The sequence below is a fragment of the Pseudomonas sp. CFBP13528 genome (assembly GCF_005233615.1).
Classification (GTDB): Bacteria; Pseudomonadota; Gammaproteobacteria; order Pseudomonadales; family Pseudomonadaceae; genus Aquipseudomonas; species Aquipseudomonas fluorescens_AM.
Genome location: NZ_QGAJ01000002.1, coordinates 1 through 56,332, shown reverse-complemented (window position 1 = coordinate 56,332; position 56,332 = coordinate 1). Strand labels below are relative to the sequence as shown.

Genomic DNA, 56,332 nt, shown 5'->3' with positions numbered 1-56,332 from the left:
TTGTAGGTGCGGATGCGTTCGGAGCGGTCGCCCGAACCCACCAGCAACTTGCGCTCGCTGGCAATTGCATTGGCGGCGGCGCTGGTCTGCTGGTCATTCAGCTTGGCCGACAGCCAGGACATCGCCCGCGCGCGGTTCTTGTGCTGGGAACGCTCTTCCTGGCATTCCACCACGATGCCCGACGGCAAGTGGGTGATACGGATCGCCGAGTCGGTCTTGTTGACGTGCTGGCCGCCCGCGCCCGATGAGCGGTAGGTGTCGACGCGCAAGTCCGCCGGGTTGATCTCGATCGCTTCCTGCTCGTCCGGCTCGGGCAACACTGCCACGGTACAGGCCGACGTATGGATACGGCCTTGGGACTCCGTCGCCGGGACGCGCTGCACACGGTGCGCGCCGGACTCGAACTTGAGCTTGCCGTAGACGTTGTCGCCTTCGACCCGCGCGATGACTTCTTTATAGCCGCCGTGCTCACCTTCGTTCTCGGACAGGATTTCCACACGCCAGCCGCGCCGCTCGGCATAACGCGAGTACATGCGAAACAGGTCGCCGGAGAAGATCGCCGCCTCGTCGCCGCCGGTGCCGGCACGGATTTCGAGGAACACGTTGCGCCCATCGTTAGGGTCTTTGGGCAGCAACATCCGTTGCAGGTCGCCTTCCAGTTCAGCGAGTTTTTCCTTGGCCTCGCGCACTTCTTCCACGGCCATTTCGCGCATGTCCGGGTCATTGTCCTTGAGCAGCGCCTGGGCGCCCTCAAGGTCGGCCTGCACTTTCAGCAGGTTTTTGTAGGTGGTCACGACCGGTTCAACGTCGGCGTATTCCTTGGAATAGGCGCGGAATTTGGTTTGATCGGAGATGACTTCGCCATCGCCGAGCAAGGCGGTCAGTTCTTCGAAACGGTCCTGGAGCACATCCAGTTTATTGAGCAGTGACGCTTTCATTGCAGTTTTTTATCCGAAGAGCTATCTGACGCGCCCTCACCGAGGGCAAAGAGTTCCTGGGCCATGGCCAGCGCATCGAGGCGGCCTTCGGCAGTAAGCTTTTTCAATTGTACGCTGGGGGCGTGGAGCAGCTTGTTGGTCAGGCCACGGGCCAGCTGCATCAACACGTCTTCGGCGCTGCTGCCATTGGCCAACAGGCGCTGGGCCTTGATCAGTTCCTCATCGCGCAGGCGTTCGCCCTGCTGACGATACGCCTTGAGCACATCCACCGCCGCCAGCTCGCGCAGGCGCACCATGAAATCCTCAGCGCCGATGCTGACCATTTCCTCGGCGGCCTGGGCAGCACCCTGGCGACTCTTGAGGTTTTCGGCGACCACTTCGTGCAAATCGTCGACGCTATAGAGGTAAACGTCGTCCAACTCGCCGACTTCAGGCTCGATATCCCGGGGAACGGCGATATCCACCATAAAAATCGGTTTGTGCTTGCGCAGCTTCAACGCGCTTTCGACCGCGCCTTTGCCCAGGATCGGCAATTGGCTGGCGGTGGAGCTGATGACGATGTCGCTGCGCACCAGCTCAGCCGGGATGTCCGACAGCAGCACGGCATGCGCGCCAAACTGCTCGGCAAGGATGCTCGCGCGCTCAAGCGTGCGGTTGGCCACCACAATACGCTTCACCCCCAGCTCATGCAGGTGACGAGCGACCAGAGTAATGGTTTCGCCAGCACCGATCAGCAGCGCCTGGCTGCGCTGCAGGTCGCTGAAAATCTGCTTGGCCAGGCTGACGGCGGCAAACGCCACGGACACCGGGTTCTCGCCGATGGCCGTATCGGTGCGCACTTGCTTGGCGGAGTTGAACGTGGCCTGGAACAGACGCCCCAGCAGCGGGCCGACAGTGCCGGCCTCGCGGGCTACGGCATAGGCTGACTTCATCTGGCCAAGAATCTGCGGCTCGCCCAACACCAGCGAGTCGAGACCGGCCGCCACGCGCATCATGTGACGAACGGCCGCATCCTCTTCATGCACATAAGCGCTGGCGCGCAGGTCGTCGAGGTCCAAATGGTGATAATCGGCCAGCCAGCGCAGGACGACATCCGCCGAGAGATGCTCCTGCTCTATATAAAGCTCGCTGCGATTGCAGGTCGAAAGGATCGCAGCTTCGCGACTGTCGGTGAGCCGGCAGAGCTGCTGCAAGGCCTCAACCAACTGCTCCGGCGTAAACGCCACGCGCTCGCGCACGTCTACTGAGGCAGTCTTGTGGTTAATACCGAGTGCGAGGAAGGCCATTCATTATCGCTGATGATGTCGGGAAGCCGACAATTGTCCTACTTCGAAAGATCCAGAACAACCACCGTCGTCTATTGTCCCTATACCTTGTGCCTATCAATGCACACTGTAGGAGCGAGCATGCTCGCCAAAAACGTCAACGATAACGCGGGGAGCCTGGCGCTCAGCGCCGCTCTCAGGTTTTTCGCGAGCAAGCTCGCTCCTACAAAGGAAAGGCAAAAGGCAGCAATAGTCGTATTCCGAGTGCCCCGGTTATGTTTGGCCGAAGGCTTGTGTCATGATGATCCGACCGCAGGTTAGTCGTCCTCTTCCTATATGAATAGATCTTCCGCGTTGCTCCTTGCTTTTGTCTTCCTCAGCGGCTGCCAGGCTATGGCACCCGTGTCGCCGGACGCTGCACCGCCGGTGGAAGACAGCACCCCCGTCCCTGAAAAGCCCAAGGTTTATTCCTCGTTCAGCGAAGAAACGGTCTACAGCCTGCTGACCGCAGAACTGGCCGGCCAGCGTAATCGCTTCGATATTGCCCTGGACAACTACGTCACCCAGGCCATCAATACCCAGGACCCCGGTATCTCGGAGCGCGCGTTCCGCATCGCGGAGTACCTGGGTGCAGACCAGGCCGCGCTGGACGCCTCGTTGATCTGGGCGAAAAACGCCCCGGACGACCTGGAGGCTCAACGTGCGGCCGCCGTGCAGCTGGCACGCGCCGGGCGCTATGACGACTCCATGGTCTATATGGAAAAAGTCTTGCAGGGCAAGGGCGACACGCATTTCGACTTCCTGGCACTGTCGGCTGCCGATACCGACCAGGACACGCGCAATGGCCTGATGAAGAGTTTCGACCGCCTGCTGCAAAAGCATCCGAAGAACAGCCAGCTGATTTTCGGCAAAGCCCTGCTGCTGCAACAGGATGATGAAGCCGACGCCGCCCTCAAGCTGCTGGAGCAGAACCCGCCGGAAGAGGGTGAGATCGCACCGATCCTGCTGCGCGCACGCCTGTTGCAGAACCTCAACCGCGGCAAGGAAGCGATTCCGCTGCTGGAAAAAAGTATCAAGAAGTATCCAGACGACAAGCGCCTGCGCCTGACTTACGCGCGGATGCTGGTTGAGCAGGACCGCATGGAAGACGCCAAAGTGCAGTTTGCCAACCTGGTCCAGCAATACCCGGACGACGACGAACTGCGCTACTCCCTCGCGCTGGTGTGCCTGGAAGCCAAGGCCTGGGACGAGGCCAAGGGCTACCTGGAAGAGCTGGTCGCACGCGAAAGCCATGTGGACTCGGCGCACCTGAACCTGGGCCGCATCGCTGAAGAGCGCAACGACCCGCAGGCGGCTCTGCTTGAGTACGCCCAGGTCGGCCCGGGCAATGACTACCTGCCGGCCCAGTTGCGCCAGGCCGATATCCTGATGAGCAACGGCCGCACGGACGAAGCGGAGAAACGCCTGGCCGCCGCCCGCGATGCCGAACCGGACTACGCGATCCAGCTGTACCTGATCCAGGCCGAAACCTTGTCGGCCAACAACCAGGGCGAACGCGCCTGGAAATTGCTGCAACAGGCGTTGCTGCAATACCCCGACGACCTGAACCTGCTCTACACCCGCGCCATGCAGGCGGAAAAACGCAATGACCTGGCGCAGATGGAAAAAGACCTGCGCCTGATCATCAAGCGCGACCCGGACAACGCCATGGCCCTCAACGCCTTGGGTTATACCTTGTCCGACCGCACCACGCGCTACGCCGAAGCCAAGACGCTGATCGAACAGGCGCACAAGCTCAACCCGGAAGACCCGGCCGTGCTCGACAGCCTGGGCTGGGTCAATTATCGCCTGGGCAACCTCGACGAGGCCGAGCGCTTGCTGCGCCAGGCCCTGGAGCGCTTCCCCGACCATGAAGTCGCCGCTCACCTGGGCGAAGTGTTGTGGGCCAATGGCAAGCAACGCGAAGCGCGACAGATCTGGGAAAAATTCCTCAAGGAACAACCCGAAAGCCCTATCCTGCGCAGCACCATCAAGCGCCTGACCGGATCCGAGACCTTATAAGCTTATGTTTTTGCGCCACGTTATCGTTTTCAGTTTCATCGCCCTGCTCGCCGGTTGCGCGGGTGTTGGTTCCCGCGAATCCGTTGAAGGCCAGGGCAACCCGGCACAATGGCAACAGCACAAGGACCAGCTCAGCAGCATCGACGGCTGGCAGATCGAAGGCAAGGTCGGGGTGCGCGCGCCGAAAGATTCCGGCAGCGGCACCTTGTTCTGGCTGCAGCGCCAGGACTACTACGATATTCGCCTGTCTGGCCCGCTGGGTCGCGGTGCGGCCCGCCTGACCGGCCGACCCGGACAAGTGAGCCTTGAGGTGGCCAACCAGGGCCGCTACGAAGCGAGCTCCCCGGAAGAACTGCTGGAGCAGCAGATCGGCTGGAAACTGCCGGTCTCGCACCTGGTGTGGTGGGTGCGCGGCCTGCCGGCGCCGGACAGCAAAAGCCGCTTGAGCCTCAATGGCGACAGTCGCCTGGCCTCCCTGGCGCAGGATGGCTGGCAGGTCGAGTACCTGAGCTACGTGCAACAGAACGGTTACTGGCTACCCGAGCGCATCAAGCTGCACGGCACCGACCTTGACGTCACGCTGGTGATCAAGGACTGGCAACCGCGCAAGCTGGGGCAATAACGTGACAGTCGCAAAACTCACACTGCCCTCCCCCGCCAAACTCAATCTGATGCTGCATATCCTGGGCCGTCGTGAAGACGGCTACCACGAGTTGCAGACGCTGTTTCAATTTCTCGACTACGGCGATGAACTGACCTTCGCCGTGCGCGACGATGGCGCGATCAAGCTGCACACCGAATTCGCAGGCGTGCCCCACGACAGCAACCTGATCGTGAAAGCGGCGAAAAATCTTCAGCAGCAATCCGGCTGCCCACTCGGCATCGATATCTGGATCGATAAAGTCCTGCCCATGGGCGGCGGTATCGGTGGGGGCAGCTCAAACGCCGCGACCACATTGCTCGGGCTCAACCACTTGTGGCAATTGGGCTGGGACCAGGATCGCCTGGCTGCGCTGGGCCTCACGCTAGGTGCTGACGTCCCGGTTTTCGTGCGTGGGCATGCCGCATTTGCTGAGGGTGTGGGGGAAAAACTGACCCCTGTAGACCCCGAGGAGCCGTGGTATCTCGTGCTTGTGCCGCAAGTATCTGTAAGTACAGCAGAAATTTTTTCAGATCCGTTGTTGACACGTAACTCTTCTCCCATTAAAGTGCGCCCCGTTCCCAAGGGAAACAGTCGAAATGACTGCTTACCGGTTGTAGCAAGGCGTTATCCAGAGGTACGTAACGCTTTGAATTTGTTAGGTAAATTTACCGAAGCAAAATTAACCGGAACTGGAAGTTGTGTGTTTGGGGGCTTCCCAAGCAAAGCTGAAGCTGATAAAGTCTCGGCCCTTCTTACAGAGACCCTTACAGGGTTTGTAGCAAAGGGAAGCAACGTTTCGATGTTGCATCGCAAGCTGCAAAGTCTGCTCTAAAAGGAATCGAGTGTTAGGCACTCGTTGCAACAGATACAGGGGCGTCGCCAAGCGGTAAGGCAGCAGGTTTTGATCCTGCCATGCGTTGGTTCGAATCCAGCCGCCCCTGCCATTTTCTAATACTCATCCAGGTTACCCTCAGCCTCTAGGTACTGCGCGTGTCCAAGATGATGGTCTTTACGGGGAATGCCAACCCCGATCTGGCTCGACGTGTCGTACGTCAGCTGCATATCCCTCTCGGTGACATCTCTGTCGGTAAATTCTCCGACGGCGAAATTACAGCCGAGATCAATGAAAATGTCCGCGGTAAAGACGTCTTCATTATCCAGCCGACCTGCGCTCCGACCAACGATAACCTGATGGAACTCGTCGTGATGGCTGATGCCTTCCGCCGCTCCTCAGCGACTCGAATCACAGCTGTAATCCCTTACTTTGGTTATGCCCGTCAGGATCGCCGTCCGCGCTCCGCACGTGTGGCCATCAGCGCGAAAGTCGTTGCTGACATGCTGACCGTGGTAGGTATCGACCGTGTGCTCACGGTTGACCTGCACGCTGACCAGATCCAGGGATTCTTCGATATTCCAGTAGATAACATCTACGGCTCCCCCGTTCTGGTGGATGACATCGAAGACCAGCGCTTTGAAAACCTGATGATCGTGTCCCCGGACATTGGTGGCGTCGTGCGTGCACGAGCGGTTGCCAAATCCCTGGGCGTGGACCTCGGTATCATCGACAAACGCCGCGAGAAAGCCAATCACTCTGAAGTGATGCATATCATCGGTGATGTCGAAGGGCGTACCTGTATTCTGGTTGATGACATGGTCGACACCGCCGGCACCCTGTGCCATGCGGCGAAAGCCTTGAAAGAGCACGGTGCCGCAAAAGTCTTCGCCTACTGCACACACCCTGTGCTGTCGGGCCGAGCGATCGAAAACATCGAGAACTCCATGCTGGACGAACTGGTGGTGACTAACACCATCCCGTTGTCCGCTGCAGCTCAAGCCTGTTCGCGTATCCGTCAACTGGATATCGCACCGGTAGTTGCCGAAGCGGTTCGCCGCATCAGCAACGAAGAATCGATCAGCGCGATGTTCCGCTAAGGGTCAGACCTGCGGACCACCCACTGACGAAAAGCGCCCCGCCCCAGCATTCCGCTGGGGCGGGGCTTTTTTGCCCATATCGAGTTCGGCGCTGGTCGCAAACGCCCCTCGATGATGGCTATTTTGGAGATACAACATGAACGATTTTACTCTGAACGCCCAAGCGCGTACTGACCTGGGGAAAGGTGCGAGCCGCCGCCTGCGTCACGCCGCCAACATCCCAGCCGTTGTCTACGGTGGCAACAAGCCTGCTGAATCCGTGACCATTCTGGCCAAGGAAATCGCCAAGCTGTTCGAAAACGAAGCGGCCTACAGCCACGTTATCGAACTGAACGTCGATGGCGCCAAGCAGAACGTGATCGTTAAAGCGATGCAGCGTCACCCTTCCAAGCAGTTCATCATGCACGCTGACTTCGTTCGCGTTGTAGCTGGCCAGAAACTGACCGCTATCGTGCCTGTGCACTTTGTGGGTGAAGAAGCTCCGGTCAAGAAAGGCGGCGTGGTTTCCCACACCACCACCGAGATCGAAGTCAGCTGCCTGCCGAAAGACCTGCCTGAGTTCATCGAAGTCGACCTGTCGAACGCTGAAATCGGCACCATCATTCACCTCTCCGACCTCAAGGCGCCTAAAGGCGTTGAGTTCGTTGCACTGGCTCACAACGACGACAAGGCTGTTGCCAACGTCCACGCGCCACGTGTTGTAGCTGAAGATGAAGCTGAAGAACCCGCTGCAGAGTAATACGCTCTGTAACGAAGGAGCTTGAGGAAACATCGCGGACCGAAACGTAGCGAGAAAGCGGGCGATAACGCGGCGTTTACTCTTGAGTAAATGATGTAATGTTGTCCACTTTCGCCGCACTCAAGTCTGGCGATGTTATCCACAACTCCAAAGGAAGGGCCCCTGTCGTGACTGCCATAAAACTGATCGTTGGCCTGGGAAATCCAGGCGCCGAATACGAACAGACCCGGCATAACGCGGGGGCCCTTTTTGTTGAGCGTATCGCCCACGCCCAAGGCATCAATCTTGTGGCCGATCGCAAATATTTTGGCCTGACCGGGCGCTTCTCGCACCAGGGTCAGGATGTTCGTCTGCTGATTCCCACCACCTACATGAACCGCAGCGGCCAGGCTGTCGCGGCGCTTGCGGGATTTTTCCGGATCAAACCCGAAGAGATCCTGGTGGCCCATGACGAACTGGACCTGCCACCCGGCGTTGCCAAACTCAAGTTGGGCGGCGGGCATGGCGGGCACAATGGTCTGCGCGACATCATCGCGCAGTTGGGTAATCAGAATAATTTCTACCGTCTGCGGCTCGGCATTGGCCACCCAGGCGTTGCCAGTATGGTTTCAAATTTCGTCCTGGGTCGTGCGCCACGCGCCGAACAGGAAAAACTCGATGCCAGCATCGATTTTGCCCTCGGCGTGCTGCCGGATATCTTCGCCGGTGAATGGAACCGTGCGATGAAAAACCTGCACAGCCAGAAGGCCTGACTTTTACCGAGGGGAAACACCATGGGATTCAATTGCGGCATCGTCGGCCTGCCCAACGTCGGCAAATCCACCCTGTTCAACGCCCTGACCAAGTCCGGTATTGCAGCGGAGAACTTCCCCTTCTGCACCATCGAGCCTAACAGCGGCATCGTGGCCATGCCTGACCCGCGCCTGGCGGCGTTGGCGGCCATCGTGAACCCCAAGCGCATCCTGCCGACTACCATGGAATTCGTCGACATCGCCGGCCTGGTCGCCGGTGCCTCGAAAGGTGAAGGCCTGGGCAACAAGTTCCTCGCCAACATCCGTGAGACCGATGCCATCGCCCACGTGGTCCGCTGCTTTGAAGACGAGAACGTGATTCACGTCTCCAACAGCGTCGACCCCAAGCGCGACATCGAGATCATCGACCTGGAACTGATCTTCGCCGACCTCGACAGCTGCGAGAAGCAACTGCAGAAAGTCGCGCGTAACGCCAAGGGCGGCGACAAGGATGCAGTAGTCCAGAAAGGCCTGCTGGAGCAGTTGATCGCTCACTTCACCGAAGGCAAGCCTGCGCGCAGCTTGATGAAGAACATGAGCACCGACGAAAAAGCGGTGATCAAGGGCTTCCACCTGCTGACCACCAAGCCGGTGATGTACATCGCCAACGTTGCTGAAGACGGCTTCGAAAACAATCCGCTGCTCGACGTGGTCAAGGCCATCGCCGACGAAGAAGGCGCGATCGTTGTACCGGTGTGCAACAAGATCGAAGCGGAAATCGCCGAGCTGGACGATGGCGAAGAAAAAGACATGTTCCTCGAGGCCCTGGGCCTGGAAGAGCCTGGCCTGAACCGCGTGATCCGCGCCGGTTACGAAATGCTGCACCTGCAGACCTACTTCACTGCCGGTGTAGAAGAAGTGCGCGCCTGGACCGTGAAGGTCGGCGCTACCGCGCCACAGGCTGCTGGCGTGATCCACACCGATTTCGAGAAAGGCTTTATCCGTGCTGAGGTGATCGCTTACAACGACTTCATTCAGTACAAGGGTGAAGCGGGGGCCAAGGAAGCGGGTAAGTGGCGTTTGGAAGGTAAGGAGTATATCGTCAAGGATGGTGATGTGATGCACTTCCGTTTCAACGTGTAACCGTCTCCTGCTGTTTTTCCGCAATAAAAAGCCGATGCATTGCATCGGCTTTTTATTGCGTGCCTGTTAGGTCATATCTAAAAAGCATTATTAAGTCTGATCCAGGACACACTCAGAAAAGTCCTATTTAAAAACTCCATCTACGATTGAATTATCCTCTAGCTTCCCCACAACGAAACTTGTCCTACGCCAAGTTAGCACTTAGCTGCGTGAAATCCTGATGACAACTCCTATACACTTCGGCTTACTGACTAAGCCTCTATAGCGTCTTTCAGCAATGATGCAATAATGATAATGGAGTAATCATTGAATGTCGGCCTTCGACTCTTTGGAAAACGAAACAGACATTTCACTCGTTGAAGACCATGGCATTGACAGTATGTTGAGCAGCACTGCCCCCCTCAACATTGACATTCTACTGTTGGGAGAAACCGGCACCGGCAAGGATACCTTGGCGCAGCGAATTCATCGCCTCTCGGGAAGACGGGGGAACTTCATCGCCTTGAACTGCGCCGCCATTCCCGAAAGCCTGGCGGAAAGCCAGTTGTTCGGGGTCAACAGCGGTGCCTATACGGGGGCGGTGCAATCACGGGCAGGTTCTGTCGAAGCCGCCCATATGGGCACCCTGTACCTGGACGAGATCGACAGCATGCCTTTAAGCCTGCAGGCCAAACTGCTGCGGGTGCTGGAGGGGCGAGGGGTGGAGCGCCTGGGCTCGACGCGATTTATTCCGGTGGACATGCGTGTCATCGCCTCCGCCCAGCACTCGCTATACGAAATGGTCGATCAAGGGGCTTTCAGGCGCGACCTGTATTTTCGTCTGAGTGTCGTCAACATCCAGCTTCCTGCGCTACGCGATCAACGTGAACGCATCATCCCCTTGTTCCTGAAAATGATCCAACAAGAAGCGAAGCACTTCAAATGCATCGCACCGACGCCTTCAGGAGCGTTGCTGCAACAACTGCTGTGCCACCCCTGGCGCGGAAATATCCGCGAGTTGCGGTCGACAGCCAAACGCTTCGTCCTGGGCTTGCCGCCCCTTTCAGCCCCCATCAACAGCGGTACTGATACCCAGACCGACCTGAAGGCGCGCATGCAGCAAATTGAAAAATCGATGATTGAAGAGTCGTTGCGCCGGCACCAGCACTGCGTAGATAAGGTTGCGGTCGAGCTGGGGGTTGCCAAGCGCACATTATATTACCGGATGAAACAGCTTGAGATATCGCTGAGCCAAGCACTGCGTTCATGAGAGAAGCTTGCCGCCATAGAAATATTTAGAAACCTGTAATTCCATGTCCTATGGAACGCCCGGCACTTACAAGCCACATATTCAATGCCAAGGTCAATTTGTAAGGAAACCTGAACAACCTTTCAACTTCACAATGGCAGTCTATTTTTAATAACCAGTAGTTGGAGCAGTCCTATGAACTCAATTGGAAACTACCCTTCTGTGAATCCTTATTACAACAGCAAATCCGCTGGTTCCTCTGGTGCAGGCGGCGCGGGCGGCGCGGGCGAGGCGGAAGACAACTACGACAAAGGGGAAAAAATCAACGACTACACTACCAAGAAGCAACTCGAAGCCAAATTGATATCTGGTATCAACCAGGCTGCGAAAGGTTTCCAATAAGAGCTACTTACCTCTCCGGCCTATCGGCCCGAGAGGTAACCAACTCGACTCAACGGGTAGTTGTGCTGATCCCTTCCAAATATGATCTACAACCGTTAACTCAATGAGTATCCCATGCAAATAACCTCCCGCGTGCCCTCCGAAAAACACACAGATCTCGACTCCGCCAACTCCACACAAGCCACGCCGACGTGCAATGGGGATGCCTGTTTCTTTACCTCATTGCTAGAGCCCGCCTCCACGGCGAGCGCGTTCACCGGCGGAACTTATCCCTCTCCCGCAATCGCGGAGGCTGTCGCCCCGTTGAGGGATGCGAAAAAACGCATGACAACTTTATTGAGGTCAGCCAACAAAGAGCTGGACATCGAAAAATTCAGGAAATTCCCAAGCGTGTTATCCAATATTCAATTGACGTCCCAACTGTTGGTAAAGTGCCTTGCCAAGACAACTCAAGGCATTGAAAAAATATCTAACTTGCAATAGTGACCATGAAGAATTTCCTGTCTATTGCAATGCTCTTGATTGTCGCACTTATGCTGGGCGGCTGCAGCGAACGTGTTGAACTTCATCGTCAACTCTCTGAACAAGAGGCTAACGAGGTCATCGCTGAATTGGCAGACAAGCATATTCGCGCACAAAAGGTCCCGGCTAAAGATGGCGTTACCGTAACGATAAACACCCGCGACATCGGACGCGCGGTGCGCACGTTGGAGGCGGCCGGTCTGCCCAGAGTCGCCAGAACCACGCTGGGTGATACGTTTCGTAAAGAAGGCGTTATTTCTACCCCCTTGGAAGAGCGAGCGCGCTACATCTATGCGTTGTCGCAAGAACTTGAGGCCACGTTATCCAATATTGACGGTGTCATTGTTGCCCGAGTACATGTGGTATTGCCGGAACGCATTGCACCCGGAGAGCCGGTCCAACCCGCCTCTGCTTCGGTGTTCATAAAACATGATCCGCGCCTGGATCCCGATAACGTCAGCGCGCGCGTTCGGCGGATGGTCGCGAGTAGCATCCCGGGCATGGCCACAGCCATCGACAATCCACAAAAACTCACCGTGATATTCGTCCCCGCTGCCGCTTATCAGGAGCAACAACGCCTGGTGTATTTTGGCCCTTTCCTAGTGCCCGATGAGGATCTTGGTTTATGGCGAAACAGCATGACAATTTTACTCCTCGGTGTGATCGCCGTTATTGGTATTACGCTGTTTTTATACCGTCGACGTCAGCGCTTCGCGCCTGAACCAACTGCAGCCAATGAATTGAGCGGCACGGCTCATGACGTTTAGTACCGACTGTTCAATGAGTGACCATTTGGCCTGGGTTCAATGGTGGGCATTTCCCTGGAAGTATGCCCATGAAGACTGGAAAGGCCAGAACTCTAAGATTGAAACGCTTTATCAGCGCGGACGTCGGGTGCCGGTCAACCTTATGGGTGTGGCAGCCAGTTTACCCCCGGCTCCCCAACCCACCGTGCTGCGTATAGCCCTCTCCTCAAATGAACAACTTGACCTTGCCTTGACGCTGGTTCACGACACCTTTAACCCTGAGGCGGCTGCGCATTTGAATGACAGTCATCAACTGTGGTGCCTACGTCTTTCCAAGGCACTGCCTCCCGCCATGCTGTCGCCCGAAGACGATCCGTTGCGACTACTTCATAGCTGGCTCGAACCCGCCATCTGGCAGCGCATCAGATTGCGCTTCTCCCGTGAGCGCACGAGTGAAGTTGAAAAGAGACATCTATACCTTGAGAACGCGAGCAGCCGATTGGATACGCTCTGGCAAGCGGTGGTCTGGCGCGTCACGTCATTGCCAGGTGAACCGACAGCTTCTGGCTTGAACAGGTAAGGAAATCAGTCATGTTATGCCGATATGCTATTGATCTATTTAAAGACATGCCCGGGCTCCCCCGCAGCGTTATTCCCAGGGAAGAGCTTGCCAACTGGAAGCAGGCCGAGTTGCTTTTGAAGAACGCCAATGGACAGGCTGAGCAACTGTTGAGCCAGACCAAAAAAGAATGCGAAGCGCTACGCGAGAGGGCGTCGCTTGAAATCTGGCAATTCGCGGATACCCAACTTAAGCGATGGGAGCGTGACCGACAGTCCATGTGCGATAAGCTCGAACAATATGCCAGTGCAATTACCAACGAGGCTATTCGTCGTCTGCTTGATGAAACGGCGGCACCGGCCAGGCTGACCGCCCTTCTTAAACAATTGCTAGCGATCCAAGTACCGGAGGTCAGCGCTACTCTGCTCTGCCACCCTCATGATATGAATGAGATAAAACAACGCTTTGCTTATCAGAAATTTACTGTTTGGAAAGTTCAGGCTGACGAGAAAATACCGCCGAAAACACTGGTCTTGAAAACAGATGAGGGAGACTTCCGTATCAGCTGGAACTCCATGCTCACCTCTTTTCTTGAACGCGACGAAGCCATGCTTCCAAAGGACTCACACGCCGAATAACGGCCACAAGGGGAATAAGTATGAGCACACCTAAGAGCCTCTCTCACCAAGCATTAAGAAATGCCGACTCCGCCTATAAAAGTTATGACTCATTCCCTATTGAAGACATGCAAGGTGAGCAAGATGCCGAGCTATTTTACAGCCTGACAAAGCAGATGACCGTGACCAACGCGCTCTTTACTGAGAACCTCCGGATCGAGCACCAGTCTCTGAAAACAGCTATCGAAAGCTTTCAATAGAATGGACGCTCTTATCCATGATTGGTTAAACCGTCACGAACCACAACTTACGTTAGTGGAGGGTGACGACGAAATCACGCTGAACCGCCAGGACACCTTCATTTTGATTGCGGCCCAGCTGACGTCGATACCCTCAGATCACCCAACGTTATTAAGTTGGCTGCGCCTGGGCGCCGCCAGCTTGAATATTTTCCAGGGCGCGTTGATTCGAAAAGCGGACAGTGGCGAACTTTGGCTCATTCAAATCCTGCGCGATGGAATGGCGCAGGCACACGTACTCGCTTGTCTTGAAACCTTGCTCAACCAACGCGACATATGGCGTGCCACGTTCACGCGCCTGGCCCTCCCAGCCCAGCCTCCCAGACCCACCTCGCTACGTTCACGGCCGTATTAACCAGAGACTCGCCATGTATAACAAGAACCACAAGCGCCACAGCTCGCGCCAGGATTTGCCTGGTGCACCAACCATAAGAGCCTCATGGCACAGCACGCTCCTACTTTGCTGCCTGCTGGTCCCAGTGGAAAACTCGCTAGGCGCGATTCCACCTGAGTGGAAAAACACCGCCTACGCCTATGAAGCCGAACATAAACCGTTGCGCGAAGTGCTCGAAGACTTCGCCCAGACCTTTGGCACGCGGCTTCAGATCGAGGGTCTGCTGGAAGGCGACGTCAATGGCAAGATCCGTGCGAATACACCGCAGTCGCTGCTGGACAGGCTTGGCGTCGAACACCGCTTCCAGTGGTACATGTACAACAACACCCTGTTCATCAGCACGATGGACCAACAGGAATCCGCCCGCCTGGAGGTCTCGTCCGAAACCGTTTCCGACCTCAAGCAGGCGCTGACGGATATCGGACTGCTCGACAGTCGTTTCGGCTGGGGTGAGTTACCGGAAGACGGTATCGTTCTGGTTTCCGGTCCCAAAAGCTACATCGAGCAGATCAAGCAATTCAGCAGCCAGCGTCGCTCTGCGGATGAAAAACAGAGTGTGCTGACGTTCCCGCTGAAATTCGCCAATGCCGCAGACCGCCAGATAGAGTACCGCAGCGAAAAAATCATCATTCCAGGCGTCGCGACCATGCTGCGTGGGCTGTTGGATCCGCGCTCTACCTCAACGCTTTCCGGCCTGGCCCAACGTTCCGCGTCCCAGTCCCAGCCCGCACCTGTGACACCGAGTTTCCCGCGTCTGAGTAACCCGCTGCTGGGGCAAATGCTCACCCCACCTACGCCACCGGATTCCGGCATGTCGATTACACCTCGGGCGCCATTGAGCAGCAGCCGGATCCGCGTTGAGGCTGACGTACGCAACAACGCCGTTCTGATTTATGACTTGCCGGAGCGACAAGCGATGTATCACGAGTTGATCAGCCAACTCGATGTCGCGCGCAAGCTGGTGGAAATCGACGCGATCATTCTCGATATCGAGCGTACACAGTTGAATGAGTTCGGTATCAAATGGGGCTTTCAGAACAGCCGCTTCCGAGGCGGCGTCAACATGGCCCCCGGTACCGCATCGCAATTATCGATCGGAAGCCGTGACCGCTTCTACGCCGATATACGGGCGCTGGAATCCCGCGGGCTGGCCACCATGGTGTCCAACCCTTCGGTGCTGCCCCTGGAAAACCAGCCGGCAATCATCGACTTCAACCGCACTCAATACCTGACTGCCGGCACCGAAAACGCGACGATCCTGCCCATCACCGTGGGCACCAGCTTTCAAGTGGTTCCCCGAGTGATCACCAGTCGAGGCAGCCATCAGATCCACCTGGCGATAGACATCGAAGACGGTAACTTTGACGAGTCCAACCCCGAACGTATCGGCCCGGATGTACGCCGAGGCAAGGTCAGCACCCAGGCGGTGATGGCAGAGAAGCGCTCGCTGGTGGTGGGTGGGTTCCACGTCACTGAAAGCACCGACAAACAAAACAAAATCCCTGTGCTGGGAAACATACCGTTGCTGGGCAAGGCGCTGTTCTCTTCGACCGAACGACAGAACAACCGGCGTGAGCGGCTGTTCATTCTGACCCCGCGTGTAATCGGCGATCAGTCTGATCCTTCGCGCTATTTGCCCCAGGACGATCAAGTCGAGTTGCAGGCCGCGCTAAAACCCTTGGCCCGACGCTACGCTCCCCACCAGCCGGTGATTAACCGCAGCGACATCACCAGCACCCTGGCGCACCTGGTCAGTGGCGAAGTGCCCAAAGCGTTCAAGGCCGAGCCGATGCCCCTGGGACTGAATACTCTGTGCAGTACCCGCGACTTGCTGGCATTGAATACGGAACGCAGCCAGTGGTACGCAGGGCCGCAATACAACGTGGCGGTGGTGGTGCTGCGCAATCAGTTCAAGCGCAATGTTCGCATCGACGAAAAGGAATGCAGCAATTCGCAGACGCTGGCGGTCACCGTCTGGCCGCGCGCCTGGCTCAAGCCTGGCGAAGAAGCTGAAGTGTTCATCGCCATGCGCCCGGTCATCAAAGATGAACATCTGAGCGAGCCACGCCCTTCCCTGCTCACCCCAACCCGGACGACCTCACCATGAACTACAAACTGTTGTACGTCACAGTGCTGGGCATCGTATTGCTTGCCACTGGTTGCACGCCGACTTGCAAAGGCGATTCCTGCTCACGCCCGCAATCGACCAAGGACAAGATGGTGGTCTGGTGGCCACCCCAGATGCGCGTCGAACCCGGGCCCGCCGGCGAACGCTCGGACTATCAAACGATCTCTCTGGAACGATAAGCGTGAAGGGGTTGGCAGACGGTCACCTGAAGCGCCAGATACTCCTCGACGACCTGGTGAGCGGCCGCACCGCTCACCAGCAACTGTGCGCGGGAATCACATTGCGTTCGTGCGATGCCGGCGCGCGCAAGGGGGTGGCGTTACACATCGAGAACAAGGCCCTGCAATCGGGCCAGTTGGAACGCGTATTGGAGCGTCGTTTTGAACAGGCGCTGGCGTTTGACGGCTGTTACATCTATCTGGACAAACAGGGCGCACTGGTTATCTGGCACGCCCTGCCCGCCCAGCCCCAGGTGCTGGACACAATCCTCAGCCGAATGCTGTCTCTGGCCAACCTGCACGCTCTGGACCTGTCGGTTACACGCTGATCAGCGCTGCTCGAGCTCCGGCAAAGTGAGGGTCTCACGTTTGGCTTCATCATCCAGCTCACGCAAGGTACGGTAGATCAACGCCACGGCCTGCAGCGTCTCGCGAGGAATCGGCGCCCCGAGTCTTTTCTCGTAAAGTGTGCGGGCCAGCCAGACGCACTGGATGACCGGCACGTCAGCGGCCTTGGCACGGTCGATGAGTCTACGCGCCTGCGCATCCGTGCCCTTGTCCACCAACTGCGGCAACGGCGTCTTGCCGCGACGGTAATACAGGGCGACGGCAAAGTGGGTCGGGTTGACGACCAACATGTCCGACTCTTCCAGCTTGGGCAATTTGACCTTGGGTTCTTCCTGGGCCAATTGATAGGCCAGCGAGCGGCGTTGGCCTTTGACATGGGGGTCGCCCTCCATATCTTTGTATTCCTTGGTGACCTCGACCTGGGTCATGCGCATGCGCTTGGCAAAGAAGTACTTTTGCATTGTCAGGTCGGTCAGTGCCAACACCAGCAGTAATCCGAGACAGGCGTGCAGCAGATGGCGGAACAGCGCAATCAGCGCCAGCAGGTAACTTTGCAGATCGCTGTTCGCCAGATTAATCAGAGCATCCAGAGAAGGCCAGACCACCAGATACACAATCAGTCCCAGGAGAAACGCTTTGGCCACGCTCATCAACAGGTTCATCACCGACTGCGCGGAGAACATCTGCTTGAGTTGGCTCATGGGGTTGATCCGATTGAAATCGAGCTTGAGCGCGTCCGGGGCGAACAGGAACCCGATTTGCATCCAACTGCTGATCAGTTTAGTGGCAATCGCAACCCCGACCATCAACAGCGCGAAGGATAAAAAAACCACCAGCCCGTCGAACAACACCTCCTCCAGCGCTCGCACAAAAGGCTGATTGATGCGTGAAATCGGCAACACCATCATTTGCTCAAACCGTTGCAAGCTGGTTTGCGCGGTATACAGTGCGATTTCGCTGATGGCGGTCAGCACCAGTAACTTGCTCACATCCTGGCTTTGGGAAACCTGGCCTTTCTTGCGCTGATCACGCAGTTTTTTGGCCGAGGCGGGGTGTTTTTTCTCCCCCGAGTCACTCATGGCATCCCTACCTTGAACAGCAGTCCGAGGGAATGCTTGAGATCACCCAGCAAGTTCATGCGCCCGACAATCAAATCCTGCAGCAACGCAAAATACAGCAAAAGGATGCCAATCCCCGCCAGGCTCTTGAGCGGCGGAGCCAGCGTACTCACCTGCAATTGCTGACTGTAGACCCCCAGCAGCGCGATGCCGAACTCCAGCAACAGCAGCACGGCGATGAAGGGTGCGGCGTAGAGCAGCATATGCGTGAACGTATCCCCGAGCAGGGCGATAAACACGCTGAACCCATTAGGCGACGGCAGCGGGAACCACACCGTTGGCGGCCAGATCAGATAGCTGTCCCAGATCACCTGGGTCAATGCACCCAGCCCCAGCGTAACCATCAACAGAAAAATCGCCAAATGCTTGAGCAGGTGCCCGACAGGCGTCGCGTCCGGCCCCAGGGATGGGTTGAGCTGGCCTCCGGCCAATGCGCCTCGCTGGTTATCCAGCAGCGCTCCCACCGACTCGAACATCCAGAACGGCATAGACAGCAATACGCCCAGCAACACCCCAAGGGCCAGCTCTTTGAGCGCCAGGCCTGCAAGCATGAGCCCCGAATAATCCAGGCCCTCCAACGCGGCATGGATGCCTGGCGCGGGGATCAACGCCATGACCATCACGATCGTATGCCGGGGCATGCCTCGAATATGTTGAAAACTGAATGCCGCTACCAGAAAAGCACAGGGATAAATACGCGCCATGGCGATGATCAGACTCGGCAGAAACTCAAGATACAGCAGCACAGGCGCAACCTCACTGGAGGGCCGAGCGGCCAATCATGTCGAACGTCAGGTTGATCAGTTGAATCAACTCCACGCCAATCCAGCGCCCGGTCATGATCAACGTGACACCCACCGCTACCAGCTTGATACCAAACGGCAACGTCTGGTCCTGTACCTGCATCAGCGCCTGCACCAACGAGGTCAGCACCCCCACCACCACAGCCACGATCAGCGGCGGCGCCGTCAAGACCACCACCAGCAGCATGCCCTGCTTGAACAATACGATCGGTTCCATAGTCAGCTCAGAGATAGGAAAGGAACAAACTGTCGAGCAGCCGCGACCAGCCGGACACCATCACAAACAGCAGCAATTTGAGCGGCAGGGAAATGGTCATGGGTGAAACCATCTGCATACCCAGCGCCAATAAGAGGTTGGAGACAATCAGATCGATCACGATAAAGGGGATGTAGATCAGAAAACCGATTTCGAAGCCCGCCTGCAGTTGCGACAAGACATAGGCAGGAATCAGCAGGATCAGGTCTTCACGCCGGACCTCCTGGGCCATTTGCGCGGGCCAAAGGCGTTGCGTGTTTTCCAACAGGTGAGTGAGTACGTCGGGGTCGAGATTGCGCAGCATGAATGCACGCAACGGCTTGATGGCCTCTGCGCCTGTCTGCAGCACCGTCTGCACATTGCTCGTGTCCAGTGGAGAAATCTTCAGACTTTCGGCGATCTGGTAGCCCACCGGCGCCATGATAAATAGCGACGCGGCCAATGCGATGCCGTTGATCGCCATACTGGGTGGCACCTGCTGCACGCCGATGGCGTTACGGGTGATCATCAGCACAATCACGATCTTCAGAAACGATGTGCAGATAATCAACAGCATCGGCATCAGCGTCAGCGTGGCGAGAAACAGCGCGAGAACGAGGGGGTCCAGCCCCTGAAGTATCATCGGCCGAAGAGCACGCGGGACAACTGCAACCCCAGACGGCCGTCGACCTCCACCAACTGGCCCTGCCCAATCGGTCGATCGCCGTAATACAGGCCCGCCAGGCCAGGCGCGTAACCGGTAATACCCAGCACGGAGCCAGGGCCCAGATTGCGCAACTCACCCAGCGTGAGATTCAGTGTGCCGCAGCGAACATTCAGCGCCATGCTCAACTCATCGAATGGCTCGTGGCCAAAGATATCCACCACGGGTTCATCCTGCGCATCCTCGGAGTACGGGTGCGCTGCAAAATTCTCGTCCACAGACGTGTCCTCGATAGAAGAAAGGGTCAGGCACATGGTCCCGTTTTCATCGTCAATAGTGCCCCGCAGCCGATGCCTGCCAACCTGGATATACCCGCTGCCCTGCGCCTGGAACAGGGTCAGTTCAGGGACCAACACATCACCGGCGCGCAGGCTGCGTACCTGTGCAATTGTCAGGCGCACGCGTCCCAGAGTTACGGCAATCGCCAGTTGGAGCCGCGCCGGCAGCGGTGCAGCGATAGAACGCCATGGGGCGGCTTCGCACAACGCGAGGAAGCTTTCAGCGCTCAGCCACACATAGCCCGTGGCCCGCGAAGCGCCCAGGGACACGCTGAGCCGACAGCCGAAGCCCTCGGGGCGACCGGCATCCAGCAACCGCACATAACCGAACAGGTCACGTATCTGCGGGCTCAGATAGTGCTGAAGTAATTCCCAGAACCAGGAATTCGGATCGTTGCCAGCCTGGGCCAATGTCACCGGGCATTCGCCCATCAAGCTCAATTGCGGCCCCGGCTCACTGAACGCTACTACCCCACAGGTGGTTTCGACGCACAACGGCTGAGCGCCAGCTGGCTCAGTGCCGGGCTCGAGGCGTAACTCGCCCCGTTGCTCGGCAACCTGGAACGGCATACGCAATCCGCGTCCCAATCGGCGCCGGGCCGCCACTGCATCAGCCCTCACCGTGCGCAAGACCAGAGGTGGCAACATCATGCCGGTGCCGAATTTGCCACGTACAGCTGCACCGGTAACGCCAGGCTTGCGGCGAGCCTGCGTTCACACTGCTGCCGTACGTCATGGAGCCAACTTGCAGTTGTCATCTGCTCCGCCTCCAGCTCGATATCCCATCCAGCCTTTTTTCGACGAATACTGGCGTTGATCCGCCCCAGACGGGGCAAGTACATGGCCACCGACAGCGGCAAGGTTGAAACGCTTTGCAGACGAGGCAGCAATTGCTCCGTCAACGCCTGGACCATGGCGAGATCACCCGATATCTTTATTTCGGCCTGTGACGCGCTACGGTCCGACTCCCGATCGTCATCACCGAACAATTGGGTAAAGAGCTGCCGTTGTTCCCAAGGCACCAAGGCGTCTACCTCGTGAACCCGTTCCTCACGGGGGTCGCGTCGACGCTGGCGTTCAGGGGGGTTGGCTGAGATCGGGTTCATATCGGTTCCTGCGTGAGTAAATTGGCCAGTTCCTGCAGCTTTTCCACCTGGCGCAGGCACAGGGTGACGTGCTTCTGTGCGATACCCACTTCCACTTCACGCTGTTCGCGCTGCCCTTGCAGCTGTTGCAGTTGGCCTTCTTCACGCCGGGTGCCGGCGGACAAGGTTTGCTCTTTGCGGCCCCAGGACTTCAGCGCCTGAAAGCTCACAACCTGCCCCTGATGCTCACTCAACAGTTGTGCAGATTGCAGGGCCTCTTCTTCGCGGGTTTTCTCAAGCGTGTCTTGCGCTTGCTGAATGTGCGCAACCAGCGCTTGCTGTGATCGTTTGGCTTCGCGCAGCTCACGCTCGGCACGGTCTGCCCGGTACCGACGCAAACGGCGCAGCGTTTCGATTTCACCCGGCAGCATTTCAGAATGGGACATAGGCGGTCAGCTCCGTCAGTTGATCCATAGTCGTGGTGAGGGACGAAGGTTCGCGCAGGTCCTGGCGCAGGAAACTGTCTACTGCCTGACGGCTGTCCACCGCCATGTCGGTCAGGGCGTCATTGCCCGCCTGGTACTCGCCCAGCTTGAGCATCAGCTCGATCTGCTGGTAGGCCGACAACAGCCGCCGCAATGCGGTACCGGCCTTGATATGCGCAGGCTCGGCGACGTTGGTGAGAATCCGCGACAGGCTGGCGAGTACGTCGACCGCTGGATAATGGCCACGCTCGGCCAGCTTGCGTGACAGCACGATATGACCATCCAGCAGCGAGCGAACTTCATCGGCCACCGGATCATTCATCGAGTCCTGCTCGATGAGCACTGTGTAGATGGCCGTGATTACCCCCTCACGCGTCAACCCGGCCCGCTCTACAAGGCGCGGCAACAGGCTGTACACCGAAGGCGGCAGACCTCCTCGCCCCAAAGGTTCGCCCGCGGCCAGGCCGATTTCGCGCTGGGCTCGCGCAAACCGCGTCAGGGAGTCGATCAGCAGCAGCACTCGCTGCCCCTTGCGTCGAAAACCCTCGGCCAATGCCGTCGCGGTAAAGGCTGCGCGGGCGCGCTCCATACTGGAACGGTCGGAGGTGGAGCACACCAGCACTGCCTTGGCACGCAATTGATCATCCAGTTCATGGTCAAGGAACTCGCGTAGTTCACGACCCCGTTCGCCGATCAAACCGAACACGATCACATCGCAATCCACGTTACGGGCGATTTCGGCCAACAACGTCGTCTTGCCACAACCTGCCCCTGCAAACAGCCCGACGCGCTGGCCTTCCCCCAGCGTCATCAGGCCATCAATCGAACGCACGCCCGTGGCCAACGCGCGGTTGATACGCGGCCGTTCCGTGGGCAACGGCGCCTCGCACAGCACCGGGGTTGCATCAGGCGTATCCGCCTCGGCAAACGCGCTGGGTCCGTCGCCGGCAATCGGCCGGCCGAAACCGTCCAGCACCTGGCCAAGCAGGTCATGACCCACTCGTACCCTGTGCGGCACACCAAGGCGCTCCACGCCGGCACCTACGCTCACGCCTTCCAGATTGCCCAAGGCGCTGAGCACCGCGTCCTGCTGATCGAAACCGATGATTTCGGCAAGCATGTAATCGCCAGGTTGTTTTTCAACCTGGCACAGATCGCCGATACGTGCATGGGGTAGCCGGCATTGCATCAGCATGCCGTTGACGCGCTGTATGCGACCGCGCATCGTGACGGGCGAAAAGCCATTCAACGCCGCCGATTGACTGCGTTGCCACGCCTCGAGGCGCTCTTGCAATGTGCCGGTCACCAGCGCACCTCATACCGTTGCGCACCGTCGAATACCACTTTGCTGTTGTCGATCAGCACCACGCGCAGCCCATTGACTTCATCGCCCACGAACAGTCGGGTGCCTTCCTCCAGAACCACGTGACCGTTCGGTCCGCCGATGATCTGTACGATCTTGAACGGCAGTACGCCGTCACGTACCCGCACGCGACTGATCACCGGCACAGCGGTATCGAACTCTTTGCCAAACCGATCCAGCATGCGTGCAACCACATCAACGTCCTCCTGCGAAACATCACCACTGAGGGAAATCTGGCCATTGATGACCTGCAAGCTGACCCGCAGGCCCAGCTCCCGCTCGTTGAGCATCTTCAACAATTGCTGGCGCACCTCGAACGGCGAGGCCAGCTCAGGCTTTTGAATCACCGCCGGCATCAGCGATGCCTGAGCATTGCGCTCTCCACTGAAAATAATGCCGACCGCCGCCATGAGCACGGCAAACGCAAGTGCCAGGCTGAGCAAACGCTTTTGCTGGGACGATGAAATGGACGACAGTTTCAACGCAAGCGGGGCCTGCCCCTCAGGCTCAGAAGACGGCGGTACAGCCACGGGCGCCTGCGGCCAGGGCTGATCAGCCGGGCTGACACACAGGCGAACGGAGCCAATCAAAAAGACCGTGTTCAGCGCAAGCTCGCCGATCTGCGCCAACACTTGCCCATCGCTGTCTTTAAGCAGTCCAGCCTCGGCCTGCACTGACCATCGATCATCGGCCAAGCGCAAACGTGCGTGATGCTCGACGACCTCGGGATCATTCAACAGCAAATCAGCGTCCGGGTTGGCACCCAGGCTCCACTGCTCGCCAAATAACGGCAGCGCGGCGCCCTGATGCAAGCCGTCCAGCACTCGCAGCTCGAACATCATGGGGCCACCCTGGGCTGGCGTATGAATAAGAGGCTCATGCCACAGCCCCGCGAAGCAGTTCGTCCTGACCCAGGTCGAATCGGCCCAGGACCTTTACCTTGGAATTGCTCCCCAGCTCGGCGAACGACATCACCGGTACATGGTTGAACTCATCCAGCAACAGAGCGCGCAAGGGACTGCGCAGGTCCTGAGCCACCAGCAGCACACTCTTGGTTTTGGGTCGTAGCGCGAACGCCTGGTTGAGCAGGCCAACCAGGGCAGCACTGCTGTCGTTATCGAGGGCGAAAAACACGCCGCTCTGGGTCTGGCGCAAGGCTTCGCGCAGGATGTTCTCGGTTTGCGGCGACAGCAGCCACGCGTGCAGGCCGTCGGCTTCGCTGTACTGGTGAAAGATCTGAGACTTGAGCGCGATACGGGCGTAATCGGCCAGGGCATCCGGTTCGCGCTCATGCTGGCCGTACTCGATCAGCGATTCGACGATCAACCGGACGGCACGCAATGGCACGCCCTCGGCCGCCAGGCGCTGCAGGACTGACGAAAAACGTGAAAGCGGCATGATGCGTTGCAGTTCCTGCACCAGTTCCGGCTGGTTGTGTTCAAGCCAGCTGAGGATCGATTTGCTTTCCTGGATGCCAAGAAACCGCGGCCCGCTAAGCAGCATCGCCCGCTTCATGCGTTCGATGACCAGGCTTTGGGCACTGAAACGCTCAACCTGCGGATCGTCGAGCAACGGATCATCAGGGCTGAGCCACAGCCAGTCTGCTTCGTCCCGCTCAAGCAGCCCTCTTTCCCCTCTGTCCGGAGGTTGCGCCAGGGAAGCGTACTCGACCGCTACCCGGTCGCTGAGGGTCGCCGTCACGACAGGCACCTCGTGCACGCAAAAGCGCATCTCATCGACGGCCAGCGACTCACTGAATTCGGCTTCGAACGGCGGCAGCGTCAAACCGATATTGGCGACCAGTGCGTTTCGGGCCTGACGAATCTTTTGAACGATGTCGATGACCTCGGGGGTGCTGTACAGCTTTGGATTGAACTGCAGCAGATACGGCCGTGACGGGTCGAAGCCGCGCAGGTCTTCATTACCATTCTCTTCCGGGCGGACCGCCTTCTCGTCCGAAGGCTGTGGCGTCTCCTCGCGCTGGCGTTGACGCATGAGGTAATAACCCAGGGTACCGGTCATCATCGAAATCAGAATGAACACCACGGTGGGCATGCCGGGAAGCGTGGCAAAGGCCAGCATGCCCACCGACGCGATCATCCAGCTCTTGGGCTCGCTGGTCATTTGCCGCGCAATTTCGGCGCCTATATTGCTGACGCCCTTGCGCCCGTCCGGCGCCACTCGGGTGATGATCATGCCGGCCGTCAGGGAGATCAGCAGCGCGGGAATCTGCGCGATCAGGCCGTCACCGATGGTCAGTACCGAATACAGCGCCATCGACTCGCCTGCGCTCATGCCGTGCTGGAACATGCCGGTCGAGAAGCCTCCGAGCAGGTTGATGACCACGATGATCAAACCGGCAATGGCGTCGCCCTTGACGAACTTCATGGCCCCGTCCATGGCCCCGAACAACTGGCTTTCGCGCGATAGCTGCTCACGTTTGTCCCGCGCCTGTGCACCGTCGATCAGCCCCGCGCGCAGGTCACTGTCGATCGACATCTGCTTGCCCGGCATCGCATCCAGGCTGAAACGGGCGGCCACTTCAGCGACCCGCTCCGACCCCTTGGTGATCACCAGAAAGTTGACGATGGTCAGGATCATGAAGATCACCAGGCCCACCGCCAGATTGCCACCCACCACGAAATTACCGAACGCTTCCACAATGTCACCGGCGTCCTGCTCCAGCAGGATCAAGCGCGTGGTGGCGATCGATAACGCCAGGCGAAACATGGTGGTCAGCAGCAGGATCGATGGAAACGACGAGAACGCCAACGGCCCTGGCAGGTAGAGCGCCAGTACGATCAACAGGCAGGAAATACAGATATTCAACGCGATCAGGATGTCCACCAGCCAGGTGGGCAGCGGCACAATGAAGATAAACACGATGGCCATGACCACCACCGCGCCGAGTACTTCGGCACGCCGTGCCACCTTGAGCAGCACGCCATTGATCGATGACAGCAGTGTCACCCGAACGTCCTCGTCTCGTCGGGGAATGTCAGGTGGCCGCGTTCTTCGCGGGCCCACTCAAGCATCACGTCCTTGAACGCTTTCACGGCGCTGGCCTGGGATTGAGCATCAAGCCACCAGGCCAAGGGCAAGGCCTTTATCTCCCTGGACAATTCGTTGAGCGAACGCAGTCGGGCGGCAAGCAGCGTGCCGCCAAACTCACTGGCCAGCCTTTGCACCTCAGCCGAATCGATGCCGGTACTGGCGTAACCCAGAAAACGCTGCAACAGACCCACCGCATCGTGTTCAACGTTGAGGCGCTGGATCAACGCCTCGCAGTTGCCCAGCACTGAGCGCAACTCGCGACACTCCCCCAACCCTTTGAGCAAGAGACGCAATTTTTCCGTGGGCACAGACTGTGTGTGGGCTGCGATATCACCGTTCAGCGCCTGAGTCATCAGGCCGACGCCCCTGGAAAACTCCGTCGGGCCGTACATTTTCAAGAGCGTTTGCAGCATCAACGCCAAGGATTGGCGCACGACCACAGAGGCGTAATAAAGCGCACGCACGTCCTGACGCTCCTGCGGGTCAGCGCTGGCTTCCTTCAACGCCAAGGCAATATTCAGACCTGCCTGGATCGGGCCGCCGAAATCACGCTTGAGCTCTCTCAGCGCGCTGCGTGCTGAGTCCTCCTCTACCCTCAACCCATTAGTTTTCGCTTCGCTGGCGATCAGCTGAAGCACCACGAAGGCGCGAGCGGGGTCACTGCCGGCGAGGTTTACCAATTTTTCGACAGTGGGCTTGCGCAGCAACTCAAACCGAAGCCGACGAACAACGGTTTCCAGCGTGGTTTGGCCAGGGTGGCCCAGTTGTTCATACAACTGCACGAACTCCGCCACAGGCGAAACTTTCGCGCCAATGGCTCGCCGGCCCAGGGCTTGCGCATTAAGTGCCACTTCTTCGGCGAAAATCTGCGCAATGTCATCCAAGGCCAGCGAACGGCTTGGCGCTTCGACAGTGCTGACACTGGGCTTTTCCGAGGGTTGGATCTGCTGCACATCGTTGAAGGATTCGACTTTCATGGGCGGGCCAGAATGGGAAGTTTGTGTCCCTATGTGGCAAGCCGCTGCGGTCCAGTTCCATCAAAACGTTTCAAGGTGATGGGCATGAAAATACTTGCACATCCACATCGAACCTTTTGCAGGTTACGGCACAAAAATCATTAAACCAAGAATATATATTCATACAAATCAATAAGTTATGTGTTTTTCCCATTTGGCACAGCCAGTGCAAAAGGGGTTCCTATCGAAACCATTTCGATCGAGCCTTCCCGGAGGAAAAACAACATGAAAATACCTATTGGTGATCTCGCTCACCTCGTCGGCAGTTCGCCTCAGTTCATGGTTCAACTGACGGACGACCAGCAAAAGAAACTGCGACGCTTCATTCATAAACGCGTGCTCAACCCCGAAGATGCGGACGACCTGCTGCAACTGACCTACCTTGAAGCCTGGCGCAACAGAGAGCGTTTCAGCGGCCAGGCCACGCTCAGCACCTGGATGTGCGGGATAGCTCAGAATTTGATCCGCAACCACTTCAGGCGCATGTATGCCAAACCCGTGCATTGCGAGTTCGACGAATCGTTGTGGCATGGCCAGGAGGAACACAACAGCCTGGATTGGGAATTTGAAGTCAACCGACGCCTGGAGAAAACCCTGAACGCCATCGACCATCTGCCGGCGGAAATGCGCAAAACGCTATACGCTTCGCTCGAAACAGATGGCAGCTATCAGGACACCGCCGATGCGCTGGACATTCCCATCGGCACGGTACGGTCACGCTTGTCGCGGGCGCGCGAACAGCTTAAACGCGTGACTCACAACCCGTTGCAGCCGTAAGTCCCCGCTACAAAAAAGCGTTGGGCGAAAAGGATATCTGCCCAACTCGACCGCAGCTTTACGTACGCGGCGGCAAAAGATCGCAGCCTGAAGAGCCCCCGCTGTGATCCCACCACTCGTCGCCATTTGGCCTGTTTTTCGTTAAACGGTTGAAAGCGTAGAAAAAAACTTAACAAAAGCCCTTGACGCATTCCCGTTCTACGCGAATAATGCGCGCCACTTGGCTACATAGCTCAGTTGGTTAGAGCATAGCATTCATAATGCTGGGGTCCGGGGTTCAAGTCCCTGTGTAGCCACCAAGTACTAAAAACGGCTTACCGAAAGGTAGGCCGTTTTTTTATGCGCGCAGGAAAGTGTCGCCAAGGTGCTCACGCTCAAAAATACTACCCATCTGTATTTTGACGCCCCCGGGAGCCGCTGTTAGTGTCCAGCCTCCCCCACCACGGAGCGCTCCCGATGCAACTGGACATCTACCAAGTCGACGCCTTCAGCCAGCACGCCTTTGGCGGCAATCCTGCGGCGGTATGCCCGCTCACCGAGTGGCTGACGGACGAGCAACTGCAACACATCGCCGCCGAAAACAATCTGTCGGAAACTGCGTTCTTCGTGCCCCGTGGCGACCTTTATGAACTGCGCTGGTTTACCCCGGAAGTCGAAGTGGACCTGTGTGGCCACGCCACGCTGGCAGCGGCGTGGGTGCTGATTCACAAGTTGCCGGACGCGCCGCGCGTGTTGCGCTTCGCCACGCGCAGCGGCGAGCTGCGGGTGACGCGCAACGGCGACGAACTGGCCATGGACTTCCCGGCCAGGCAACCGGAGCGCTGCGAGCCGCCAAGCGGAATGCTAAGTGCATTGGGGATCGAAAACGCCGAGGTGTTCGGCACCGATGACTATATCGTGCTGGTGGAAGATGAAGCACAAGTGGCCGCACTCACGCCGGATTTCGCAAGGCTCAAGGGCCTGCCTAAACGCGGGATTGCCGTCACCGCCAAGAGCACGCGCTTTGACTTTGTTTCGCGCTGGTTCGGCCCGAACGTGGGGGTCAATGAAGACCCGGTCACGGGCTCCGCGCATACGTCGCTGGCACCGTTCTGGGCCGAGCGCCTGGGCAAATCGCAATTGACCGCCGAGCAAGGCGGCACGCGCAAAGGTCAATTGCGCTGCGAGCTGCGCGGTGACCGGGTGATCATCTCCGGTAAGGCCGCGCTGTATATGCAGGGTGTGATTTATCTGTAAAACACAGCGGCTTGCCCTCAGGTAAGCCGCTTATTCATGTCGGTTGCCCAGTCATCCCTGCGGCTACCTTTCAGGCCATCGCATTGGGTGTTCTGATACGCTGGTCCGCCAAGTCAACGGTCAGGTCGTGGCGTGGCAGGGGGCTCAACGTATTGTTCAGGTTCATGCGCAACGGTTTGTCCGCATTCGCTCCGTATTCGAAGTCGACGTTGACATGCTTTTGCGTATGACTGAGCGAGGCGCTGCTGGAGAAGCTGATATTGGTCGGGAACGGCAACGACATGCCATGGGTCTGGGTCGCGGTATAGTTCATGCCCATGCTTTTCACACGCAGGTTGTTGGGATCTTTCAGCGCTCGCTTGATCAACGGCTCGGTGCTTTCGCCCGCCAGGTGACGATGCTCGATCATGCGCAGAACCTGCGGTTTGAGTTCCATGCCGAGCGTCACAGAGGTGCCTTCACCCTGCTGCAGTTGTTTGATGATATGGGCCAATTGCGGGTCATCCCTGAGCCATTGCACGATAGCTGCCTTGTTGCCCGGTGCGACATCGTCCAGCCAGCCATGCTGCTCATCATCGCGCACCCCAACAGGTGTGACTGATGACTCGACCGAGGCCAACTGACGTAAGCCAGCTTTCATCAGGTCCTGTTGAATCAACACTTTACCCAGCGACTGACTGATAGCTTCATAGTCATCCAGCTTGGTCGCCAACGGTGGGTGAGTCGCCAGAAACTGCTGTAGCGTGATCAGTTGTTCATCGGCAGAACCTTGCGCGCTCGACGCGGCGATGGTGGCTAAATCCCGGCTCCATTGCGGTGAGTACCGCGACAGGCTGTCTCGAATATCGTCAACCTGAGACTGAGTGACGGGGGCCGGCGGCTTGAACGAAAAATTGAAGGCCTTCGATTGTGTGCGATCGAACTTCACCATGACCGACAGTTCCGGCAAAGCAAAAGCTATGGCTGCCGGCCCGTTGCTGGCATCACGGCCGGCGATCGCCAGCGCGTTGACAGGCGCGAAGTTGGCGCCTACTGCGCCGTGCCTCAATAATTGAGCGCTGCGTCCCTCGCCTCGGCTGGTGCCCGTCGTTGAATGCGTGGTACTTCGGCTCTTGTCCAAATGCATAAGATTCAGACTACCCACCCCTCCAATACCGGCGCGAAGCACTGAGTCCAATTCGGTAATATTCTCTTGCGGGCTATACATCAAACGCAGTTGCGCGAGCGCATCCAGATTGACATCACCACTGAGTTTCGAGCTTGTGCCCGTCGCGTGTTTTTCTCCCAATGCCAACAAGTCGTGGAAACCGCCAGACTGCCCCATCAGAATCGACATCATCTTGCCAAAGTCGGCCTCTTTTACATTAAAACCAAGGGTAGCCCCCTTGTTATGCGCAACGGCAGCCGTCAACTCGCCCGCGACCCTCAGGCCCGGCCCCAGCGCAGCGCCGCCTTTACCCAAGGTCACACCCGAGCCCACGGATCCAGCCAACCGATATGTGCCCTCGGTGCTGATCTCAACCCGCGCACCGGTGTCGGTACGACTGATGTTCACACCATGGGTATGAGACCTGGAACCGCCCAGAAAAAACTCCACTGGCGCCACCGGCTTTATGCCGGTCACCAGCGCTGCGACGCTCACCCCTTGGGTTCGGCTGGTGTTCAGGGCATGACCCGTGTCCATCTGCTGCACTTGCCGTGTCATCACATCCGTAATGGACGCATCGGCGGGCAATCCCAGCAGCCCCGAAAGATGCCAATGCAAGGCGGACCCTGGAGTGCCAAGATCCTTGGCCAGCAGTTTGAAGTTGTCATACAGGGATTCCGCCTGGTCGTAGCTGACAATCTGCTGGCTGGACAGCGTGTGCACAGGGCCCTCTTCAAAGCCTTTCATCACTGCCTCCAGCGACGCCTCGATTCTTTTCAAGGCGCTTGGGCTATGGCCGGACGTACTGCTCAGTTCTTCAACCATCCCAGCCAATTGCTTAAGCGTGCCGGCATGGTGAATCAGATCGCCTTCGACGAGCGCCGAAGGATGACTGGAATCTCGTTTGCGCTCCGGTTTCCACTCGGGCAACCTCAAGCCTTGCCCTTCGAAGTTGGCCAGCAGCGCTGCCGTGGTCTTCTGCGCTGAAGGTTCGACCCGCTTGAATGCTTCATACAACTGGTGCAGTGTCGACTCGGCGCTCACCACCGTTCGGCTGAGCTTGGGCTGTGCATCAACTGTCAGCCCATGCAGGTCGCCGATCAGGCGGGCGCACGACTGGCTGCTTTCTTCGACCTTGGCCAACGCCTGGCTGAGCTGCTCGGCCAGTGCCTGTCGCGGCCCGGGCTCGCTCATGGCCGCAAGGCGAGTACTCAGGTCAGCGCCAACCGGCTTGCTCCTTGAGAGCGACTCGAGCTGTTGGTGAAGGCGCTTATCGTCAACGTATACGCTCTCCAATCCCCGGCGACCATTGATGTGATGCCCAATGGACTGGCCTTTCTCACCCAGCGCTTGCAAAGGATGGAAGTGCGATTTGATCCCCTGGAGAAAATTGCGCTTGATGGGCATCCCTTCGCGTGTTTGCCCAAGCACATTGCTGCTGGCCGTCAGCGCGCCCCCTGACACAGGCGTGCGCATCTGGCCGGCCGCTAACGTATCGGCCAATGAAGCCTCCTGCACCGCCGGTCGCACCGGCCCCCACGCCATTGCGCTTGGGGCCGCGTTATCCAGTCGATGGAACTGCTTGTCCCAACCGCCAATCAAGTGCCGGTCAGCCCCCATCCGCAGGGACTCCAAAGACTGGCCCTGCGGCAGTTCAACCTTGCTCCAGCGGGGCGCGGCATCCTCGCTGCCTTGCCAGGCGCGGCGATCGAGCTTGAACAATTCGCCCACCTGAGTGTGTGCATAAAGATTGGCTTCATGATCCAGCGCCAGTGTTTTGATTGCGAGCGCCGGTGAAAGCCGTAACGGACCGACCACTCCGTCCACACAGGCCTGGAGCTGATGGTCTTTATCGACGGTTACAAAGTTGCGGCCGTCGGCTACGGCAAAGCCAGTGACAGGACGCTGGATATCGCCCGCAAGTACCTCCTCAAGTGACACCTGGGGACGAGGCTTGGGCAGTGCGCTCAATTCATGACTGGCCCCCTCAAAGACCGGGTCACGCACCTTTGTTACATTCACCGCTTTGAGTTGCCCTGCTTGGAGCGCATAGGCGCGTCCATCCAGCCCTCGTTCCAGATGTGTCACGCCCTGTTGTGCGCTTGTGTCCCAACGTTGCGCCGACGCATCCCAGCTCAGCAATGTGCCGGAATCAAACGCAACCTTGCCCCGCAGCCCAAGATCGACGGCTGTCGTCAATGCCTGGAGGCTGGGCAACGGCAGGCCTTTCTCGATGCCCTTGACCAGCACGTCGCTGACGTTCCACTCAGGGCGCAGTGCGCCAGCCCTATCCAACGGCACGCTGTGCAATTGCTGCCGGGCATCACGAACCTGGGCATTGAGCTGCCCGGCGTCATCATGGAAGAACCCCTCGACACGCACTGCGCCCTTCAGCGCCTGCTCCAGCGGTACCAGCGATTGCGCAACCATCGGCAGCGTGCCGTCCCGCGCCAGCCGCGTGTCCGCGCGCAGCAGTTCACCGTCAGCCGTGGCGCCATACAGCGTGCCGCCAGACAAGCCGACTCGCGTAAGTTGCACAGGCGCGCCGCGTTCATCGACCGGGCGTGCATCCGCCACGTCGGCACCTTTAATCTGCACGACCGATGCGCCCTGAGCCTGGCGCAACACCGCCGAGGTCCGCCCCTGCGCACTGCTGTCCAGCGCCTGCGGAGGGGTCTTCAACAGTTGCCCTTCACGGGTCAGCCCGATACGGCTGTAGGTGCGGTTGTCGGCGTCGGGCAACCAGGACAGGGCAAGGGGTTCGAAGCGATACAGGCGTCCCTGATCCAGACGAAATTGCTTGCCCTCGGCGGTCGTCTGTACACCGCTTACGCTTCCCAAGTGTCCCCGACCGGGGCCCGGCGATACGCGACCTTCACCGCCATCAGTCTCGGGCAGGCTGCTTCTGAATACCGCCGCAACAGCAGGCGTGGGCTGAATATGAAACAGGTAATCTCGCTCATCCTTGAAACGCAACGTGCCGGCGACCGAGGCGCCATCAGCGACATAATGCTTGTTCGGCGCATTGAGATGGCGGGCGATATCACGTCCCACCAGGGTTGTATCAGGTTCCAGCCGCCCACCTTTGAGGCGGATATCGAACAGCATTGAAGCGGGATTCAACGATTGGTAGGAGGGTAACGGCTGGGCAGGCTCTGTGGCCGGGCGGGAATGTGCATTATCGACATGAGCATGCTCGATGACGTCATGTTGTGCGTGGGGCAGACCATCTACTCTTCTGTGCATAGCAGGCTCCAGAAATAGATAAATACCAGTTACCGAGTGAGTATTTTCCTCGGTTTGGTTCCAGCATTACGCAAACCCAGCCCGGCGGGCCCGACCGGAAAAAACCAATCAATCCGGACCATCCCCCTCTCTGCTGCGCTAAAGTCTTGCGACAGGAAGATCAGGTCATTCTCAAAATGAACGGAGTTCAACGCGTGCTTTTTATTTCCCGCCGTCAACTATCAACCGTTGCCATCACGCTCGCCCTTGCCGGCTGCCACACCACGGTCAATGAACAACCACCCGCACCGGAGCTGGGGTCGGGCTATCGCACCGACCTCGCCACTCGTCACGCAGCCCGCCATATGGCTGCCGCTGCCAACCCACTGGCTGCCCAAGCCGGACGCGAAATGTTGCGCCAGGGCGGTTCGGCAATCGATGCGGCGATCGCCATGCAAGCGGTGCTGACGCTGGTGGAACCGCAATCGTCCGGCATCGGCGGCGGTGCATTCATCATGCTGTGGGACGGCGAAAACGTGCACGCCTATGACGGCCGGGAAACCGCCCCAGCCGGGGCAACAGAGCGGTTGTTCCTGAAGGCCGACGGTACGCCCATGGCGTTTACCGATGCGCAGATCGGCGGGCGTTCGGTGGGCACGCCGGGGGTATTGCGGGCACTGGAAATGGCGCATAAAAAGAACGGCCACCTGCCGTGGGCCCAGCTGTTCGAACCGGCGATCCGGTTGTCCGAACAGGGTTTCGCAATCTCCCCACGCCTGCACAGCTTGATTGCCGCAGACCGCTTTATCGCGCAATCGCCGGACATGGCCACTTACTTTCTGAATACCGATGGTTCGCCAAAAGCCATTGGCACGCTGTTGAAGAACCCGGCGCTGGCGACGGTGTTCAAGCGTATCGCCAAGGAGGGGCCGGACGCGCTGTATCACGGCCCGATTGCCGATGAAATCGCACGCAAGGTGCAGGGCAATCGCAATGCCGGCAGGTTGACCCAAGCGGACCTTCAGGGCTACGCCGCCAAGGAGCGCACGCCGTTGTGTACCGACTACAAGCAGTGGAAAGTCTGCGGCATGCCGCCGCCGTCGTCGGGTGGGATCGCTGTTGCGCAAATCCTCGGCACATTGCAGGCGCTGCAAACGCGCGATCCGCGCCTGGCCATCGCGCCGATGACGCCGCTCAAGAGTCCCTCGCCGGCCGGGCTTGAACCCACGCCCGAAGCCGTGCATCTGATCGCCGAAGCCGGGCGCCTGGCGTTCGCCGACCGAGCGCTATACGTGGCTGATGCGGACTTCACGCCGGTGCCGGTTGCCGGTCTCGTTGCACCAGATTACCTGGCCCGGCGCGCCGCACTGATCGGTGAGCGCAGCATGGGCATCGCCAAGCCGGGCCAACCGGCAGGCCTTCAGGTGGCCTACGCGCCGGACCGCTCGCCACTGCGCATTTCCACCTCGCAAGTGGTGGCCGTGGATGATCAGGGCGGCGCCGTATCGATGACCACCTCGGTCGAGGCGGCGTTCGGCTCCCACGTCATGGTCCAGGGCTTTTTGCTCAATAATCAGATGACCGATTTCTCGTTCATCCCCGAAGAAAACGGCCAACCCGTCGCCAACCGCGTACAACCCGGCAAACGCCCGCGCTCGGCCATGGCGCCGACCCTGGTATTCGACCGTCAGAGCGGTGAGTTGCTGGCCACCGTGGGTTCGCCGGGCGGCTCGCAGATCATTGAATACGTGAGCAAAACACTGGTCGCGATGCTGGACTGGAAACTCGACCCGCAGGCCGCTATCAGCCTGCCGAACTTCGGCAGCCGCAATGGCGCAACCGAGTTGGAAGCCGGGCTGTTCAGCCCGGGCGTGAAGCAGGCCTTGAAGAGTAGAGGTCACGAACTGAGCGAAATCGACATGACCAGCGGCGTCCAGGCGATCGTTCGCACGCGTGATGCCCAGGGCAAGGTGTCATTGAGCGGGGGTGCGGACCCGCGGCGTGAAGGCGAAGCACTGGGCGACTGATTCAACCTGGGTGGGAGGGCGCTTGCTCCCTCACCACCCATTTAAGCCGTGTAACGGACGGTCAGCGATTCGCGATCAGATGTGAACCGAACAAGACGTAGCATCCCCCGGCAAAACGATCGAGCCATTTACGCGAACGGCTGTAAAGAGTGGCCATGCGTTCACTGGAAAACAGCAGTGCCACACTGGTGTACCAACTGAACGACAAGGTCGCCATGACGATCACCGCCAACGTCAGCAACACCGGCGAAGGCGACGGCGGCATGGTGGATGCGAAGATAGTGGCGACGAACAGCGCCGCCTTGGGGTTGGACAGGTTACCCAACAGCCCCAGACGCCAGGCGGAAAACAGCGAGCGCCGCGCCGCATCCGGCAATGGAGTCTGGCCCATGCTGGTTGCCGAGCGCTTGAACAGTTTCAGCCCCAGATAAATCAAATAGCAGCCACCGATGATCTTGAACGCCAGGTACAACATAGGCGCGGCCGTAAACAGCGACTTGATCCCCAGCCCACCCGCCAACCCCCACAGGATCGTACCGGTGGCCACGCCCGCCGAGGCCACTACACCATGTCGGCGCGAACAACTGGCGGCCAATTGGGCGGTGTTGAAGAAGTTGGGCCCGGGCGTGACCACGGCCACCGTCCACAGCAGGGCCAACGAGACCAGCGGCGCCACATAAGCGGGGTTGAACAGTTCCATCGCGGCCAGCTCCTTCAAGGCAATACGCAGCCTGGATCATAGGCCTGGCCGAACAACTGCACAATCGTACAAGACCCCGGCAGACAAGGGGCGCAGACTCGGCTAACGTGTTTCCACCTCCTTTTGTGACAGTCACCATGGGCAACCCCACCCACACCCTCGACTGGCTGCACCGCGCCCCGCACGCCAGTGGACTGGACCGTATCGAAGCGTACTTTGCCGGCTTCGCGTTCGATCCTCATCGCCATGATACTTACGCCATCGGGCGCACGTTGTTCGGTGTGCAGAGCTTTCATTATCGCGGCGGCATGACTCACAGCTTGCCCGGCACCACCATGGTGATTCACCCCGATGAAATCCATGACGGCCGCGCGGGCAGCGATGAGGGTTTCAAGTACCGGATGATCTATGTAGAACCGGCGCTGATCCAGCAGATCCTCGGCGGCAAGCCGCTGCCCTTCATACCCGGCGGCGTGTCCACCGACCCGCGGCTGCACCGCGCCAGCGAGGTATTGCTGCAAAGCCTGGACTGCCCGATCGACCCGATGCAGGAGCAGGACGCCATGTTCGACCTGGCCCATACGCTCAGCGCTGCGTCCGGCGTCATCACAAGCCGCAAATCCTTTGATTACATCGCCGCCGAGCGCGCCCGGGAATTTATCCACAGCGCCCTGGGCCGCAGCCTCACCCTGGATGAAATCGCTGATCACGCCGGGCGCGACCGCTGGGCGCTGTCGCGGGATTTCCGCTTGCTGTTCGGCACCAGCCCCTACCGCTACCTGACCATGCGCCGGCTGGACCTGGTGCGCCAATTATTGGCCCAGGGCGAGCCCTTGGTGGATGCGGCGATGAGCGCTGGCTTCACCGACCAGAGCCACATGACCCGGCAGTTTCGCAGCACCTACGGCATGCCGCCGTCGCGCTGGGTAAAAATGCTCGGACGCTGATTCAAGACCTGAAATGCAATCAATGTGGGAGGGGGCTTGCCCTCGATAGCGGTGGGTCAGTTTCGGATGCGTTACTGACACGGCCTCATCGGGGGCAAGCCCCCTCCCACCTTTTGGATAAGGCGGCGTTGCTGGCATCTGGTCATGGTTTGTAAAGGGCCAGCAAGCCGTGTCCCTTTAAATTGCAGGACGTTTCCGAGACAATCCCCGCCGCCTTGTGCCTGTTGGAATCGATGGCTAGTCTTCGGCCCGTCACTGAAATTCAGTGATCGGGTTTAGTCGCCCGGATTTAATAGGCGCATGGTCCTCCATGAGGTTTTATGGTGGCTGTGCGCAGGGCGCCCTCGGGTGCGCCGGACTTTGCCTATTTGCCGGTCGACTAACCTGCGTACAGCCGCCACCCTTCGTTTAGTCGCGACAGGGTCGGCTCCTTTGAGTTAATAGGAGTTACACCATGACCAAAGCACTTCCCGATCCGCCCATGGATTGCCTCGTCGTCAATGAAGAACTCAGCTTCGAAGACGCTCAACTTTACATTTCCCATCTGATCAACAGCGCATCGGCCACGGTGTGGGACTGTTGCGATCACCTGCAACCCCACGACCGCGCAAGAATCCATGCCGCATGGCATCTGCTGGAAATGGCCAAAACGGTGATAAACCGCACCATCGAATGCCTGCCACGAACCTGAAAACACCACAAAACCAATGTGGGAGGGGGCTTGCCCCCGATGGCGGTGTATCAGCGACAAACAGGCTGGCTGACACACCGCTATCGGGGGCAAGCCCCCTCCCACATGAATCACGATCATCGTCCTGACCTGAGCCTCAGCCAGCCAAGGTGTGGCGCTTGCCGAACAGCGCCGCACTCGCCACGCCCACCGCCCCCATCACCCCGCAATACCCCACGCAAATCCACGGACTGGCGGGCATTAACGCAATCAGCAGCAGCGGTGTGGTACTCGCCCACAGCGCGTAGGCAATGTTGTAGGTGAAGGAAATCCCCGACACCCGCACCGGCGCCGGAAACAGCCCGACCATCACCGACGGCACCGCGCCCACCACCCCGCAGCTCAAGCCGGCCACGGCATACGCGGCGCCCAGCCAGACCCCGTCGCTGATCAGGCTGGCATACAGGATAAACACCCCCACCGGCAGCAGCAGGCTGTAGACCAGCACCGCGCGCCAGGCGCCGATGCGGTCCACCAGCAGGCCGGCCAATACGCAACCGATGTTGAGAAACACAATCCCCAGCGCGCTCAAGGCAAAGGTGTGGCTGGGGCTCATGCCGAAGGTTTTCTGCATCATGGTCGGAGTGATGACCACCAGCACCACCACCGCCGACGTCAGCACGCACGTAAGGATCATCGCCGGCAGCAACACGGCGCGGTGGTCGCGCAACACGGTGCGCAGCGGCAGTTCGGCGGCAGCCTGGCGGCGGGCCTGCATTTCGAGGAATACCGGGGTTTCGTTGAGCCAGCGGCGCAGCCATACGCCGATCACGCCAAACACGCCGCCGAGCAGGAAGGGGAAACGCCAGGCATAGTCGAGAATCTCGGCCGGGGTGAAGACCTGTGCAAGCAACGTGGCCGTGAGCGCGCCGAGCAAGTAACCGAAGGTCAGGCCGGCCTGCAGGAACCCCAAGGCATACCCACGATGACTGCGCGGGGCATGCTCGGCGACGAAGGTCCAGGCGCTGGGCACTTCACCGCCCACCGCGGCGCCTTGCAACACGCGCAGCGCCAGCAGGATCAGCGGTGCGAAATAGCCGATTTGCGCGTAGGTCGGCATGACTCCGATCAGCAGGCAGGGCAAGGCCATCATCAGGATGCTCAAGCTGAACACGCGCTTGCGCCCCAAGTGGTCGGCAAAGTGCGCCATCAGGATGCCACCCAGCGGGCGGGCGAGGTAGCCGGTGACGAAGATGCCGAAGCTTTGCAGCAGGCGCAGCCACTCGGGCATTTGCGGGGGGAAGAACAGTTGGCTGAGGGTCAGCGCAAAGAACACGAAGATAATGAAGTCGTAGATTTCCAGGGCGCCACCGAGGGCGGCCAAGCCCAGGGTTTTGTAGTCGGAGCGGGAAAAACGCTGCGCCTGTGAAGAAGCGGTGGCAGTCATGTGCATGCTCGGCAGACAAACAAAATGGCGTGCAGATTATGAGTTGAACCGGATGATGGCAATCGCGGCGGATATATTTGTTTTACTCATTGATCGATGAAGATAACTACATTCCCAAATCAATGAGCGTAGCGGAACATGCCGCAAAACTGCCCACCCCATAATAAATACAAGAGGAAAGACACGTGGCCGATGCTATCGAAGAAAGCCGCTATGCCCGATTTGCCCTGCGTTGCTCCACCTTCGCCGAGCGCTGGTTCCCGGACTCGTGGGTGTTCGCCGCCCTCGCCGTGATCGTTGTCGCCGTGGCCACCCTGGGCATGGGCGCTGCGCCCACCGAAGCCGCCAAGGCGTTTGGCGACGGGTTCTGGAGCCTCATTCCCTTCACCATGCAGATGGCCTTTGTGGTGATCGGTGGTTATGTGGTGGCCAGTTCGCCGCCTGCGGTAAAGCTGATTGACCGCCTGGCGCGCATCCCGAAGAACGGCCGGTCGGCCGTGGCCTGGGTCGCGTTGATTTCCATGGTGGCCTCCCTGCTCAACTGGGGCCTGTCCCTGGTATTCGGCGGTTTACTGGTGCGTGCACTGGCGCGTCGCACGGACCTGCGCATGGACTACCGTGCCGCTGGCGCCGCGGCCTATCTGGGCCTGGGCGCCGTGTGGGCGCTGGGCTTGTCCTCGTCGGCCGCGCAGTTACAGGCCAACCCGGCCAGCTTGCCGCCGTCGATCCTGGCGATCACCGGGATGATCCCGTTTACCGAAACCATCTTCCTGTGGCAATCGGGCGTGATGTTGTTGGCGCTGATCGTGGTCTCGCTGATCATCGCCTACGCCACCGCGCCGGGCCCGAACAGCGCGCGGGATGCCAAGGCCTGCGGCGTCGACCCTGCGTTCAACCTGCCCACGCCACCGGTGCCGACCCGACCCGGCGAATGGCTGGAGCACAGCCCGCTGCTGACGATTGCGCTGGCGCTGCTGGCGGCCGGTTGGCTGTTCCACGAGTTCTCGAGCAAACCGGCAATCAGCGCCATTTCGGGGCTCAACACCTATAACTTCCTGTTCATCATGGTCGGCGCGCTGCTGCACTGGCGCCCGCGCAGCTTCCTCGATGCCGTGGCCCGCGCCGTGCCGACCACCACGGGCGTGTTGATCCAATTCCCGCTGTACGGCTCGATTGCAGCGCTGATGACCGTGGTCAAAGGCGGCGACGGTCAAACCCTGGCGCACCATATCTCGCTGTTCTTCACCTCCATCGCCTCCCACGACACCTACGCCCTGCTGATGGGCGTGTACTCGGCGGTGCTGGGCTTCTTCATCCCGTCCGGCGGCGGCAAGTGGATCATCGAAGCGCCCTACGTGATGCAAGTGGCCAATGACCTGCAATACCACCTGGGCTGGGCGGTGCAGATCTACAACGCGGCCGAGGCGCTGCCGAACCTGATCAACCCGTTCTATATGCTGCCGCTGCTCGGGGTGCTGGGGCTGAAGGCGCGGGATCTGATCGGGTTTTCGTTTGTGCAATTGCTGGTGCACACGCCGTTGGTGTTGTTTTTGCTGTGGGCGTTGGGGACGACGTTGACGTATGTGCCGCCGGTGATGCCTTAGGAGCAGCCGCAAGCTGCAAGTTTTCAGCTACAAGCTTCAAGCTTCAAGCTTCAAGCTTCAAGCTTGCAGCTTGTAGCTGCCTTAATCCCGTCACATTGCATTGCTACCGTCCTGCGAAATATCTTGCAACATCTCCCCAAGGACTCCCACGCAATGAGTGACGAGCACGTAGATCGCCCTTCCACAGATTCCATAGGCCAGGCGCCGGTTGACAGCAGTCGCCGGCGATTCCTGGGGGGCGCTGCAGTGCTGGGGGTGGGCGCAACCTTGAGTGGCTGTGGAAATGCCGGCCAGGCGCCGGAAAAACCGGCGGCGCGGCCACTTACAGCGCCGGAGTTGGACAAGGCCCTGCGCGACCAGGTGAAGACCGTCGTTGTGATCTACGCGGAGAACCGCAGCTTCAACAATCTGTTTGCCGATTTCCCCGGGCTGGAGAAACCCCTCTCGGCGCTTTCCGCCGCTGATTACCTACAACGCGACCGCGATGGCAGCGTATTGCCCGCCCTCCCCCAGACCTGGGGAGGCGTGCTGCAGGTCGGCCCGCAAAGCGTGGATGGGGTGACCTACCCGAGCGCCGTGCAGTTCCAGGAAAACCTGCCCAACGCACCGTTCGCCCTCAAGGGTCCGAATGCCGAGGACTTGCCGCTGAGCCTGGTGACCCGGGACTTGTGGCACGTGTTCTATCAGAACCAGATGCAGATCAACGGCGGCAAGAATGACGGGTTCGTGGCGTGGGGCGATTCAGGTGGCCTGGTGATGGGCCATTACGCCCAGAGCCGTTACTCCCTGCGCCTGTGGGACGTCGCCCGGGAGTTCGTGCTGTGCGATAACTTCTTCCAGGGCGCGTTCGGCGGCTCGTTCCTTAACCACCAATACCTGATCAGCGCCACCGCACCGACCTATCCCAATGCTGCGCAATCAGTGGCCAAGGCGCAGATCGCCACGCTGCAAAGCGACCACCACGGCGACCTGCGCCTCAAACCCCTGGACACCTCGCCGGCCAGCGCCATGACCGGCCCGCCGCAGTTCGGCCCCAGCGCCCTGACCCCGGACGGTTACGCGGTCAACACGCTGGCGCCGCCCTATTGGCCGACCTGGATCCGCGACCCGCAAAACCCCGATTATTCCAAACCGGACCTGCCCAACGTGTTGGTGCCGCAAACCCATGAACACATTGGCGACAAGCTCTCGAAAAAGAACATCGACTGGGCCTGGTACGCCGGCGCATGGCAAGCCACCCTGGATCAGTTCAAGGACTCGGGCGGCATCCCCAAGATTCCGAACTTCCAGTATCACCATCAGCCGTTCAACTACTTCAAGCAGCAGGGCCCCGAGAACCGTGCGGAACGTGACAAACGCCTGCGCGACGGCGGCTTGGGTGATGAGGCGAGCACCAATAGGTTCTTCGCCGATGCCCAGGCGGGCAAGCTCCCCGCCGTGACGTTCTACAAGCCCCAGGGCAACCTGAACATGCACGCCGGCTATGCCGATGTAGCCTCGGGCGACCGCCATATCGTGCGCGCCCTCAAGGTGCTGCAGGAAAGCCCGCAGTGGAACAACATGGTGGTGGTGGTGACCGTCGATGAAAACGGCGGCTGGTGGGACCACGTGGCACCGCCCAAGGGCGACCGCTGGGGCCCGGGCACGCGGGTTCCGGCGCTGGTGGTGTCACCGTTTGCGCGCAAAGGCACGGTTGACCATACGGTGTATGACACCGCCTCGATCCTGCGCTTGATCACCCGCGTGTTTGAGCTGGAAACCCTGGACGGCCTCAAGCAAAGGGATGACGCGATGCTCGCCCGCGGCCAGAAACCCATGGGGGATTTGAGCAACGCCTTGCAGTTCAGCGTTTAGCTTCACTTATCCAATCGCGACACCCGCAGCGATTTAGCACGCGGTTTTCCTGGTCAGCCGCTACTGTGTGAAGGGTGGGCTTTCACCCCGCGCAGACGGGCTTTCGCTGACAAGGAACCAACTATGTTCAAACCAACCACGCTGGCCTTGACCCTGGCCGCACTGCTGGCCAGTGCGGCCGTACAGGCCGATATCGAAGTGCCGTTGGGCAGCACGCAACGTGTCACTCAGTTATTCGCGTTTCCCAACAACTGCAACGTGATCTGCTTTCGGCCCTGGACGCTGGAGCAGACTGCCGAGCATTATTTGAACCAGAGCCTGCAACGTGACGGCTACAGTCGGGCCAAGGTCAGCGTCAAAAGCCATGACGGCCAGGTCGCAGCGACCTTCAGCGGCGTACCGGACGGTTACGGCCAGCCCCTGACGGCCCTGCTCGATACCGCCGACCTGGCTTACCTGGGCGCCAGCCAGCTCAACACCGACGGCAAGTGGGCCTACAACTGGTACCTGTTCCTGCCGCTGGGCATGGCCCTGGAAAATCGCAAAAGCATCGAGCTGCTGCACTTCCCGCCCGACTACTCGCTGACACAGGCCCAGGACTATCTGGAGTCGGCCACCACCGACCGCTGGGCAACCTTGCTCACCAGCAACGGCATCCCTGCCGGCGAAACCCCGGCCTATCAGACCATTATCGATATCGCCCCCATCGCCGCCCCGTCCAATGCCGGTAAAGACCTGGAAGCGGTCTACAGCTATTTCACCGACTACCAGACCCGCATGGTCAAGGAGTTGAGCCTGCGCCCCGACGGTACGTTGCCGATGGTGGCCTTCGGCGCGCCGGTGCGCAGTTGGATCAAGCAACAATACGGGCAGACCGTGGCGGTGCTGGGGCTGGCGCAGATCAGCCCGGAACCGGGCAAGCCGGTTTCGGTGCTCGGTGCCAACCACCCGAGTTACATCTGGTACGCCGCCAGCCCGGACACGTATGACGGCAATGAGCAAAAGGCCGATGAAGCCGGCCTGAAAGTGATGGGCCAGGACCTCAGCGCGGCCTGCTGGCAAGCCGGCATGGGCCAGAAACCGGCCAGCGATGCAAATGTGTTGCTCAAGGCATGCATGAATACCTGGCAGGTCACGCGTAAGGAGCAGACCTGCGAGTTGTTCTACACCTCAGTGCGCAACCTGACTGCGGAGCAGGCCAACGCCAAATGCGCCACGCCCACCATCAAAGCCCAGTTGAAACAGCTGCGCAGTGCCGCCCCGCCCCCCACCCTCGCACCACCTGCGCTGTGAGCGGTGGCAATGATTTCTACTGTCAGATTTGACAGTAGAAATCGGCTGCGACTTGGGTGAGTCTTGGGCAGCACCCATTTGCTGCAACTGATTGGCCGTCAGTTAAGCCCCGCAGGTCCATGCAGCCCTATGAGGAGAGTGATGAAGACTCAAGCCATGGATAAGGCTAAAGCGGCTGTGTTTGACAGCCTTTACCCGTTCAAGACGCTGCACGTCGATCAGGGTTACCCCTCGAGCGAACACTTCCAGATCGTGCAAGGCACTCACGGCACGCCTGCCGTCATCAAGGCCCGTGTCGCATTTGGGAGAGGCGTGCGCATCGCCAGGATTTGCGGGTATGCCGTCAGCGAACGACGTCGGTATACGCTGCAGCTATCGCCACGCATTCACTTGTACGACGCCTGGTTCTGCGGCCTGTTGCAGCACTCGTGCACCCCAAACGTGTTCCTGGACACCACTTACCTGGAACTGTGGACCGCACAGTCTATCCCCGTCGGTACAGCGCTGACGGTTGATTACGCCACGACCGAAGACGCGCTGTTCCGACAGTTCGCCTGCCATTGCGGCGAGCCGAACTGCCGGGGCTGGATCACCGGCCACAAGGAGCCGTTGAACGCCAGAGGCCAGGCCTTCATGGCCTGGTGGCGCGAGCATAAACGGTCTTAGGCTTCGCCCAGCGGTCGCAGACGGTACTGCGGCGGCAGTTGCTCGAAGCCACTGATGGTGGTGTTCAAGCTCTTCCAGCGGCCATCCTTGATGCCGTAGATGCAGCCATGAATCGACAGGCTCTGCCCGCGGTGCCAGGCGTTTTGCACAATGCTGGTATGACCGACGTTCGCCACCTGCTGAATCACGTTCAGCTCGCACATGCGGTCTACGCGCTCTTCTTCAGTGGGCAACTGGGCCAGCACGTCGCGATTTTCGTAGTAGAGATCACGAATGGTGCGCAGCCAGCCGTCGATCAGGCCGAACTGGCGGTCCTGCATCGAGGCGCGCACGCCGCCACAACCGTAATGGCCGGTGACGAGGATGTGTTTGACCTTGAGCACATCGACGGCGTACTGGATCACCGACAGGCAGTTGAGGTCAGTGTGCAGCACCACGTTGGCCACATTGCGGTGCACGAACAGGTCACCGGGCAACATGCCGACGATCTCGTTGGCCGGTACACGTGCATCGGAGCAGCCGATCCACAGGTATTCCGGGGTTTGCTGGCGGGCGAGCTTGGCGAAGAATTCGGGATCTTCCTGTTTGATCGCATCCGCCCAGCGTTCGTTGTTATCTAGCAGGTCTTGTAGTTCGTTCATCAGGAAAGCCTCAGGAATGATGCGCTGTTTTGTGACTGACAAGCCCTCGTCCGGGTCACGCGTGGCGCAAATTAGCTTGAATCTTTGGGGCACATAGCCTGTCCACTCACTATAAGCCCCACAGTATGAGGATTGGCCATGACTGAATCACGACGTCCCTACGGCGCTGCGCAGCCCGAACCGATTGATGATAATGAAGACCGCATGGGTTCGATGCACGAGCTGGATTTTGATGAAGAAGACCAGACGGCCCAAATCGGCGATGAAATCCCCCCTGGCGAGCGCGAGCACCTGATGCCTGACGAACGGGTGCGCGAAGCGGGCATGACCGGTGCTTCGACGGATGATCACGAGTCGACCGATGACGATATGAGCCCGGAAACCCTGATCCATGAGGATGGCGCACGGGATGCGCGGGAAGAAGGTGAAGACGGCGCGGCGGACTACGATCTGAGCGTTGTTGGTGAAGAAGAGATAGGCGGCGGAAATGGCCTGGACGAGGCCGAACTGGCTGACCTCGACCCGCTCAACGGCAAGCGCTGACACAACGCAGTTCAACAGGTGGGAGGGGGCTTGCTCGCGATAGCGGTGGGTCAGTCAACTCATGTATTGGCTGAACCACCGCCATCGGGGGGCAAGCCCTAATGCCAGTCAGTTAAGCGAACGAAATGCTTAAGGCTGCGAAGATCAAATGTGGGAGGGGGCTTGCCCCCGATGACGTCGGCACAGCAAACACTGATGTTGGTTGACCCACCGCTATCGGGGGCAAGCCCCCTCCCATAGGAGATCGGCGCTAACTGACTGGCATTAGGGCAAGCCCCCTCCCACATGGATTCCGGTGTTCAGTCGACCAGGGTGCAGGCCATGACCACCGCGTCTTCGCGGCCACCCACGGCAGGGTAGTAATCCCGGCGACGGCCAATCTCGTTGAAGCCATAGCGCTCATACAGGCGAAACGCCCCGGTATTGCTGTCCCGCACCTCCAGGAAGCATTCGCGCGCGTTGGCCGCGTAGGCGCGGGACATCAGATGTTCCAGCAACGCCAACCCCAACCCCCGGCCCTGATTCTCCGGCTTGACGGTGATATTCAACAGATGCGCCTCATCGAGGATGATCTGTACCACGCCATGCCCCACTTGCTGCTCGCCTTCGAACATCAGCCAGATCTGGTACTTGCCCAGGCCGTCGAGAAAGATGCCACGGGTCCATGGGTGGCTGAACGCCGCGTATTCGATCTTCAGCACGGCGTCGAGGTCGGCCTCGGTCATCGGGCGAAAGGATAAAGCCTCACTCATCGGTTGTTTTCCAGCGCGCCATCAGCCGGCGCATGGCTTGCCAGACATCAGCCTTACGCTGTGGCTCTTCCATTAATAATTCCAGGCCCGGCAGGGCCCATACCGAACCCAGGCCCTCGACCTGCAGTTCGCGGTACCAGGCTTCGGCATTGGCTTCACCGGCAAAACGCACGGCGGGCAGGCCGATCAGCCACAGGCATACGCAAGGTTCATCTTCCAGGCGTGCCGAGACAAAACTCTGTACAAAATCCCGCGCAGCTTCCGGGCCCTGGTCCATGGTGCCGCGCACCAACAGCGGCCAGCGCACCGGGTCACCGACGATTTGCGGGCTGTCGGGCAGGCCGGCGGCGCGCAGCATATCCTTGAGCAGCAGGTAGGCGGGGTCGCGCGACTGGAAACGTTCGCCGGTGGGCAACTCCACCAGCAGCAGGCAACGACCCGCGCGCAGCAGTTGCAGGGCAAAGCGTGGCGGCGGCACCACCGGGGCCTTGATCACCGGGGCAGTCTCCTCGGCAACCACCGCCTTGACCACAGGTGACGGGCGCGGCACCTCGATTTTCGTGCGCTCCACCGTCGGCCGCATTTCAGGCACAGGCTTGACCACCGCAACCGGCGCGGCGGCTTCCTCGCCTGAAGGCTCGAATGCCTCATAGGGCTCAGGCACCTGCAACAGCTCGGGCCGCGACGGCGCGGCAAACGGCAGTTCGGTGCGGGGCAGCCAGTTGACCACCTGCATGGCGCTCAAGTAAGCGCGACGTCGGGACTCGATAAGCACAGCTCGGCCACTTGTGGATAACTAAAGAGCGGGGATTCTACCGCTGTTCGGTAACAATCGCCCACTGCACACTGACCGGCTGTGGATAAATCCCGCGTCCGATGCAGTACAATCGCGACTTTTAATCGCCAACCAGCCGGCCATTCCCATGATCGAACCCAAGCGCGTCCTGCGCGCCCTCGCCGAACACTGGGCCTTACTTGAGCCACTGTGCGAACACTTCGACCAAGGCACCCTGAGCCTGAGCGAACTGCGCGCGCAACTGGCCGCCCAACAACTGGACAGCACGCCCCAGGACATCACCAGCCTGCTGGACGTGTGGATTCGCCTGGATATCCTGGTGCCTGTCGCCAAGAGCCCGAACCGTTTCGAGCTCAACGCGCAGATTCACGACTTCCTGGCGTATCTGCGCAAGGAGCACCGGCTTGGCCTGTGCCTGGAAATCGAAGCCTACCTGCGCCACCTCGAGCGTCTGGCCGGTTATATCCAGGACGCCTTCGACATCCGTGATGGCCACGACCTGGCCCGCCAACTGCGTCTGCTGGATATGCGCGTGCGCGATGTGCTGAAAAAACTGGCCAACGACGAACAGGCCCTCGCGGCCGTGGCCGACCGCGCCAAGACCAGCGACCGCCAGATCCCGTTGCGCCAGCGTTATGCCGAGGTGTTGGCAACCTGGGACGAATACGTCGAGCCGATGATCCAGTTGGTAAACGCCGACGGCGCGTTCGAGCAAGGCGTGCGCAAGGTCGAGAATGTGCTGCTGCGCATGCTCACCGAGCAGCAGCGTCTGGGCCAGTTGGTGGACGACGACATGCTGCTGCGCACGCACGCGCGCATCCTCGAGATGCAGACCAGCGCCCAGTTGACCTTGCGCCATGCGCGCGAGTTATTGTTGCCGTTACGCGAAGAAGCCCGCCGACACAATGCCGTGACCCGCGGCGCGGCGCTGGCCCTGTCAGCGATCCGCCGCAAAGGCCTGGACGCGGTGCCACAGGCCGCCATGCCCCTGTTCACCCGCCCGCAAAGCACCTTCCTGGGTAGCGCGAGCCAGGTGGAAGCCTACGTGTATGCCCTGGCCAATTTCGAGCCAAAACCGGCACGCTTCCCCAAGGCGCACAAAATCCACAAGGGCGAAGCCCAGCGCGCGCCGCGTACGGTCAAGGAAATGCTCGAGCGCTGCGAAGATGCACTGCCGATGCCAGACCTGATGACCTGGCTGCTGGAGCAGGAACCGGACGGTGCCACCGACGAGTTGCTGTACTGGTTCTCGCGGCTCTCGCGGGAAAAACGTTTCAAGCGCGAACGCCTGGAGCGCCGCGACTATCACACTCACGAGCACCAGGTCAGCCTGCGCTCCTTCGCCCTGCTCCCGGCCGGCGTTGACGCCACCGAGAATTCTGCGAGCACGCCTTATGCATCTTGATCTATCCGAACTGTCCCAGCTGGCGCCGATCTTTCGCGAGCTGTTCAAGGGTTACCACGTCAGCCGTCGCGACCCGGAGCTGTACGCGCAACTGTCGAACTTCCAGGACCAGTACCGCACGCTGTTCAAGGCCCTGGGTTTTGAGCTGGTCTGCGATACCCGTGGTTTCTATTACTTCGTGCCGGATTCGGCCATCGCCAGCGCGCAGGTGAACAAGACCGCGCAGCGTCTGGCCCTGTTCACCTTCATCCTCGTCGAGCATCTGGCCGACCAGGGCCGCGACCCGGTTGCCGTGCTCGATGGCGGCAGCCTGGGCCGCGATGAGCTGCCGTCGTTGCTGGAAAAGTACCGCGACCTGTTTATCCAGGCCGAGGTGCAGACCCAGGAAGAACTTGAAGAAAAAATCATGCGCCGCATGACCCAGCTGGGCTTTGCCGGCGAAGACAATGGCATCTATCGCTTCCTGCCGCCGATGCATCGATTCCTCGACGTGTGCCTGTCGGTCCAGCAGGACCGCGACCTCGCCGCCAGCGTGCACAGCGTGTTGCCGTTGCCGGCACCGGTGATCATCGACGAGGACAGCGATGAAAAACTGCTGAAGACCGATGACCCGCTGGACTTGAGCGACTTCGCCGAGGAAAGCGAAGAAGACGCCCTCGCCCGCGCCATTGCCGAAGAACAGGAGACCGACGCATGAGTAAGGAACGCTACGGCATACGCCGTTTCGCCCTGTTGAACACCGCCGGCTACAGCCTGGGTTTGTTCCCGCTGGAAGAACCGCTGTCGGTGTATGGCGCGAACAACCTGGGTAAATCCGCGTCGATCAACGCCTTGCAGTTCCCGATCCTGGCGCGCATGTCGGACATGAGCTTCGGCAAGTACACCCTGGAGCAATCGCGGCGCTTCTACTTTGCCACGGACACCAGCTACATCCTGGTAGAGGTCTCGCTGCCCCACGGCCCGCACGTGATTGGCGTAGTCGGGCGCGGCCCGGGCGGTGGTTTCGGTCACCAGTTCTTTGCCTACGCCGGCAAGCTGGACCTGGCCCACTACCAGAAAAACGACACCTGCCTGCGCCAGAAGGAGCTGTTCACCAACCTTGAGCGCGAAGGCCTGAAAGCCTATGAACTCAAACCTGATGAACTGCGTCGCTTGCTGGTAGGCGGCCATACGTCGATTCCGCTGGACCTGACGCTGATCCCCCTGCGTTCCACCAGCGAGCAGAGCCTGAAGACGTTCCGCGCGCTGTTTATCAACCTGCTGCACATGCGCGAAATCACCGCGGCCAAGCTCAAGCAATTGTTCCTCGATGCGTTCGAACACAGCTTGCGTTCCGGCAGCGTCGATTACATCGCCGCGTGCGAAGAAGCCTTCCGCGATGTGCGGCGCATGGAGCAGGACTACCACTCGCTGGTGGCCGCCGGGCCGTTGGTCGAAGCGCTCGCCAATGGTGTGAAACAGCGCGACATTCTGCGCGGCAAATTGCATCGCCTGTCGCCGTTGCTGGATTCGCTGTTGGGCACCTGGTCGGACTACGCCAGTGCCCGCAAGGAAGAGCTGACCCTCCAGGCCGAACACTATCGCAGCGAGCAGGATGCGCTACAGAACGACCAGCGCGGCGGCACCCAGGAGCTGATGCGCCTGGAGCGCGAGATCAGCGGCATCCAGCGTTGGTTGGGCGAACTGTCGGTGCTCAAGCATCGCTTCGCGTTGGTCGATGATGTGAGGGTGCTGGAGCAGCAACTGCTCGCGGCCAAGGATGCTCACGACGAATTGGCGGGTGCGCTGGCGCAGTCCCGGCAATTCAGCGCCGAGGATTTGGACGAGCGTCTGCGCGACCTGGAAAAACGCTTGAAGTCGGTCAAGCAGCAGCTGGACCACGCCGACAACAACAGCTACGCCAAGCTGCGCGAAGAATTTTCGCAGCAGGATGTCGAGCGCCTGATGCGCCTGTTCAACAGCTCGTTGTTCAGCCTGCCGCTGGGCGAGCACGGCATCACGCTGGACGAGGACGGCCAGTGGGTCAAATCCCTGGAGCAGATCCTGGATGGCTTCAAGGGCGAGCGTTTCGAAGTGCCGGGGCTGTCCATCGACATCTCGCACATTGAGCCACCGGCGTTACAGGCGCTGGCTGATCGCGCGGCATTGCGCGATCAGAAAGAGCGCCTGGAAAAAGAGCTCAAGCAACTCAAGACTCAGCAGGCCGTGGCCTCCGACCGCGCCGCGAGCAAGACCCAGACCGAAGCGCTGTACCAGCAGGTACTCGACGCACAGAAGGCGCTGGAAGATTTCCGCCGCGCACAAACCCTGAGCGCGGAAGAAGGCGAGAAGCTGGAAAACCTGGCGCAGATGGAAGCGGCCCAGGACGAATTGAAGCGCTCCAGTGATGCGTTCACCGAGCGCGTCCAGCAGCTGTCGGCCAAGCTGCAACTGGTCGGCCGTCAGATCGGCGATATGGAAGCCAAGCAACGTACGCTGGACGATGCCTTGCGCCGTCGCCAGCTGTTGCCGGCGGACCTGCCCTTCGGCACGCCGTTCATGGATCCGGTCGACGACTCCATGGACAACCTGCTGCCGCTGCTCAACGACTATCAGGACAGCTGGCAAGGTTTGCTGCGCGCCGATGGCCAGATCGAAGCGCTGTATGCGCAGGTGCGCCTCAAGGGTGTGGCCAAGTTCGACAGCGAGGATGACATGGAGCGTCGCCTGCAACTGCTGATCAACGCCTATGCCCACCGTACCGACGAGGCCTTGACCCTGGGCAAGGCACGCCGCGCGGCGGTCACGGATATCGCACGGACCTTGCGCAATATCCGCAGCGACTACGACAGCCTGGAACATCAACTGGCATTGTTCAACCGCGAGATCAACAAGCGCCAGGTCTCCAACCTGCAGAGCTTTCGCATCGTGCTGGCGCCGAACAAGGAAGCCCTCAAGCATATCGACCAGATCATCCACAGCGCCGGTCAGTATGAAGAAGGCGAGACGTTGTCGGTGTTCGACCTCAGCCAGAGTGCCGAGCAGGACAACAAGAACGAAGAGGCCAAGGAATACCTGGCCCGCCTCGTCGCGGCCAACCATAACCAGCTGGGCCTCAAGGACCTGTTCGAACTGGCGTTCGAGATCACCAAGGTGAACGGCCAGCCGGTGATTCATACCGATATCGATGGCGCCGCGTCCAACGGCACCACCATGACCATCAAGGCGCTGACCAACATGTACTTGTTGCTGCACTTGATGGACCGCGACCAGGCCGGGCGTGTGCGCTTGCCGTACTACCTCGATGAGGCAGCGGATATCGATGAGAAGAACCAGGCCGCGTTGCTGGAAACCAGCCTGCAGTTGGGCTTCGTGCCGATCCTGGCCAGTGTGAAGCCGCAGGTGTCCGCCCAGGTGGCGATCGACCTGGAAGGCGGCAGCGGGCCCAACGGGATCTACATTGATGAGGCGGACTGGAAATACATTCGTCGTCACGATGGGGTGAAGGCAACTCTGAACGTACAGGCTGATGAGCCGGAGTTGGATGAAGTCTGACGTGTAGCGCTGAAAAGGCGAAAAGGCCGCGATCTTTTTGGATCGCGGCCTTTTTTTGGGCTGGAGTTTTGTATTGAGTTTGAGGGCCTTATCGGGGGCAAGCCCCCTCCCACACTTTGAATGTATTCACAAATCCGAATGTGGGAGGGGGCTTGCCCCCGATGGCCGCGCCTCGATCTACTTGCCCAGTGGAATCTTGGGCGCCCAGGTCAGCCACTCATCCTCGAACTTGTCGAACAGCGCAAAGGTCTGCTGCGGCCGCGCCGGGTTGCCCATGCGTTCGCCATCAGGCGTGGCAAAGGCAATACCGCCAGCCACCAGCGTCTCCAGGGACTCGGTACGCACCGTCGCGCCCTTGAACAAGCCGAAGTCGAGCCCGAAGCCGCTGGTGTTCCAGAAGCGGCTGCCACTGCGGACCAAGGGCGCATATTTGGGTTCGATCAGGATATGCACCAGTACACGGTCGGCGGTCTGTCCCAGCTCGTAGCCGGTGACTTTGCCCACGGTGACTTCACGGTAGGTGACGGGTACGCCTTCCTTGAGCGAACCACGGCGCGCGGCGCTGAGCGTCAGGCTCAGGCCCGCCTCCCGATGTGCGGCTTCAGGCGGTTGGGCAAGGGCAACAAAGCTTTTCTGCGGCCCGGCGTTTTTCGCGGCCGGTTGCACTTCGATGTATTGCCCGGTGACCAGGGTCTGCAGATTCGCGGTCTTCATCAGGCCCAATTCAGGCTTGACCACCCAGAACTGACTGCCAACCCGTGCAATGCGGTCGGCCACTTGAGTGATACGCGCGCTGAGCAGCACTGATTGCATGTCGGCACTCAGGTCCACACTTTCGATCTTGCCCACGTCCAGGCCTTTGAAGCGCACCGGCGTGCCAGGGCTCAAGCCATCGGCGCGGTCAACCTTGATGGTGACCAGCGTGCCGTGCCGATTGGCAGCGTCCCGATCGGCAAACAGGCGGAAACGCGGGATGTGCCTTTTCAGCGGCACATTCGGTTCCGGCGTTTCAAAGGCAATACCGCCGGCCATCAGGCTGGCCAGGGATTCACTTTTCACCTGGATACCGCCGGTAAGCCCGCCGGTCAGGGTGACACCGCTGGCATTCCAGAAACGGGTCGAACCGTTGACCAGGCTTTCATACTCTTTCTCGATGTGAACACCGATCACCAATTGCTTTTTCTTGCGTGAGAACTGGTAGCTCTGTACCGAACCGACCTTGACCTGTTTGTACAAAATCGGGCTGCCGACATCCAGCGAGCCCAGGTTGTCGGTGAGCAACACCATGTGCAGGCCCGGGGAGCGCAGATCCAACGGTGGCGCCTTGGCGCGAGCCACGTATTCACGTTGTGGCGCGGTGCCCTTGTCACCGGGGCGGATGGCGATGTAGTTACCTTTGACCAAAGCCTCCAGGCCGGTAATGCCGGCCAGGGAGATGGACGGTTTGACCACCCAGAATTGCGTGTCCTGCACCAGATAATCTTCGGCCAGGGGGTCGAGGGTCAATTCAGCGCTGGCACTGGACAGGTCCGGGTCGATCTTCAGGGTCTTCAGGCTGCCGACCTCGATACCCTTGTACATCACTGGCGTACGTCCAGCTTGCAGGCCTTCGAAGTCGGTAAGCTTGACCTTGACCTTGATACCGGCGGCGGCGGCGTCGAAATCCTCGTACAGGCGGAACGGCAGGCTCGGGTCGGTTGGCGGACTGTCCTTGCGATTTTCCGGCGTGGCGAAAGCGATACCGCCGGCGACGATGCTGGAAAGAGATTCGCTGCGCACCTTCACACCCGACAGATTGGCGTCGATGCTGATGCCGCTTGCGTTCCAGAAACGCGTGTGTTTGCGCACCAGGTTGGCATAGGTCGGTTCGATATAGACTTTGATCTCGACGGTACTGTGGTCCTCGGACAACAAGTAGCTTTTGACCTGCCCCACCTGAATCTGCTTGTAGAACACCGGGCTGCCCCGGTTCAGCGAACCCAGGCGATCTGCCTTGAGCGTCAGGTGCAGACCAGGCTTGGCATCGGATAACGGCGGCTCCTCGGAGAGCGCCTTGAACTTGCGGGTCGGCTCACCATCCCCCGGGCTTGCGGCGATGTAATTACCCGACACAAGGGTTTCCAAGCCGGTGATACCGGCGAGGCTGACGCTGGGCTTGACCAGCCAGAAACGGGTATTGGTCCTGAGGTATTGCTCGACGTCCTTGTTCATCTCGATGGTGGCAATCACCCCCCGATTGTTGCCCTCGTCATCCAGCGCCAAGGCTTTGACCTTACCCACCGTCATGCCTTTGTAGACCACTTCGGTCTTGTTGACCTGAATGCCTTCGCCGCTTTCAAAGCGGACCTGGATCTCGAGACCTTGCTGGGAGTAGGCACGCCAACCCAGCCAGCCACCGATGATCAGGGCAATCAGCGGCAGCACCCAGATGGCCGACCAGTTGGATGCAGGGCGGGTTTTAGCTTTAGGCAAATCACTCATGGTCGTCATCCGACTCCGTGTTATCCCAAATCAGTCGGGGATCGAAGGTTACTGCGGCAAGCATCGTCAAGATCACCACACTGGCGAACGCTGCAGCGCCGAGATTGGCCTCGACACTGGCAAGTCGCCCAAAGTTTACGACCGCCACCAGGATGGCGATCACGAAGATATCCAGCATGGACCAGCGACCGATGAACTCGATAAAGCGGTACATGATAATGCGTTGTTGCGCGGACAGTGGTTGACGGCGCTGCACCGAAAACAGCAACAGGCCGATACCCACCAGCTTGAACGTTGGCACCAGGATACTGGCGATGAACACCACGGCGGCAATGGGGAACATGCCGTGCTGCACCAGCTGGATCACCCCTGACATGATGGTGCTGGGGTCACCTTGGCCGAGGGAGTTGACGGTCATGATGGGCAGCAGGTTGGCGGGGATATACAGGATTGCCGCAGTGACCAGCAGTGCCCAGGTGCGTATGAGGCTATTGGGGCGACGTGCGTGGATCAGCGCACCGCAACGGTTGCAGAGTTGCTCATCGGCGTCCGCTTCCTGCTTGTTCAACTCATGGCATTCCGTACAAACCAGAATGCCTGCATCAATCGCCCGCATGGTCATCCTCTCCTGACAACGCCTGCCAGATCTGATGGGGTGACATCACCACCTCGAGCAGGATCTGAACCATTAAAAGACTGACAAAGCACACCAGACCCAGGCCGAGCGTAATGGAGGCCATGTCCGCAAGCTTCACAAGCGCCACCAGGACGCCCATCAAGTAGACCTCCAACATCCCCCAGTCTTTCATATGGTGGTAGATGCGGTAGAACAGCAGTCCATGACTGCGACCGATGTTCCAGCGGATGCTGAGCAGCACGGCCAATTGGCAAAGCAATTTGAGCAAGGGAATACCCATGCTGCAAAGGAAAACCACGACGGCTACCCCTTGCATGCCGGTGTTGAACAGGCCGACTACGCCGGTCCACACGGTGTCCTCTGAGGACTGCCCGAGTAGATTGAGCTGCATGATGGGTAAAAAGTTCGCGGGGATGTACAGCAACAGTGCTGCCAGGACCAAGGCGAGGCTTCGCTCGACGACATTGTGACGGTGAGCGTATAGCTCGTAGCCGCACCGTGGGCATTGAGCCTTTTCACCGAGGGCGAGTACGGGTTTGCGCATCAGCAGATCGCACTCATGGCAGGCCACCAGGTCGTCCAGCGGTAAGTCCGACACCTCAAGGGCATCAACCGGATCGGGCATAAATAGGGCTCTGGCTCTAAAAAAGGTTAGGTGCCTATTCTAGTGCTCTGGTTCAGAAATAACTGTGCAAATTTGTCCGAGGTTTTGGAGCGAGGATAAGGACGTGCAGGGCGTTGGTACGCGTCGAGAAAAGTTCGCTGCGCCAGAGAGCAGCGCTTTTCGAGCGCCCAAAACAAAACCCCAACTGCTTTCGCAATTGGGGTTTCGGAATTTAATCTTGACGATGACCTACTCTCACATGGGGAAACCCC

53 protein-coding genes, 2 tRNA genes and 1 pseudogene (1 of these 56 cut by a window edge) are annotated in these 56,332 nt (G+C 59.5%); 34 read left to right on the top strand and 22 right to left on the bottom strand.

Annotation, left to right across the window (positions count from 1 at the left end; all coding sequences use genetic code 11):
• Nucleotides 1-938, bottom strand: the 5' portion of a protein-coding gene (gene prfA / locus PspCFBP13528_RS03740) for a peptide chain release factor 1 (protein ID WP_065950605.1). 145 nt of this gene lie to the left of the window's left edge; only the first 938 of its 1,083 coding nucleotides appear in the window; the start codon lies at nt 936-938; its stop codon lies off the left edge, out of view.
• Nucleotides 935-2,224, bottom strand: coding sequence for a glutamyl-tRNA reductase (gene hemA, locus PspCFBP13528_RS03735; protein ID WP_065950604.1), 1,290 nt, complete (start codon nt 2,222-2,224; stop codon nt 935-937). The genes prfA and hemA overlap by 4 nt, the downstream gene beginning before the upstream one ends.
• Nucleotides 2,225-2,344: 120 nt before the next feature.
• Here hemA and PspCFBP13528_RS27750 point away from each other — a divergent pair.
• The 20 genes and pseudogenes from PspCFBP13528_RS27750 to PspCFBP13528_RS03635 all read left to right on the top strand — a co-directional run.
• Nucleotides 2,345-2,431: pseudogene (locus PspCFBP13528_RS27750) on the top strand (outer membrane lipoprotein carrier protein LolA); the annotation flags it as partial.
• A gap of 108 nt (nt 2,432-2,539) precedes the next feature.
• Complete coding sequence (locus PspCFBP13528_RS03725) at nt 2,540-4,264, top strand: tetratricopeptide repeat protein (RefSeq protein WP_101218175.1); 1,725 nt, start codon at nt 2,540-2,542, stop codon at nt 4,262-4,264.
• 4 nt (nt 4,265-4,268) lie between these two features.
• Entirely contained in the window at nt 4,269-4,886 is a 618-nt protein-coding gene (gene lolB / locus PspCFBP13528_RS03720) for a lipoprotein insertase outer membrane protein LolB (protein ID WP_065950602.1), read from the top strand.
• A 49-nt stretch (nt 4,887-4,935) separates the two neighbouring features.
• Entirely contained in the window at nt 4,936-5,739 is an 804-nt protein-coding gene (ispE, locus tag PspCFBP13528_RS03715; protein ID WP_241669067.1) for a 4-(cytidine 5'-diphospho)-2-C-methyl-D-erythritol kinase, read from the top strand.
• A gap of 37 nt (nt 5,740-5,776) precedes the next feature.
• Nucleotides 5,777-5,851 (top strand) — tRNA-Gln (locus PspCFBP13528_RS03710).
• 46 nt (nt 5,852-5,897) lie between these two features.
• A complete protein-coding gene (locus tag PspCFBP13528_RS03705) occupies nt 5,898-6,839 on the top strand; it encodes a ribose-phosphate pyrophosphokinase (protein WP_003208392.1) in 942 nt (313 codons plus the stop codon).
• Between the two features lie 136 nt (nt 6,840-6,975).
• A complete protein-coding gene (locus PspCFBP13528_RS03700; protein WP_065888041.1) occupies nt 6,976-7,578 on the top strand; it encodes a 50S ribosomal protein L25/general stress protein Ctc in 603 nt (200 codons plus the stop codon).
• A 167-nt stretch (nt 7,579-7,745) separates the two neighbouring features.
• Nucleotides 7,746-8,330 (top strand): aminoacyl-tRNA hydrolase, encoded by a 585-nt coding sequence (gene pth / locus PspCFBP13528_RS03695; protein WP_003188350.1) that lies wholly within the window; start codon nt 7,746-7,748, stop codon nt 8,328-8,330.
• Nucleotides 8,331-8,351: 21 nt separating this feature from the next.
• Nucleotides 8,352-9,452, top strand: coding sequence for a redox-regulated ATPase YchF (gene ychF, locus PspCFBP13528_RS03690; protein WP_057725888.1), 1,101 nt, complete (start codon nt 8,352-8,354; stop codon nt 9,450-9,452).
• A 310-nt stretch (nt 9,453-9,762) separates the two neighbouring features.
• Complete coding sequence (locus PspCFBP13528_RS03685) at nt 9,763-10,701, top strand: sigma 54-interacting transcriptional regulator (RefSeq protein ID WP_137199663.1); 939 nt, start codon at nt 9,763-9,765, stop codon at nt 10,699-10,701.
• 174 nt (nt 10,702-10,875) lie between these two features.
• Complete coding sequence (locus tag PspCFBP13528_RS03680) at nt 10,876-11,082, top strand: hypothetical protein (protein ID WP_137199662.1); 207 nt, start codon at nt 10,876-10,878, stop codon at nt 11,080-11,082.
• Between the two features lie 114 nt (nt 11,083-11,196).
• The gene (locus PspCFBP13528_RS03675) at nt 11,197-11,565 is read left to right on the top strand and encodes a type III secretion apparatus protein RspB (protein WP_137199661.1); all 369 of its coding nucleotides are present in this window, start codon (nt 11,197-11,199) and stop codon (nt 11,563-11,565) included.
• Nucleotides 11,566-11,570: 5 nt separating this feature from the next.
• Nucleotides 11,571-12,371 carry a type III secretion inner membrane ring lipoprotein SctJ gene (gene sctJ / locus PspCFBP13528_RS03670; protein ID WP_137199660.1) on the top strand — a complete coding sequence of 267 codons (801 nt, stop codon included), beginning with the start codon at nt 11,571-11,573 and terminating at the stop codon, nt 12,369-12,371.
• A gap of 13 nt (nt 12,372-12,384) precedes the next feature.
• The gene (locus PspCFBP13528_RS03665; protein WP_137199659.1) at nt 12,385-12,930 is read left to right on the top strand and encodes a type III secretion protein; all 546 of its coding nucleotides are present in this window, start codon (nt 12,385-12,387) and stop codon (nt 12,928-12,930) included.
• 11 nt (nt 12,931-12,941) lie between these two features.
• A complete protein-coding gene (sctL, locus tag PspCFBP13528_RS03660; RefSeq protein ID WP_137199658.1) occupies nt 12,942-13,547 on the top strand; it encodes a type III secretion system stator protein SctL in 606 nt (201 codons plus the stop codon).
• 20 nt (nt 13,548-13,567) lie between these two features.
• Nucleotides 13,568-13,786, top strand: a complete 219-nt coding sequence (locus PspCFBP13528_RS03655) for a type III secretion protein (protein WP_137199657.1) — start codon at nt 13,568-13,570, stop codon at nt 13,784-13,786.
• 1 nt (nt 13,787) lies between these two features.
• Nucleotides 13,788-14,180 (top strand): type III secretion protein, encoded by a 393-nt coding sequence (locus tag PspCFBP13528_RS03650; RefSeq protein ID WP_137199656.1) that lies wholly within the window; start codon nt 13,788-13,790, stop codon nt 14,178-14,180.
• 13 nt (nt 14,181-14,193) lie between these two features.
• Entirely contained in the window at nt 14,194-16,326 is a 2,133-nt protein-coding gene (gene sctC / locus PspCFBP13528_RS03645) for a type III secretion system outer membrane ring subunit SctC (protein ID WP_137199655.1), read from the top strand.
• Nucleotides 16,323-16,526 (top strand): HrpT family type III secretion system protein, encoded by a 204-nt coding sequence (gene hrpT / locus PspCFBP13528_RS03640; protein ID WP_137199654.1) that lies wholly within the window; start codon nt 16,323-16,325, stop codon nt 16,524-16,526. The genes sctC and hrpT overlap by 4 nt, the downstream gene beginning before the upstream one ends.
• Nucleotides 16,523-16,894 carry a transcriptional regulator gene (locus tag PspCFBP13528_RS03635; protein ID WP_241669066.1) on the top strand — a complete coding sequence of 124 codons (372 nt, stop codon included), beginning with the start codon at nt 16,523-16,525 and terminating at the stop codon, nt 16,892-16,894. The genes hrpT and PspCFBP13528_RS03635 overlap by 4 nt, the downstream gene beginning before the upstream one ends.
• On the opposite strand, the gene sctU is transcribed toward PspCFBP13528_RS03635, so the two are convergent.
• From sctU to sctW, 11 genes are read right to left on the bottom strand one after another with little or no spacing between them, the layout of a single operon-like run.
• Complete coding sequence (gene sctU, locus PspCFBP13528_RS03630; protein WP_065950590.1) at nt 16,895-17,992, bottom strand: type III secretion system export apparatus subunit SctU; 1,098 nt, start codon at nt 17,990-17,992, stop codon at nt 16,895-16,897. It lies immediately after the preceding gene.
• The gene (gene sctT / locus PspCFBP13528_RS03625) at nt 17,989-18,777 is read right to left on the bottom strand and encodes a type III secretion system export apparatus subunit SctT (RefSeq protein WP_065950589.1); all 789 of its coding nucleotides are present in this window, start codon (nt 18,775-18,777) and stop codon (nt 17,989-17,991) included. The genes sctU and sctT overlap by 4 nt, the downstream gene beginning before the upstream one ends.
• Before the next feature lie 10 nt (nt 18,778-18,787).
• Nucleotides 18,788-19,051, bottom strand: coding sequence for a type III secretion system export apparatus subunit SctS (sctS, locus tag PspCFBP13528_RS03620; protein WP_057725901.1), 264 nt, complete (start codon nt 19,049-19,051; stop codon nt 18,788-18,790).
• A gap of 7 nt (nt 19,052-19,058) precedes the next feature.
• Entirely contained in the window at nt 19,059-19,712 is a 654-nt protein-coding gene (gene sctR / locus PspCFBP13528_RS03615; protein WP_065950588.1) for a type III secretion system export apparatus subunit SctR, read from the bottom strand.
• Entirely contained in the window at nt 19,709-20,722 is a 1,014-nt protein-coding gene (locus tag PspCFBP13528_RS03610) for a FliM/FliN family flagellar motor switch protein (protein ID WP_065950587.1), read from the bottom strand. The genes sctR and PspCFBP13528_RS03610 overlap by 4 nt, the downstream gene beginning before the upstream one ends.
• Nucleotides 20,719-21,177 carry a type III secretion system HrpP C-terminal domain-containing protein gene (locus tag PspCFBP13528_RS03605; RefSeq protein WP_101218167.1) on the bottom strand — a complete coding sequence of 153 codons (459 nt, stop codon included), beginning with the start codon at nt 21,175-21,177 and terminating at the stop codon, nt 20,719-20,721. Before PspCFBP13528_RS03605 ends, PspCFBP13528_RS03610 begins: the two co-directional genes overlap by 4 nt.
• Nucleotides 21,174-21,602 carry a YscO family type III secretion system apparatus protein gene (locus PspCFBP13528_RS03600; RefSeq protein ID WP_065950585.1) on the bottom strand — a complete coding sequence of 143 codons (429 nt, stop codon included), beginning with the start codon at nt 21,600-21,602 and terminating at the stop codon, nt 21,174-21,176. Before PspCFBP13528_RS03600 ends, PspCFBP13528_RS03605 begins: the two co-directional genes overlap by 4 nt.
• Entirely contained in the window at nt 21,589-22,947 is a 1,359-nt protein-coding gene (locus PspCFBP13528_RS03595; protein WP_065950584.1) for a FliI/YscN family ATPase, read from the bottom strand. The genes PspCFBP13528_RS03600 and PspCFBP13528_RS03595 overlap by 14 nt, the downstream gene beginning before the upstream one ends.
• Complete coding sequence (locus tag PspCFBP13528_RS03590; RefSeq protein WP_178084417.1) at nt 22,944-23,843, bottom strand: FHA domain-containing protein; 900 nt, start codon at nt 23,841-23,843, stop codon at nt 22,944-22,946. The genes PspCFBP13528_RS03595 and PspCFBP13528_RS03590 overlap by 4 nt, the downstream gene beginning before the upstream one ends.
• Nucleotides 23,844-23,880: 37 nt before the next feature.
• A complete protein-coding gene (sctV, locus tag PspCFBP13528_RS03585) occupies nt 23,881-25,974 on the bottom strand; it encodes a type III secretion system export apparatus subunit SctV (protein WP_101218165.1) in 2,094 nt (697 codons plus the stop codon).
• Complete coding sequence (gene sctW, locus PspCFBP13528_RS03580) at nt 25,971-27,035, bottom strand: type III secretion system gatekeeper subunit SctW (RefSeq protein ID WP_137199653.1); 1,065 nt, start codon at nt 27,033-27,035, stop codon at nt 25,971-25,973. The genes sctV and sctW overlap by 4 nt, the downstream gene beginning before the upstream one ends.
• A gap of 264 nt (nt 27,036-27,299) precedes the next feature.
• Here sctW and PspCFBP13528_RS03575 point away from each other — a divergent pair, with 264 nt between their 5' ends.
• The 3 genes from PspCFBP13528_RS03575 to PspCFBP13528_RS03565 all read left to right on the top strand — a co-directional run bounded on the left by PspCFBP13528_RS03575 (nt 27,300) and on the right by PspCFBP13528_RS03565 (nt 29,087).
• Entirely contained in the window at nt 27,300-27,851 is a 552-nt protein-coding gene (locus PspCFBP13528_RS03575) for an RNA polymerase sigma factor (RefSeq protein ID WP_065950580.1), read from the top strand.
• Between the two features lie 222 nt (nt 27,852-28,073).
• A tRNA-Met gene (locus PspCFBP13528_RS03570) sits at nt 28,074-28,150 on the top strand.
• 157 nt (nt 28,151-28,307) lie between these two features.
• A complete protein-coding gene (locus PspCFBP13528_RS03565; RefSeq protein ID WP_101218163.1) occupies nt 28,308-29,087 on the top strand; it encodes a PhzF family phenazine biosynthesis protein in 780 nt (259 codons plus the stop codon).
• 70 nt (nt 29,088-29,157) lie between these two features.
• Here the strand turns inward: PspCFBP13528_RS03565 and PspCFBP13528_RS03560 are convergent, their stop codons facing one another.
• Complete coding sequence (locus PspCFBP13528_RS03560; RefSeq protein ID WP_241669063.1) at nt 29,158-33,342, bottom strand: AvrE-family type 3 secretion system effector; 4,185 nt, start codon at nt 33,340-33,342, stop codon at nt 29,158-29,160.
• Nucleotides 33,343-33,656: 314 nt separating this feature from the next.
• On the opposite strand from PspCFBP13528_RS03560, the gene ggt reads away from it, so the two are divergent.
• Nucleotides 33,657-35,486 carry a gamma-glutamyltransferase gene (gene ggt, locus PspCFBP13528_RS03555; RefSeq protein WP_137199651.1) on the top strand — a complete coding sequence of 610 codons (1,830 nt, stop codon included), beginning with the start codon at nt 33,657-33,659 and terminating at the stop codon, nt 35,484-35,486.
• 61 nt (nt 35,487-35,547) lie between these two features.
• On the opposite strand, the gene PspCFBP13528_RS03550 is transcribed toward ggt, so the two are convergent.
• Entirely contained in the window at nt 35,548-36,186 is a 639-nt protein-coding gene (locus PspCFBP13528_RS03550) for a LysE family transporter (RefSeq protein ID WP_065888066.1), read from the bottom strand.
• 137 nt (nt 36,187-36,323) lie between these two features.
• On the opposite strand from PspCFBP13528_RS03550, the gene PspCFBP13528_RS03545 reads away from it, so the two are divergent.
• Both PspCFBP13528_RS03545 and PspCFBP13528_RS03540 read left to right on the top strand, forming a co-directional pair.
• Complete coding sequence (locus PspCFBP13528_RS03545; RefSeq protein ID WP_065951367.1) at nt 36,324-37,133, top strand: AraC family transcriptional regulator; 810 nt, start codon at nt 36,324-36,326, stop codon at nt 37,131-37,133.
• A gap of 454 nt (nt 37,134-37,587) precedes the next feature.
• On the top strand, nt 37,588-37,824 hold the full coding sequence (locus PspCFBP13528_RS03540) for a hypothetical protein (protein WP_065951366.1): 237 nt from the start codon (nt 37,588-37,590) through the stop codon (nt 37,822-37,824).
• Between the two features lie 136 nt (nt 37,825-37,960).
• Here the strand turns inward: PspCFBP13528_RS03540 and PspCFBP13528_RS03535 are convergent, their stop codons facing one another.
• Entirely contained in the window at nt 37,961-39,250 is a 1,290-nt protein-coding gene (locus tag PspCFBP13528_RS03535; protein ID WP_137199650.1) for an MFS transporter, read from the bottom strand.
• A gap of 185 nt (nt 39,251-39,435) precedes the next feature.
• Here PspCFBP13528_RS03535 and PspCFBP13528_RS03530 point away from each other — a divergent pair, with 185 nt between their 5' ends.
• The 4 genes from PspCFBP13528_RS03530 (at nt 39,436) to PspCFBP13528_RS03515 (ending at nt 44,667) form a co-directional block, all read left to right on the top strand.
• A complete protein-coding gene (locus PspCFBP13528_RS03530; protein ID WP_137199649.1) occupies nt 39,436-40,854 on the top strand; it encodes a TIGR00366 family protein in 1,419 nt (472 codons plus the stop codon).
• Between the two features lie 153 nt (nt 40,855-41,007).
• Nucleotides 41,008-42,708 carry an acid phosphatase gene (acpA, locus tag PspCFBP13528_RS03525; protein ID WP_137199648.1) on the top strand — a complete coding sequence of 567 codons (1,701 nt, stop codon included), beginning with the start codon at nt 41,008-41,010 and terminating at the stop codon, nt 42,706-42,708.
• A gap of 123 nt (nt 42,709-42,831) precedes the next feature.
• Nucleotides 42,832-44,001, top strand: coding sequence for a hypothetical protein (locus PspCFBP13528_RS03520; protein WP_101218158.1), 1,170 nt, complete (start codon nt 42,832-42,834; stop codon nt 43,999-44,001).
• Between the two features lie 141 nt (nt 44,002-44,142).
• Nucleotides 44,143-44,667: an SET domain-containing protein-lysine N-methyltransferase gene (locus PspCFBP13528_RS03515; RefSeq protein ID WP_065951361.1), complete on the top strand. Its 525-nt coding sequence runs from the start codon at nt 44,143-44,145 to the stop codon at nt 44,665-44,667.
• Here PspCFBP13528_RS03515 and can read toward each other — a convergent pair.
• Nucleotides 44,664-45,308 (bottom strand): carbonate dehydratase, encoded by a 645-nt coding sequence (gene can, locus PspCFBP13528_RS03510; RefSeq protein WP_003188288.1) that lies wholly within the window; start codon nt 45,306-45,308, stop codon nt 44,664-44,666. The two genes, PspCFBP13528_RS03515 and can, sit on opposite strands and share 4 nt — an antisense overlap.
• 138 nt (nt 45,309-45,446) lie before the next feature.
• Between can and PspCFBP13528_RS03505 the strand changes: the two genes are divergently transcribed.
• The gene (locus tag PspCFBP13528_RS03505; protein ID WP_137199647.1) at nt 45,447-45,851 is read left to right on the top strand and encodes a serine kinase/phosphatase; all 405 of its coding nucleotides are present in this window, start codon (nt 45,447-45,449) and stop codon (nt 45,849-45,851) included.
• 299 nt (nt 45,852-46,150) lie between these two features.
• On the opposite strand, the gene rimI is transcribed toward PspCFBP13528_RS03505, so the two are convergent.
• Together rimI and PspCFBP13528_RS03495 are read right to left on the bottom strand one after the other, a co-directional pair.
• Nucleotides 46,151-46,603 carry a ribosomal protein S18-alanine N-acetyltransferase gene (rimI, locus tag PspCFBP13528_RS03500; RefSeq protein ID WP_003188286.1) on the bottom strand — a complete coding sequence of 151 codons (453 nt, stop codon included), beginning with the start codon at nt 46,601-46,603 and terminating at the stop codon, nt 46,151-46,153.
• Complete coding sequence (locus tag PspCFBP13528_RS03495) at nt 46,596-47,339, bottom strand: energy transducer TonB (protein WP_065951359.1); 744 nt, start codon at nt 47,337-47,339, stop codon at nt 46,596-46,598. Before PspCFBP13528_RS03495 ends, rimI begins: the two co-directional genes overlap by 8 nt.
• A gap of 187 nt (nt 47,340-47,526) precedes the next feature.
• Between PspCFBP13528_RS03495 and mksB the strand changes: the two genes are divergently transcribed.
• The 3 genes from mksB to mksF are packed head-to-tail and all read left to right on the top strand — an operon-like array spanning nt 47,527 to nt 52,338.
• A complete protein-coding gene (gene mksB / locus PspCFBP13528_RS03490) occupies nt 47,527-48,804 on the top strand; it encodes an Mks condensin complex protein MksB (RefSeq protein ID WP_065951358.1) in 1,278 nt (425 codons plus the stop codon).
• Complete coding sequence (mksE, locus tag PspCFBP13528_RS03485) at nt 48,794-49,501, top strand: Mks condensin complex protein MksE (RefSeq protein WP_065951357.1); 708 nt, start codon at nt 48,794-48,796, stop codon at nt 49,499-49,501. Before mksB ends, mksE begins: the two co-directional genes overlap by 11 nt.
• A complete protein-coding gene (gene mksF / locus PspCFBP13528_RS03480; RefSeq protein WP_065951356.1) occupies nt 49,498-52,338 on the top strand; it encodes an Mks condensin complex protein MksF in 2,841 nt (946 codons plus the stop codon). Before mksE ends, mksF begins: the two co-directional genes overlap by 4 nt.
• 177 nt (nt 52,339-52,515) lie before the next feature.
• Here mksF and PspCFBP13528_RS03475 read toward each other — a convergent pair whose 3' ends face one another.
• The 3 genes from PspCFBP13528_RS03475 to PspCFBP13528_RS03465 are packed head-to-tail and all read right to left on the bottom strand — an operon-like array spanning nt 52,516 to nt 56,081.
• Complete coding sequence (locus tag PspCFBP13528_RS03475) at nt 52,516-54,819, bottom strand: MlaD family protein (RefSeq protein WP_137199646.1); 2,304 nt, start codon at nt 54,817-54,819, stop codon at nt 52,516-52,518.
• Nucleotides 54,812-55,435: a paraquat-inducible protein A gene (locus tag PspCFBP13528_RS03470; protein WP_057725927.1), complete on the bottom strand. Its 624-nt coding sequence runs from the start codon at nt 55,433-55,435 to the stop codon at nt 54,812-54,814. Before PspCFBP13528_RS03470 ends, PspCFBP13528_RS03475 begins: the two co-directional genes overlap by 8 nt.
• The gene (locus tag PspCFBP13528_RS03465) at nt 55,422-56,081 is read right to left on the bottom strand and encodes a paraquat-inducible protein A (RefSeq protein ID WP_065951353.1); all 660 of its coding nucleotides are present in this window, start codon (nt 56,079-56,081) and stop codon (nt 55,422-55,424) included. The genes PspCFBP13528_RS03470 and PspCFBP13528_RS03465 overlap by 14 nt, the downstream gene beginning before the upstream one ends.
• Between the last annotated feature and the right edge of the window lie 251 nt (nt 56,082-56,332).

Bases quoted from the DNA above. Each gene is read 5' to 3' on its own strand.
- PspCFBP13528_RS03605 (WP_101218167.1), bottom strand. From the start codon at position 21,177: ATGAACCCGATCTCAGCCAACCCCCCTGAACGCCAGCGTCGACGCGAC.
- mksE (WP_065951357.1), top strand. From the start codon at position 48,794: ATGCATCTTGATCTATCCGAACTGTCCCAGCTGGCGCCGATCTTTCGC.
- sctW (WP_137199653.1), bottom strand. From the start codon at position 27,035: ATGAAAGTCGAATCCTTCAACGATGTGCAGCAGATCCAACCCTCGGAA.
- PspCFBP13528_RS03475 (WP_137199646.1), bottom strand. From the start codon at position 54,819: ATGAGTGATTTGCCTAAAGCTAAAACCCGCCCTGCATCCAACTGGTCG.
- hemA (WP_065950604.1), bottom strand. From the start codon at position 2,224: ATGGCCTTCCTCGCACTCGGTATTAACCACAAGACTGCCTCAGTAGAC.
- sctS (WP_057725901.1), bottom strand. From the start codon at position 19,051: ATGGAACCGATCGTATTGTTCAAGCAGGGCATGCTGCTGGTGGTGGTC.
- PspCFBP13528_RS03675 (WP_137199661.1), top strand. From the start codon at position 11,197: ATGCAAATAACCTCCCGCGTGCCCTCCGAAAAACACACAGATCTCGAC.
- acpA (WP_137199648.1), top strand. From the start codon at position 41,008: ATGAGTGACGAGCACGTAGATCGCCCTTCCACAGATTCCATAGGCCAG.
- sctR (WP_065950588.1), bottom strand. From the start codon at position 19,712: ATGATACTTCAGGGGCTGGACCCCCTCGTTCTCGCGCTGTTTCTCGCC.
- PspCFBP13528_RS03550 (WP_065888066.1), bottom strand. From the start codon at position 36,186: ATGGAACTGTTCAACCCCGCTTATGTGGCGCCGCTGGTCTCGTTGGCC.
- sctL (WP_137199658.1), top strand. From the start codon at position 12,942: ATGTTATGCCGATATGCTATTGATCTATTTAAAGACATGCCCGGGCTC.
- PspCFBP13528_RS03520 (WP_101218158.1), top strand. From the start codon at position 42,832: ATGTTCAAACCAACCACGCTGGCCTTGACCCTGGCCGCACTGCTGGCC.
- PspCFBP13528_RS03600 (WP_065950585.1), bottom strand. From the start codon at position 21,602: ATGTCCCATTCTGAAATGCTGCCGGGTGAAATCGAAACGCTGCGCCGT.
- PspCFBP13528_RS03700 (WP_065888041.1), top strand. From the start codon at position 6,976: ATGAACGATTTTACTCTGAACGCCCAAGCGCGTACTGACCTGGGGAAA.
- PspCFBP13528_RS03590 (WP_178084417.1), bottom strand. From the start codon at position 23,843: ATGTTCGAGCTGCGAGTGCTGGACGGCTTGCATCAGGGCGCCGCGCTG.
- PspCFBP13528_RS03725 (WP_101218175.1), top strand. From the start codon at position 2,540: ATGAATAGATCTTCCGCGTTGCTCCTTGCTTTTGTCTTCCTCAGCGGC.
- PspCFBP13528_RS03560 (WP_241669063.1), bottom strand. From the start codon at position 33,342: ATGCTGTTCGATATCCGCCTCAAAGGTGGGCGGCTGGAACCTGATACA.
- PspCFBP13528_RS03540 (WP_065951366.1), top strand. From the start codon at position 37,588: ATGACCAAAGCACTTCCCGATCCGCCCATGGATTGCCTCGTCGTCAAT.
- PspCFBP13528_RS03610 (WP_065950587.1), bottom strand. From the start codon at position 20,722: ATGATGTTGCCACCTCTGGTCTTGCGCACGGTGAGGGCTGATGCAGTG.
- rimI (WP_003188286.1), bottom strand. From the start codon at position 46,603: ATGAGTGAGGCTTTATCCTTTCGCCCGATGACCGAGGCCGACCTCGAC.
- ggt (WP_137199651.1), top strand. From the start codon at position 33,657: ATGAACGGAGTTCAACGCGTGCTTTTTATTTCCCGCCGTCAACTATCA.
- mksF (WP_065951356.1), top strand. From the start codon at position 49,498: ATGAGTAAGGAACGCTACGGCATACGCCGTTTCGCCCTGTTGAACACC.
- lolB (WP_065950602.1), top strand. From the start codon at position 4,269: ATGTTTTTGCGCCACGTTATCGTTTTCAGTTTCATCGCCCTGCTCGCC.
- PspCFBP13528_RS03685 (WP_137199663.1), top strand. From the start codon at position 9,763: ATGTCGGCCTTCGACTCTTTGGAAAACGAAACAGACATTTCACTCGTT.
- hrpT (WP_137199654.1), top strand. From the start codon at position 16,323: ATGAACTACAAACTGTTGTACGTCACAGTGCTGGGCATCGTATTGCTT.
- PspCFBP13528_RS03655 (WP_137199657.1), top strand. From the start codon at position 13,568: ATGAGCACACCTAAGAGCCTCTCTCACCAAGCATTAAGAAATGCCGAC.
- PspCFBP13528_RS03535 (WP_137199650.1), bottom strand. From the start codon at position 39,250: ATGACTGCCACCGCTTCTTCACAGGCGCAGCGTTTTTCCCGCTCCGAC.
- PspCFBP13528_RS03545 (WP_065951367.1), top strand. From the start codon at position 36,324: ATGGGCAACCCCACCCACACCCTCGACTGGCTGCACCGCGCCCCGCAC.
- PspCFBP13528_RS03680 (WP_137199662.1), top strand. From the start codon at position 10,876: ATGAACTCAATTGGAAACTACCCTTCTGTGAATCCTTATTACAACAGC.
- PspCFBP13528_RS03515 (WP_065951361.1), top strand. From the start codon at position 44,143: ATGAAGACTCAAGCCATGGATAAGGCTAAAGCGGCTGTGTTTGACAGC.
- sctJ (WP_137199660.1), top strand. From the start codon at position 11,571: ATGAAGAATTTCCTGTCTATTGCAATGCTCTTGATTGTCGCACTTATG.
- ychF (WP_057725888.1), top strand. From the start codon at position 8,352: ATGGGATTCAATTGCGGCATCGTCGGCCTGCCCAACGTCGGCAAATCC.
- PspCFBP13528_RS03650 (WP_137199656.1), top strand. From the start codon at position 13,788: ATGGACGCTCTTATCCATGATTGGTTAAACCGTCACGAACCACAACTT.
- PspCFBP13528_RS03495 (WP_065951359.1), bottom strand. From the start codon at position 47,339: ATGCAGGTGGTCAACTGGCTGCCCCGCACCGAACTGCCGTTTGCCGCG.
- mksB (WP_065951358.1), top strand. From the start codon at position 47,527: ATGATCGAACCCAAGCGCGTCCTGCGCGCCCTCGCCGAACACTGGGCC.
- PspCFBP13528_RS03565 (WP_101218163.1), top strand. From the start codon at position 28,308: ATGCAACTGGACATCTACCAAGTCGACGCCTTCAGCCAGCACGCCTTT.
- sctU (WP_065950590.1), bottom strand. From the start codon at position 17,992: ATGAGTGACTCGGGGGAGAAAAAACACCCCGCCTCGGCCAAAAAACTG.
- PspCFBP13528_RS03665 (WP_137199659.1), top strand. From the start codon at position 12,385: ATGAGTGACCATTTGGCCTGGGTTCAATGGTGGGCATTTCCCTGGAAG.
- PspCFBP13528_RS03470 (WP_057725927.1), bottom strand. From the start codon at position 55,435: ATGCGGGCGATTGATGCAGGCATTCTGGTTTGTACGGAATGCCATGAG.
- can (WP_003188288.1), bottom strand. From the start codon at position 45,308: ATGAACGAACTACAAGACCTGCTAGATAACAACGAACGCTGGGCGGAT.
- PspCFBP13528_RS03465 (WP_065951353.1), bottom strand. From the start codon at position 56,081: ATGCCCGATCCGGTTGATGCCCTTGAGGTGTCGGACTTACCGCTGGAC.
- sctC (WP_137199655.1), top strand. From the start codon at position 14,194: ATGTATAACAAGAACCACAAGCGCCACAGCTCGCGCCAGGATTTGCCT.
- ispE (WP_241669067.1), top strand. From the start codon at position 4,936: ATGCTGCATATCCTGGGCCGTCGTGAAGACGGCTACCACGAGTTGCAG.
- PspCFBP13528_RS03505 (WP_137199647.1), top strand. From the start codon at position 45,447: ATGACTGAATCACGACGTCCCTACGGCGCTGCGCAGCCCGAACCGATT.
- PspCFBP13528_RS03575 (WP_065950580.1), top strand. From the start codon at position 27,300: ATGAAAATACCTATTGGTGATCTCGCTCACCTCGTCGGCAGTTCGCCT.